General features: G+C 72.4%; 51 protein-coding genes. 23 read left to right on the top strand and 28 right to left on the bottom strand.

From position 1 onward, the window contains the following. The first annotated feature begins 118 nt into the window (after positions 1-118). The 4 genes from ACWGJ5_RS21135 to ACWGJ5_RS21120 all read left to right on the top strand — a co-directional run bounded on the left by ACWGJ5_RS21135 (position 119) and on the right by ACWGJ5_RS21120 (position 3,374). Positions 119-391, top strand: a complete 273-nt coding sequence (locus tag ACWGJ5_RS21135; RefSeq protein WP_453311195.1) for a hypothetical protein — start codon at positions 119-121, stop codon at positions 389-391. A 92-nt stretch (positions 392-483) separates the two neighbouring features. Next, positions 484-957, top strand: a complete 474-nt coding sequence (locus ACWGJ5_RS21130) for an enoyl-CoA hydratase-related protein (protein WP_453311194.1) — start codon at positions 484-486, stop codon at positions 955-957. A 175-nt stretch (positions 958-1,132) separates the two neighbouring features. Then, a complete protein-coding gene (locus tag ACWGJ5_RS21125; protein ID WP_453311193.1) occupies positions 1,133-1,534 on the top strand; it encodes a hypothetical protein in 402 nt (133 codons plus the stop codon). A gap of 460 nt (positions 1,535-1,994) precedes the next feature. Further along, positions 1,995-3,374, top strand: a complete 1,380-nt coding sequence (locus ACWGJ5_RS21120) for an MFS transporter (protein WP_453311192.1) — start codon at positions 1,995-1,997, stop codon at positions 3,372-3,374. Positions 3,375-3,605: 231 nt separating this feature from the next. Here the strand turns inward: ACWGJ5_RS21120 and ACWGJ5_RS21115 are convergent, their stop codons facing one another. The 4 genes from ACWGJ5_RS21115 to lnt form a co-directional block, all read right to left on the bottom strand. Continuing rightward, positions 3,606-5,525 carry a helix-turn-helix domain-containing protein gene (locus ACWGJ5_RS21115; RefSeq protein WP_453311191.1) on the bottom strand — a complete coding sequence of 640 codons (1,920 nt, stop codon included), beginning with the start codon at positions 5,523-5,525 and terminating at the stop codon, positions 3,606-3,608. A gap of 76 nt (positions 5,526-5,601) precedes the next feature. Further along, positions 5,602-6,417, bottom strand: a complete 816-nt coding sequence (locus tag ACWGJ5_RS21110; protein WP_453311190.1) for a 3-hydroxybutyrate dehydrogenase — start codon at positions 6,415-6,417, stop codon at positions 5,602-5,604. A gap of 54 nt (positions 6,418-6,471) precedes the next feature. After that, positions 6,472-6,951 carry an NUDIX hydrolase gene (locus ACWGJ5_RS21105; protein ID WP_453311189.1) on the bottom strand — a complete coding sequence of 160 codons (480 nt, stop codon included), beginning with the start codon at positions 6,949-6,951 and terminating at the stop codon, positions 6,472-6,474. Positions 6,952-7,040: 89 nt separating this feature from the next. Continuing rightward, entirely contained in the window at positions 7,041-8,651 is a 1,611-nt protein-coding gene (gene lnt / locus ACWGJ5_RS21100; protein ID WP_453311188.1) for an apolipoprotein N-acyltransferase, read from the bottom strand. Positions 8,652-9,063: 412 nt separating this feature from the next. Here lnt and ACWGJ5_RS21095 point away from each other — a divergent pair, with 412 nt between their 5' ends. After that, the gene (locus ACWGJ5_RS21095; RefSeq protein ID WP_453311187.1) at positions 9,064-10,044 is read left to right on the top strand and encodes an O-antigen ligase family protein; all 981 of its coding nucleotides are present in this window, start codon (positions 9,064-9,066) and stop codon (positions 10,042-10,044) included. A gap of 38 nt (positions 10,045-10,082) precedes the next feature. Here the strand turns inward: ACWGJ5_RS21095 and ACWGJ5_RS21090 are convergent, their stop codons facing one another. Together ACWGJ5_RS21090 and ACWGJ5_RS21085 are read right to left on the bottom strand one after the other, a co-directional pair. Next, positions 10,083-10,628 (bottom strand): hypothetical protein, encoded by a 546-nt coding sequence (locus ACWGJ5_RS21090; RefSeq protein WP_453311186.1) that lies wholly within the window; start codon positions 10,626-10,628, stop codon positions 10,083-10,085. Positions 10,629-10,734: 106 nt separating this feature from the next. Then, the gene (locus ACWGJ5_RS21085; RefSeq protein ID WP_453311185.1) at positions 10,735-11,520 is read right to left on the bottom strand and encodes a glutamate racemase; all 786 of its coding nucleotides are present in this window, start codon (positions 11,518-11,520) and stop codon (positions 10,735-10,737) included. Between the two features lie 69 nt (positions 11,521-11,589). On the opposite strand from ACWGJ5_RS21085, the gene ACWGJ5_RS21080 reads away from it, so the two are divergent. Then, positions 11,590-12,753, top strand: a complete 1,164-nt coding sequence (locus tag ACWGJ5_RS21080; RefSeq protein ID WP_453311303.1) for a glycosyltransferase — start codon at positions 11,590-11,592, stop codon at positions 12,751-12,753. A 6-nt stretch (positions 12,754-12,759) separates the two neighbouring features. Here ACWGJ5_RS21080 and ACWGJ5_RS21075 read toward each other — a convergent pair whose 3' ends face one another. Further along, on the bottom strand, positions 12,760-14,031 hold the full coding sequence (locus ACWGJ5_RS21075; RefSeq protein WP_453311302.1) for a TerD family protein: 1,272 nt from the start codon (positions 14,029-14,031) through the stop codon (positions 12,760-12,762). Between the two features lie 293 nt (positions 14,032-14,324). On the opposite strand from ACWGJ5_RS21075, the gene ACWGJ5_RS21070 reads away from it, so the two are divergent. The 5 genes from ACWGJ5_RS21070 to ACWGJ5_RS21050 all read left to right on the top strand — a co-directional run bounded on the left by ACWGJ5_RS21070 (position 14,325) and on the right by ACWGJ5_RS21050 (position 19,480). Next, a complete protein-coding gene (locus ACWGJ5_RS21070; protein WP_453311184.1) occupies positions 14,325-14,762 on the top strand; it encodes a DUF6643 family protein in 438 nt (145 codons plus the stop codon). Positions 14,763-14,805: 43 nt separating this feature from the next. Beyond that, complete coding sequence (locus ACWGJ5_RS21065; protein ID WP_453311183.1) at positions 14,806-15,630, top strand: MOSC domain-containing protein; 825 nt, start codon at positions 14,806-14,808, stop codon at positions 15,628-15,630. Between the two features lie 185 nt (positions 15,631-15,815). After that, a complete protein-coding gene (locus ACWGJ5_RS21060; RefSeq protein ID WP_453311182.1) occupies positions 15,816-16,421 on the top strand; it encodes an Rv1733c family protein in 606 nt (201 codons plus the stop codon). Between the two features lie 232 nt (positions 16,422-16,653). Further along, a complete protein-coding gene (locus tag ACWGJ5_RS21055; protein WP_453311181.1) occupies positions 16,654-19,092 on the top strand; it encodes a right-handed parallel beta-helix repeat-containing protein in 2,439 nt (812 codons plus the stop codon). Between the two features lie 46 nt (positions 19,093-19,138). Further along, on the top strand, positions 19,139-19,480 hold the full coding sequence (locus ACWGJ5_RS21050; RefSeq protein WP_453311180.1) for a VOC family protein: 342 nt from the start codon (positions 19,139-19,141) through the stop codon (positions 19,478-19,480). Here ACWGJ5_RS21050 and ACWGJ5_RS21045 read toward each other — a convergent pair. Next, positions 19,477-21,798 (bottom strand): hypothetical protein, encoded by a 2,322-nt coding sequence (locus ACWGJ5_RS21045; protein WP_453311179.1) that lies wholly within the window; start codon positions 21,796-21,798, stop codon positions 19,477-19,479. The two genes, ACWGJ5_RS21050 and ACWGJ5_RS21045, sit on opposite strands and share 4 nt — an antisense overlap. Positions 21,799-22,089: 291 nt before the next feature. On the opposite strand from ACWGJ5_RS21045, the gene ACWGJ5_RS21040 reads away from it, so the two are divergent. Together ACWGJ5_RS21040 and ACWGJ5_RS21035 are read left to right on the top strand one after the other, a co-directional pair. Beyond that, positions 22,090-22,920 carry a DeoR/GlpR family DNA-binding transcription regulator gene (locus ACWGJ5_RS21040; RefSeq protein ID WP_055705365.1) on the top strand — a complete coding sequence of 277 codons (831 nt, stop codon included), beginning with the start codon at positions 22,090-22,092 and terminating at the stop codon, positions 22,918-22,920. 68 nt (positions 22,921-22,988) lie between these two features. Further along, positions 22,989-23,462: an SRPBCC family protein gene (locus ACWGJ5_RS21035; protein WP_453311178.1), complete on the top strand. Its 474-nt coding sequence runs from the start codon at positions 22,989-22,991 to the stop codon at positions 23,460-23,462. On the opposite strand, the gene ACWGJ5_RS21030 is transcribed toward ACWGJ5_RS21035, so the two are convergent. The 8 genes from ACWGJ5_RS21030 to ACWGJ5_RS20995 all read right to left on the bottom strand — a co-directional run bounded on the left by ACWGJ5_RS21030 (position 23,463) and on the right by ACWGJ5_RS20995 (position 30,969). Continuing rightward, positions 23,463-24,254, bottom strand: coding sequence for an enoyl-CoA hydratase/isomerase family protein (locus ACWGJ5_RS21030; RefSeq protein ID WP_453311177.1), 792 nt, complete (start codon positions 24,252-24,254; stop codon positions 23,463-23,465). Further along, positions 24,251-25,516, bottom strand: coding sequence for a cytochrome P450 (locus ACWGJ5_RS21025; protein ID WP_453311176.1), 1,266 nt, complete (start codon positions 25,514-25,516; stop codon positions 24,251-24,253). The genes ACWGJ5_RS21030 and ACWGJ5_RS21025 overlap by 4 nt, the downstream gene beginning before the upstream one ends. Positions 25,517-25,642: 126 nt before the next feature. Continuing rightward, entirely contained in the window at positions 25,643-26,947 is a 1,305-nt protein-coding gene (locus tag ACWGJ5_RS21020; protein ID WP_453311301.1) for a cytochrome P450, read from the bottom strand. A gap of 109 nt (positions 26,948-27,056) precedes the next feature. Then, positions 27,057-27,659, bottom strand: a complete 603-nt coding sequence (locus ACWGJ5_RS21015) for a GTP-binding protein (RefSeq protein ID WP_453311175.1) — start codon at positions 27,657-27,659, stop codon at positions 27,057-27,059. Then, on the bottom strand, positions 27,634-28,008 hold the full coding sequence (locus ACWGJ5_RS21010) for a DUF742 domain-containing protein (protein WP_453311174.1): 375 nt from the start codon (positions 28,006-28,008) through the stop codon (positions 27,634-27,636). The genes ACWGJ5_RS21015 and ACWGJ5_RS21010 overlap by 26 nt, the downstream gene beginning before the upstream one ends. After that, positions 28,005-28,406, bottom strand: a complete 402-nt coding sequence (locus ACWGJ5_RS21005; protein ID WP_453311173.1) for a roadblock/LC7 domain-containing protein — start codon at positions 28,404-28,406, stop codon at positions 28,005-28,007. Before ACWGJ5_RS21005 ends, ACWGJ5_RS21010 begins: the two co-directional genes overlap by 4 nt. Next, positions 28,403-29,611 carry an ATP-binding protein gene (locus tag ACWGJ5_RS21000; protein WP_453311172.1) on the bottom strand — a complete coding sequence of 403 codons (1,209 nt, stop codon included), beginning with the start codon at positions 29,609-29,611 and terminating at the stop codon, positions 28,403-28,405. Before ACWGJ5_RS21000 ends, ACWGJ5_RS21005 begins: the two co-directional genes overlap by 4 nt. 233 nt (positions 29,612-29,844) lie before the next feature. Next, complete coding sequence (locus ACWGJ5_RS20995) at positions 29,845-30,969, bottom strand: PLP-dependent cysteine synthase family protein (RefSeq protein WP_453311171.1); 1,125 nt, start codon at positions 30,967-30,969, stop codon at positions 29,845-29,847. Positions 30,970-31,321: 352 nt separating this feature from the next. Here ACWGJ5_RS20995 and ACWGJ5_RS20990 point away from each other — a divergent pair, with 352 nt between their 5' ends. Next, complete coding sequence (locus ACWGJ5_RS20990; protein ID WP_351617798.1) at positions 31,322-31,645, top strand: hypothetical protein; 324 nt, start codon at positions 31,322-31,324, stop codon at positions 31,643-31,645. A 254-nt stretch (positions 31,646-31,899) separates the two neighbouring features. Then, on the top strand, positions 31,900-32,538 hold the full coding sequence (locus tag ACWGJ5_RS20985) for an ATP-binding protein (RefSeq protein WP_453311170.1): 639 nt from the start codon (positions 31,900-31,902) through the stop codon (positions 32,536-32,538). A gap of 311 nt (positions 32,539-32,849) precedes the next feature. Here ACWGJ5_RS20985 and ACWGJ5_RS20980 read toward each other — a convergent pair whose 3' ends face one another. The 3 genes from ACWGJ5_RS20980 to ACWGJ5_RS20970 are packed head-to-tail and all read right to left on the bottom strand — an operon-like array spanning position 32,850 to position 36,447. Beyond that, positions 32,850-35,411: an ABC transporter permease gene (locus ACWGJ5_RS20980; RefSeq protein WP_453311169.1), complete on the bottom strand. Its 2,562-nt coding sequence runs from the start codon at positions 35,409-35,411 to the stop codon at positions 32,850-32,852. After that, positions 35,408-36,157 carry an ABC transporter ATP-binding protein gene (locus ACWGJ5_RS20975; protein ID WP_453311168.1) on the bottom strand — a complete coding sequence of 250 codons (750 nt, stop codon included), beginning with the start codon at positions 36,155-36,157 and terminating at the stop codon, positions 35,408-35,410. Before ACWGJ5_RS20975 ends, ACWGJ5_RS20980 begins: the two co-directional genes overlap by 4 nt. Further along, complete coding sequence (locus tag ACWGJ5_RS20970; protein WP_453311167.1) at positions 36,154-36,447, bottom strand: SHOCT domain-containing protein; 294 nt, start codon at positions 36,445-36,447, stop codon at positions 36,154-36,156. Before ACWGJ5_RS20970 ends, ACWGJ5_RS20975 begins: the two co-directional genes overlap by 4 nt. A gap of 229 nt (positions 36,448-36,676) precedes the next feature. Here ACWGJ5_RS20970 and ACWGJ5_RS20965 point away from each other — a divergent pair, with 229 nt between their 5' ends. From ACWGJ5_RS20965 to ACWGJ5_RS20955, 3 genes are all read left to right on the top strand, one after another. Further along, on the top strand, positions 36,677-37,252 hold the full coding sequence (locus tag ACWGJ5_RS20965) for a TetR/AcrR family transcriptional regulator (protein WP_453311166.1): 576 nt from the start codon (positions 36,677-36,679) through the stop codon (positions 37,250-37,252). Positions 37,253-37,378: 126 nt separating this feature from the next. Continuing rightward, positions 37,379-37,963, top strand: coding sequence for a DUF4865 family protein (locus tag ACWGJ5_RS20960; RefSeq protein ID WP_453311165.1), 585 nt, complete (start codon positions 37,379-37,381; stop codon positions 37,961-37,963). Beyond that, on the top strand, positions 37,960-38,871 hold the full coding sequence (locus tag ACWGJ5_RS20955) for a phosphotriesterase family protein (protein WP_453311164.1): 912 nt from the start codon (positions 37,960-37,962) through the stop codon (positions 38,869-38,871). The genes ACWGJ5_RS20960 and ACWGJ5_RS20955 overlap by 4 nt, the downstream gene beginning before the upstream one ends. A 90-nt stretch (positions 38,872-38,961) precedes the next feature. On the opposite strand, the gene xdhC is transcribed toward ACWGJ5_RS20955, so the two are convergent. The 5 genes from xdhC to ACWGJ5_RS20930 all read right to left on the bottom strand — a co-directional run bounded on the left by xdhC (position 38,962) and on the right by ACWGJ5_RS20930 (position 46,112). Then, complete coding sequence (xdhC, locus tag ACWGJ5_RS20950) at positions 38,962-39,771, bottom strand: xanthine dehydrogenase accessory protein XdhC (protein WP_453311163.1); 810 nt, start codon at positions 39,769-39,771, stop codon at positions 38,962-38,964. Between the two features lies 1 nt (position 39,772). Continuing rightward, the gene (gene xdhB / locus ACWGJ5_RS20945) at positions 39,773-42,205 is read right to left on the bottom strand and encodes a xanthine dehydrogenase molybdopterin binding subunit (RefSeq protein ID WP_453311162.1); all 2,433 of its coding nucleotides are present in this window, start codon (positions 42,203-42,205) and stop codon (positions 39,773-39,775) included. After that, the gene (locus ACWGJ5_RS20940) at positions 42,202-43,665 is read right to left on the bottom strand and encodes a xanthine dehydrogenase small subunit (protein WP_453311300.1); all 1,464 of its coding nucleotides are present in this window, start codon (positions 43,663-43,665) and stop codon (positions 42,202-42,204) included. The genes xdhB and ACWGJ5_RS20940 overlap by 4 nt, the downstream gene beginning before the upstream one ends. 527 nt (positions 43,666-44,192) lie before the next feature. After that, positions 44,193-45,431 carry an ROK family protein gene (locus tag ACWGJ5_RS20935; protein WP_453311161.1) on the bottom strand — a complete coding sequence of 413 codons (1,239 nt, stop codon included), beginning with the start codon at positions 45,429-45,431 and terminating at the stop codon, positions 44,193-44,195. A gap of 36 nt (positions 45,432-45,467) precedes the next feature. Then, the gene (locus ACWGJ5_RS20930; protein ID WP_453311160.1) at positions 45,468-46,112 is read right to left on the bottom strand and encodes an alpha-ketoglutarate-dependent dioxygenase AlkB family protein; all 645 of its coding nucleotides are present in this window, start codon (positions 46,110-46,112) and stop codon (positions 45,468-45,470) included. Positions 46,113-46,192: 80 nt separating this feature from the next. Here ACWGJ5_RS20930 and ACWGJ5_RS20925 point away from each other — a divergent pair, with 80 nt between their 5' ends. Beyond that, a complete protein-coding gene (locus ACWGJ5_RS20925) occupies positions 46,193-47,326 on the top strand; it encodes a methyltransferase (RefSeq protein WP_453311299.1) in 1,134 nt (377 codons plus the stop codon). Here the strand turns inward: ACWGJ5_RS20925 and ACWGJ5_RS20920 are convergent. After that, the gene (locus tag ACWGJ5_RS20920; RefSeq protein WP_453311159.1) at positions 47,323-48,180 is read right to left on the bottom strand and encodes a class II fructose-bisphosphate aldolase; all 858 of its coding nucleotides are present in this window, start codon (positions 48,178-48,180) and stop codon (positions 47,323-47,325) included. The genes ACWGJ5_RS20925 and ACWGJ5_RS20920 overlap by 4 nt on opposite strands. A gap of 38 nt (positions 48,181-48,218) precedes the next feature. Then, positions 48,219-49,100 (bottom strand): SIS domain-containing protein, encoded by an 882-nt coding sequence (locus ACWGJ5_RS20915; protein ID WP_453311158.1) that lies wholly within the window; start codon positions 49,098-49,100, stop codon positions 48,219-48,221. 125 nt (positions 49,101-49,225) lie between these two features. Between ACWGJ5_RS20915 and ACWGJ5_RS20910 the strand changes: the two genes are divergently transcribed. After that, positions 49,226-50,005, top strand: coding sequence for a DeoR/GlpR family DNA-binding transcription regulator (locus ACWGJ5_RS20910; RefSeq protein WP_453311157.1), 780 nt, complete (start codon positions 49,226-49,228; stop codon positions 50,003-50,005). Between the two features lie 82 nt (positions 50,006-50,087). On the opposite strand, the gene ACWGJ5_RS20905 is transcribed toward ACWGJ5_RS20910, so the two are convergent. Then, the gene (locus ACWGJ5_RS20905; RefSeq protein WP_453311156.1) at positions 50,088-50,483 is read right to left on the bottom strand and encodes a luciferase domain-containing protein; all 396 of its coding nucleotides are present in this window, start codon (positions 50,481-50,483) and stop codon (positions 50,088-50,090) included. A 626-nt stretch (positions 50,484-51,109) separates the two neighbouring features. Here ACWGJ5_RS20905 and ACWGJ5_RS20900 point away from each other — a divergent pair. Then, positions 51,110-52,288 carry an MFS transporter gene (locus tag ACWGJ5_RS20900; protein ID WP_453311155.1) on the top strand — a complete coding sequence of 393 codons (1,179 nt, stop codon included), beginning with the start codon at positions 51,110-51,112 and terminating at the stop codon, positions 52,286-52,288. Between the two features lie 348 nt (positions 52,289-52,636). After that, on the top strand, positions 52,637-53,377 hold the full coding sequence (locus ACWGJ5_RS20895) for a maleylpyruvate isomerase family mycothiol-dependent enzyme (RefSeq protein ID WP_453311154.1): 741 nt from the start codon (positions 52,637-52,639) through the stop codon (positions 53,375-53,377). Positions 53,378-53,383: 6 nt separating this feature from the next. Here the strand turns inward: ACWGJ5_RS20895 and ACWGJ5_RS20890 are convergent, their stop codons facing one another. Beyond that, a complete protein-coding gene (locus ACWGJ5_RS20890) occupies positions 53,384-53,776 on the bottom strand; it encodes a MarR family winged helix-turn-helix transcriptional regulator (RefSeq protein ID WP_453311153.1) in 393 nt (130 codons plus the stop codon). Between the two features lie 86 nt (positions 53,777-53,862). On the opposite strand from ACWGJ5_RS20890, the gene ACWGJ5_RS20885 reads away from it, so the two are divergent. After that, positions 53,863-55,353 (top strand): MFS transporter, encoded by a 1,491-nt coding sequence (locus tag ACWGJ5_RS20885; protein WP_453311152.1) that lies wholly within the window; start codon positions 53,863-53,865, stop codon positions 55,351-55,353. The last annotated feature ends 97 nt before the right edge of the window (positions 55,354-55,450 follow it).

Here is a 55,450-nt window from a genome sequence, read left to right as displayed (position 1 = left end):
ACCGAGCCCGGGCGGCCGTACGCGGACCGCACGGCCATCGTGCCGCTCATGACGACCACCACCACATTGAGCGACGCCGACTTTCAACACCGCGGCCCCCAACCCCGGCCTCGACCACGTGCACACCGCGGGCGTTCGCGGCTACTCCGGCCGGGCCGACACCGGCGCCCTGGAGGAGACCGTGCGAGCCGCCTCCGGGCTGGAACTGGCCGACGTCGAAGGGCTGTTCGCCATGGTCGACGAGCGCGCCCCGGCGCTGACGACCGCCCAGTGGGCCGAGGTCGATCGATCCGCCGCCCCGCACCCCGTTCCCGGCCAGGACACCGCCGAAGCCTGCACCGAGCCGGCCGCCGTCGGCCGAGCCACGGAAGTCACCAACGAAAGCCGATAGGAGAAGCACACTCATGAGCACCGAAGAAGTGCGTCCATCGGGTCGACTCGACCCTGCTGATCACGATCGACCGTCCGCAGGCACGCAACGCGGTGAACGCCGCAGTAGCCGCCGGAGTGTCCGACGCGCTGGACGAACTCGATCGCGACATCGTGCTGCGAGCCGGTGTTCTGACCGGAGCGAACGGCACCTTCAGTACCGGCATGGACCTCAAGGCCACCCTGCAGGGCGAGACGCCGGTGATCCCGGGCCGCGGATTCGGCGGCCTGACCGAGGCCGAACGGACGAAGCCGCTGAGCGCCGCCGAGGAGGGCTACGCCCTCGGCGGCGGATTCGAACTCGCCCTGGCCTGTGCCCTCATCGTCGCCACCGAGGACGCCAAGATCGGCTCACCCGAAGTCAAGCGCGGCCTGATCGCCCGTGGCGGCGGCGTGATCCGGCTGCCCAAAACGCATCCCCCTGCCCGGTGCGCCCCGCCCGCTCGGCTGACACCGCCGTGCAGAACGCGCGTCGGTAACCCGCGTCGCACCCAGCCGCGTACGCATCGGGCTCCCGGCCACCCTTAGGTGACCCAGCAGGCGCTGCCCGTTTCCGGCTGAACCACCCAGTGGTCGCGCAGGAGACCCCCCTGTTGTCGCGTGAGGTGGTTCACGCCGCCGGACCGACCGAGCCTCCGCGATCGTCGGGTCACCGGCAGCGCCGCAGGGCACGCGGCGACCAACCCCTTCGAAAGGACCCATCATGACCACTCACCCCAGCCTCGCCGGCCGCACCGTACTGATGTCCGGCGGCAGTCGCGGTGTCGGCCTGGCCATCGCGCTCCGCGCCGCCCGGGACGGCGCCAACACCACGCTGATCGCCAAGACCGACAAACCCGACCCCCGGCTGCCCGGCACGATCCACACCGCCGCAGCGGAGATCGAGAAGGCGGGCGGCACGGCACTGCCGATTGTCGGCGACATCCGCATCGACGCAACGACCGACAGCAGGTTCACCTCCATGGGCATGACGGCGATCGACCGCTTCCTGCGCCCGATCACCTACCAGGGCTTCCCCGACGCTCTCCTGCCCGAAGCCCTCCAACACGCCAACCCGCACCACATGTGGCGCCTGGTCGACGGGCAACTCGCAGTCGATAGCTGACACCCCCTGCAGGCCCGCGTCGCGCCGCGGAACGAACGAACCTCCACCCGAGGGTGCTCAAGCTGCTCGACGAGACGGCGATGCCGGCCTCCGTACGAAGACCTGTGCCCGCAGAGGCTGAGCGGCGAGGCCGGGCTCGGTCTCTCAGTCCGGTCACCCACCACGCAACGCCCCTGAGCCGATCAACCCCAGATGTCCGAGTTCTACGCAGCGTAGTCAGCACCAAACCAGCACGGGAGTCAGCACCGCACCGTCAAGTCACCCCGAACTACGCGTCCCGGGCGGCACTCGTTTCGACCACCTCCGAGCCCCTGAACCGCCCTTCCGTGAGCCGGCATGGTGCCCACACGCATACCCAACCCCCGAACTATGGTGCCCCACCACATGTGCCCCTGACCTGCATCTTCCTACCGTGTGCCGACACGTACCCGTCCCCACCGCACACGAGGAAGTGGCGCACATGGCATCCGAAGCAGCAACCGCTCCCCCACCCCCCGCCAGCCTCCCCAGAATCGTCGCCGCCAGCCTCATCGGCACCACCATCGAGTGGTACGACTTCTTCCTCTACGGCTCCGCCGCCGCGCTGGTGTTCAACAAGTTGTTCTTCCCGGACTCCGATCCTCTCGTCGGGACGCTGCTGTCCTTCCTGACCTATGCGGTCGGATTCGCGGCCCGCCCGCTGGGGGCGCTCGTGTTCGGGCACTACGGTGACCGGCTGGGGCGGAAGAAACTGCTGGTGCTGAGCCTCGTGATGATGGGCGGGGCGACGTTCGCCATCGGCCTGTTGCCCACGCACGCCACGGTCGGGGCCGCCGCGCCCGTGCTGCTGACCACGCTGCGGCTCGTCCAGGGATTCGCACTCGGCGGTGAGTGGGGCGGTGCCGTCCTGCTGGTGTCGGAGCACGGGGATCCGCGGCGGCGCGGTTTCTGGGCCTCGTGGCCGCAGACCGGCGCGCCGGCCGGGCAGTTGCTCGCCACCGGTGTGCTCTCGCTGCTGACCGCCGTACTCTCCGACCACGCCTTCGGGGCCTGGGGCTGGCGGGTTCCCTTCCTCCTCTCCGGCGTGCTCGTGCTGATCGGGCTGTGGATCCGGCTGTCCGTCGACGAATCGCCCGTGTTCAAGGAGGCGTTGGCGCGGGCCGAGTCCCGGCGCACACAGGAGGCGGAGAAGCTGCCGCTCGTCTCCGTGCTGCGGGACCACTGGCGGGACGTGTTGGTGGCGATGGGCGCCCGGATGGCGGAGAACATCAGCTACTACGTCATCACCGCCTTCATCCTCGTCTACGCCACCACCTCGGCCGGCGTCTCCAAGCAGACCGCGCTCAACGCCGTACTGATCGGCTCCGCCGTGCACTTCGCCGTCATCCCGGCCTGGGGCGCGCTGTCCGACCGGGTCGGGCGGCGTCCCGTGTACCTGCTCGGCGCGGCCGGTGTCGGCCTGTGGATGTTCCCGTTCTTCTCCCTCGTGGACACCGGGCAGTTCGGCTACCTGGTGCTGGCCGTGACCGTCGGGCTCGTGCTGCACGGCGCTATGTACGCGCCCCAGGCCGCCTTCTTCGCCGAGATGTTCGCAACCAGGATGCGGTACTCGGGCGCGTCCATCGGCGCCCAGTTCGCCTCCGTGGCGGCCGGCGCGCCGGCCCCGCTCATCGCCACCGCCCTGCTCGACGACTACGGCAGCTCCACTCCGATCGCCCTGTATGTGATCGCCGCCGCGGTGCTGACCCTGGTCGCCGTGGGCGTGGCCCGGGAGACGCGGCACCGGGATCTCACCCGCATCGAGGCCGAGGGCGGCGCGTCCGCCGCTACCGGCACGGCCGCGGAGGCGAGGACGGTCTGACCGGCACGGCCGCGGAGGCGAGGACGGTCTGACCGGCACGGCCGCGGAGGCGAGGACGGTCTGACCGGCACGGCCGCGGAGGCGCGGGGCGAGGACGTTCCGACCGGCTCGGCCTCGCACCGGCCGGCACGGCTCGCCCGGCCGCCCTCGCGCTCCGGCCCGGCCGGCGCGGCGCCGTCGCGCTCCGTGCACGTCCGATGCCCGGCCCCCGTACGGTGTCCCGTACGGGGGTCAGCGTCTGTCCGGGGCCGCCAACCGGTGCAGCCGCAGCGCCAGTTGGATCTCCAGGGCGCGGGCCGGGGTCTGCCAGTCCTCGCCCAGCAGCCGGCCCACCCGCTCCAGCCGTTGGGCGACGGTGTTCACGTGGACGTGCAGCGCGTCCTTGGTGCGGGCCGGGCTCATCGCGCAGTCGAAGTACGCGTCGAGGGTGCGCAGCAGTTCCGTACCGCGTCGCTCGTCGTAGGACACGACCGGGCCGATGGTGCGGTCGACGAAGCCGGAGATGTCCCGTTCGCCGGCGAGGAGCAGGCCGAGGAAGCCGAAGTCCTCGGCCGCCGCGCCGTCCCCGGCCCGGCCCAGCAGGTGCAGCGCGTCCAGGCAGCGGCGGCCCTCGGCGTAGGCGGTGGCGACCGTATCGGGATGGGTGGCGAGGTCGGTGACGGGGGCGGAGGCGCCGACCGTGACGGGTTGGTGCACGGCCGTGCCCAGCTGGCGGGCGGCACGCCGGGCCAGGTCCGTCGCGGTGTCGCGGGCGGCGAGCGGCAGCAGCAGGACGGTGCCGCCGTCGCGTGCGGCGGCCAGGCCGTGCCGGGTCGCGGCGAGGTGGGAGGCGGCCGACCACAGGCGGCGGCGGGCCGCGGCCTCCTCCTCGGCGTCGGCGGCCGGGCCGTCGAGGCGTGCGGCGAGGACGACATGGGTGGCGTCCAGGTCCGCGTGCAGCCGGGCGGCGCGTTGGCGCAGCAGGCGCGGATCGCGGTCACGCGCGTCCAGCAGGTCGTCCAGCAGCTCGCCCCGCACCCGCTGCTCGGCCTCGGCCGCCGAGCGGCGGGCGAGCAGGAGGAGCGAGGTGACCATCGCGGCGCGCTCCAGGGTGCGCTGGTCGACGGGGTCGAGGCCGGGATGCCCGCGCAGGACCAGCGCGCCGAGGAGTTCGCCGCCCGCGGCGACCGCGGCGATCCAGTCGTTGCCGTGCCGTACGGCGTGCCCCTCGGCGCGGGATGCCTCCAGTGCCTCGGCCGGTGCCGCGTCGGCCTCGCTGAACTCGACGGTGCCGTCGAGGACTTCGGAGACTGCGGCGGCCACGTCGTGCACCCCGCCGCCGCGCAGGACGAGTTCGGCGAGCCGATCATGGACGTCGGAGGCGCGTTCGATGACCGCGCTGCGGTCCCGGATGATCTCGTTGGCGCGCTCCAGGCCGGCCAGGGCGGCGCGGGTCTCGGTGAGCAGATTGGCGGTGTCGATGGCGGCCGCGGCGAGCGCGGCGAAGGAGCCGACCAGGGCGATCTGCTCGCGTTCGAAGACCCGTGCCCTGCGGTCGGCGGCGAAGAGCACTCCGATGACGTGCGGGCCGAGCATGAGGGGGACGCCGAGGATGGCGACCAGGCCCTCGTCGCTCACGCCGGCGTCGATGGTGAGGGTGTGCTGGAAGCGGGCGTCCTTGAAGTAGTCGTCCGTGACGTACGGCCGGGTCGTCTGGGCGACCAGTCCGCCGAGTCCCTCGCCCATGCCGAGGCGCAGCTGCTGGAAGCGGGCGGAGACCGAGCCCTCGGTGACCCGCATGTAGGTGTCGCCGCGCGCCGGGTCGTTCAGCGTGAGGTAGGCGACGTCCGTGCCGAGCAGGGAGCGGGCACGCTGCACGATGGCCTGCAGGACGGCGTCCAGATCGCGCAGACCCGCGAGGTCATGGGCGGTCTCGAACAGCGCGGACAGCTCCGCCTCGCGGCGCCGGCGCCCCTCCAGCTCGGACCGGACCCGCAGGGCGAGCAGCTTGGCCCGCTCCAGCGCGGCGATCCGCTCGGCCGGTCCGCCCTCGGCGCGGGCGAGCAGCACCGGCTGCTCGTAGGTCTCCGCGGAGGCGTCGCGGGCGAGCAGCTCGAGGTAGGCGGCCTCGGTGCCGCCGCTGGATGCCGACTGAACGTGATCGCGAGACATGGTCACAGGATTCCGCATCGCCCTCCCGGCCCGTCAGGCCTGTGGAAAACTCCCGGGTCGGGCACCGCAGGACGCATCAGTGGGCCGTCCACCCGCCGTCGAGGACCAGCGAGGTGCCGGTGACGAAGGACGCCTGCGGGCTGCACAGGTAGGCCACCGCCTCGGCGACCTCCTCCGGTTCTATGAGCCGCTGGACCGCGCTGTCCTTGAGCAGGACCTCGGACAGCACGCGTTCCTCGGGGATGCCGTGCGCCTGTGCCTGGTCGGCGATCTGCTTCTCCACCAGGGGCGTGCGCACATAGGCCGGGTTCACACAGTTCGAGGTCACCCCGTGGGAAGCGCCTTCAAGAGCGGCTGTCTTGGACAGGCCCTCCAGACCATGTTTGGCCGCTACATACGCGGACTTGTAGGCAGAGGCGCGCAGACCATGGACGGAGGACAGATTGACGATCCGGCCCCAGCCTTGCGCGTACATGTGCGGCAGGGCGCCGCGGATGAGGCGGAACGGCGCCTCCAGCATCACCGTCAGCACGGTGTGGAAGACCTCGGGCGGGAACTCCTCGATGGGGCGCACCAGTTGCAGGCCGGCGTTGTTGACCAGCACGTCGGCGCCGGCGGCGGCGCGTTCGGCGGCATCGAGGTCGGTCAGGTCCACGGTGTGCGGTTCGACGGTCCCGGGCAGGTCACCGGCCCGTTCCGCCTGCTGGGCCAGCTCGGCCAGGCCGGGCGCGTCGCGGTCCACGGCCCGCACCCGCGCACCGGCGGCCGCGAGCCGCAGCGCGCAGGCGCGGCCGATGCCGCTTGCGGCACCGGTGACGAGGGCGGTACGGCCGCCGAGGTCGAGGGGGAGCTGCTGGGGGCGAAGGCCGGGTGGGGGGCTGGACGAGGTCATGTGCCGACCCTAGGTGGGCCCCACCCGTCACCACATGTGGTGACCGCCCATACTTCAGCCCACAGTCGTAGGGTCAAACCATGTGGGTGCCTCGGACATGGCCTGCTTGATCCGGAAGCGGCCGAACTCGTGGAGCTCCGGCAGCGCATCCACCGTGAACCAGCCCACTTCCAGGGACTCGTCGTCGTTGACCCGGGCCTCGCCGCCCACGGCGCGGCAGCGGATGGTGATGTCCATGTACTGGCACCGGTCACCGTTGGGGTAGGTGACCGGCTGCAGAGCCTGGACGAGGACGACCCGCTCGGCCACGCAGTGCACCGCCGTCTCCTCGAAGACCTCCCGCACGGCACAGGCCGCGGGCTGCTCGCCGGGCTCCGGGATCCCCCCGATCACCGACCACTTGCGGGTGTCGGCCCGCCGGCCCAGGAGCACTCTGCCCTCGTCGTCGAAGACGATCGCGGTGACCCCGGGAAGCCAGAGCAGTTGCCGGCCGGCGGAGGCCCGGAGGGTGCGGATGAAGTCAGGAGTAGCCATGGGCCCGACCCTAACCGGCCCGGCCCGCACTCTCCTGGCGGTCCAGGGGGCGTACGGCCCGGTTCAGGAGTCGTACGCCGGTCGTACGGTCACGCGCCACCGGCGCGCCGACGGCGCAGCCCGGCCCCGGTCGCCCAGCCGACGCCGCCCGCGGCGACCAGCACCAGAGCGATCTCCGGGAGGATGCCCAGCTGCGTCGCGGGGGTCTTGGACGTGCGCAGCGGCACCTTCTGGACGAGGTAGGCGGGCACGAACATGCCGGTCTTCTGAGTGATCTTCCCGTCCGGCATGATGATCGCGCTGACACCGCTGGTCACCGGCACGGTGACGGTACGGCTGTGCTCGACGGCGCGGATCCGGGACATGGCGAGCTGCTGGTAGGTCATCTCGCTGCGGTCGAAGGTCGCGTTGTTGCTCGGCACGGAGATCATCTCCGCGCCATGGGTCACGGTGTCCCGCACGGCCCAGTCGAAGGCGGCCTCGTAGCAGGTGGCCAGGCCCACCTTGGCGCCGTCGATGTCGAACACGCCCGGGGTGCTGCCGCGGCTGAAGTCCTGCCGGACCATTCCGGTCCAGTTCTTGTTGACCGCGCCGACGAGACCACGCAGCGGGAGGTACTCGCCGAACGGCTGGATCTGCCGCTTGTCGTAGGTCTGCGTCGGTCCCTTGACCGGGTCCCACAGGATCTGCTCGTTGAGCAGTTTGCCGTCCTTCTCGACGACCCCGCCGACCGAGACGGGCACGCCGACGGCCTTGGCGGCGCCCTCGATGACGGCGGCCGCGTCGGGATTGGCGAAGGGGTCGATGTCGGAGGAGTTCTCCGGCCACAGCACGTAGTCGGGCTTCGGGGCCTTGCCCGCCTTGATGTCGGCGGCGAGCCTGAGCGTCTCGCGCACGTGGTAGTCGAGCACCGCCCGCCGCTGGGCGCTGAACTCCAGCCCGGAGCGCGGGACGTTGCCCTGGATGAGCGCGACGGTCCGGGTGCCGTCCTCGGCCTTGTCGCTCACCAGCGGCCGGGCGGCGACCGCGCCCACCACCGGGACGGCCACGCTCAGCAGCGCGGCGGCCGCCGCGCCTCGCCGCACGGCCCGGGTCCGGCGCCGCTCGGCGATCAGCCGGCCGGCCTCGTACATGCCGAATCCGCACAGGACGACCGCGAAGCCGAGCACGGGTGTGCCGCCCACCGCGGCCAGTGGCAGGAAGACCCCGTCCGCCTGTCCGAACGCGATCTTGCCCCAGGGGAAGCCCCGGAAGGGCACGCGCGCGCGTACCGCCTCGCCCGCGATCCAGAGGGCGGCTGCCCACACCGGCCAGGCCGGCAGCCTGGAGACGGCGGCGACACCGACGCCGACCAGGGCGACGAAGACCGCCTCGATGGCGACGAGTGCCAGCCAGGGCCCGGGACCCACCTCCACCCCGGTCCACACCAGCAGCGGCAGCAGGAAGCCGAGCCCGAAGAGGTAGCCGAGGCCCAGGGCCGCCTTCCAGCCACGGCCGCGCAGCAGCCAGCCGAAACCGGCGAAGGCGGGCAGCGCCAGCCACCACAGGGTGCGCGGCGGGAAGCTGACGTAGAGCAGCACTCCGCAGAGCGCGGAGGCGAGGGCCGGGACCAGGCGGAACAGGCGGCCGCGGAACGCGCTGGGCGCGGGGGACGGCTGGAGCTGATCCGGCTGGTCCACGGAAGTTGCGGTGACGGTCACCCGGGTGAGTGTACGGCGGCCACCTGGGCCGCCGACAGCGCGGTTCGAGGGCCGGGACCGGCCCCGCGGAGCGTGCTCGTCGCGGGTCGCCGCCCTCCGCTGCGCGCCGCCGCACCGACCCGCTCCCCACGACGAGCACCCACCCCGACACCGGCCCCCGGCACATGACGTTTCCGCCGCCCCACCACCACTTTCCGCCGCATCTCGTGCCCAATCCGGTCATCAGCCGCTACGGTGAGCCCAGCCTCGGCAGTGCGGCCGGATCCGGCGCCATGCCCGGCCGTGGCCGGATGCAGGGCTTGGGGACCGGGGACAAGGGGCAGCCGTGGGGGCGACGGGGACGACGAGGTCCGCGGCCGGTGTGGATGCGGGCGCGGCGGCCGCCAGACGAAACGTTTCTGACGGCGCGGGCATGATCCTGCTGGGCGCCTGCGCCGGCTGGTCGCTCATCACCGCGGCGGCGCATGACGGACGTCCCGAGGGCGTCCTGCTCGCGGTGCTCGCCGTCGCCGCCGGTCATGCCGTCGGCCGGGTCTCCGGGGCCCTGCTGCCGGTGGCCGCGCCGTGCGCCGGCGCGGCGGCCGGGCTGTCCCTCGCCGCGGCCCTGCCCGCTCTCTCCGCAGGTCCCCGGTACGCCGCTCCGCTCGGCCACGCCGGTGGCACCGCCGCCCTGCTGACACTGGCCACCGGCGCCGCGTGCTGCGCCGCCTGGGCGACGCCCGTACCGGAGCTGAGGCTGGTGCTGCGGCTGCCGGCCGTCGGAATCGTACTGGCCGGGGCGGTGCTGGGGTCGGTGGCCGGGTGTGTGGCGAGTGCGGCCGTACTGCTGTGTTCGCTCGCGGCGGGCTCGGTGTCCCGCCGGGGCGTGTGTCTGCTGGGCCTGGCGGTGGCGGCGGCGCTGGCGGCCGGAACGGCCTGGGCCCTCGCCGCCGACGTGCTGCCGGGCGGTCTCACCCGGGTGCTCGAAGGCCGGCTGGGCGCGCACCGGGTCGCGCTGTGGCAGGACGCCCTGCACGTGGCGGGCCATAACCAGGGGCTCGGCGTCGGCCCGGGGAGGTTCGGCGAGCTGGGCGGCACGGCCGCGCAGACTCTGTCCGCCGACGGCAAGCCGCACTCGGCCCTGCTCCAGTCGGCGGCGGAGCAGGGCGTCGTCGGGGTGCTCCTGTTCGTCGCGGCGTTCTGCTGGGTGCTGCACGCCCTGTGGCGCTCTCCTCGTTCCACGCCGGTCGCGCTGACCACGGGAGCGGCCCTGACGGCGCTGGCCGTGCTCGCAGTGGTGAGCGACGCGCTCAGCTTCACCACCGTGACCGTGGGCGCCGGGCTGCTGGCCGGATGGGCGACGGCACGGCCATGGGCACGCGAGGGAGCGTACGGAGCGGAGCTCCGGCCCTGAGCGGTGTCGCTCCCCCTGCCGCTACGCGGCGCGCGACCTCAGCGGCCCGACCCCGGAGTGATCGTCCGCAGCCGCTCCCTGATGACCCGCACCGCCGACTCGGCGTTGTCCACGGTGATCGTGAAGGTGTGGCCGTCCCACAGGCGCAGCACGACGCCCTCGCCACGGCGTACGACCACGGCCGTGCCCTTCTCGGGGCGCCACCGGTAGCCCCAGCCGCCCCAGTGCCGGGGGGTGACGAGGGCGGTGAACTCGGCGCCTGCCACATGGGAGAGAGGGATGCGCCGGCGCGGCAGCCCCATGTGGCCGCAGCGCACCTCGACGCACTCCTTGTCGAGCCTGAGGTCGACGTGCACGAAGGCGAGCGTGCCGAAGAGGACCAGCAGACCGGCGGCGATGCAGCCCACGACCGACATCGCCAGTGGGGCGACGCCGGAGGTCCATGCCGAGTCCACGGCCAGCTCGATACCGAGCGCCATACACGCCGCGCCGACCAGCGCCAGCAGCCACTGGACCCGGTTCGTGGCGCGCCCGGTCCAGACCTCGGACTGCGGACCGTCATCGGCGTGGCGGGGGTCCCTCATGATTATGAGGTTACTCAGGTTTCGCTGCGCGGGTAGGGCGTGGCAGACGGTGACTGCCCCGGGTGGACCAGCGCGGGTCGGCGCGCGAGCGGCGCCGGCCGGCCGGTCAGCGGACGGGGGTGACCGCCTGCAGGAAACGGCCTTCCTCGTACGACAGCGCCGTGTCGGGCAGCGTGGCGTCGCGACCGCTGAGCAGCACCGTGAGGGTGGTGTCGGCGACGGCGGCCGGGGCCGGCTCCGCACCGATCCGGCGCAGGGCCTGCGCGGCCACCGCGCCGGCGGAGCCGTGCAGTGCGAGCGGCGGACGGCCGGGCCGCTGGACGGCTGCCCGGATGCGCTCGCCGACCAGCTCGTAGTTGGTGCAGCCCAGGACGACGGTGGTCACGTCCTCGGGGGTGCGGGCGGCGGCCGAGGCGATCGCGGCGTCGATCGCGCTTTCGTCCGCGTGGTGGACCGCGTCAGCGAGGCCCGGGCAGGCCACCTCGGTGACGGCCGCACCGGCGGCGAACTGCTCGATCAGGTTGCGCTGATAGGCGCTTCCGGTGGTGGCGGGGGTCGCCCAGATCGCGACATGCCCGCCGCCCGCCGCGGCCGGCTTGATCGCCGGGACGGTACCGATGATCGGCAGATCCGGTTCGAAGCGGGCCCGCAGTACCGGCAGGGAGTGCACGGACGCAGTGTTGCAGGCGACGATCAGGACATCGGGCCCGTGGGCGGCGGCGGCCTCGCACACGGCGAGGGCCCGCTGGGTGATGTCCTGCGGGGTGCGCGGCCCCCAGGGCATCCCGTCCGGGTCCCAGGAGAGCACGAGATCCGCGTCGGGCCGCAGCCGCCGTACCGCGGCGGCGGCGGGGAGGAGGCCGATTCCGGAGTCCATGAGCGCGATCTTCACCCGGCCACGATAGACGATCGGGCCCTGCGGGCCTGTGGGGTGGGGCAGACTTCGGGCGTGAGCGCCCTGATGTGGATCACCGTCGTGTCGCTGGCCGCCTGGTGCCGGCTGCTGCTGTGCCAGGGCTTCTTCTGGCGCACGGACGTCCGGCTGCCGCCGCGCCGGGAACCGGAAGCATGGCCGTCGGTCTGTGTGGTCGTACCGGCCCGGGACGAGGCCGCGGTGCTGCCCGCGAGCCTGCCGTCGCTGCTGGCGCAGGACTATCCGGGTCGGGCCGAGGTCTTCCTGGTGGACGACGGGAGCACCGACGGCACCGGGGAGCTGGCCCGCGAGCTGTCCCGGCGGCAGGGCGGGCTGCCGCTGACCGTGGCCTCGCCGGGTGAACCGCCGGCGGGCTGGACGGGCAAGCTGTGGGCGGTCCGGCACGGCATCGGCCTGGCACGCGCGCGTGATCCCGAGTATCTGCTGCTGACGGACGCGGACATCGCGCACGCGCCGGACAGCCTGCGCACGCTGGTGGCCGCGGCCCGTGCCGGGGGCTTCGACGTCGTGTCGCAGATGGCGCGGCTGCGGGTGGAGAGCGCGTGGGAGCGACTGGTGGTCCCGGCGTTCGTCTACTTCTTCGCGCAGCTGTATCCCTTCCGGTGGATCGGCCGGAAGGGATCGCGTACGGCAGCGGCGGCGGGCGGCTGTGTCCTGCTGCGCGCGGGCATGGCGGAGAAGGCGCGCATCCCGGACGGCATCCGGCAGGCCGTCATCGACGACGTGGCGCTCGCCCGCGCGGTGAAGGACGCCGACGGGCACGTCTGGCTGGGGCTGGCCGACCGGGTGGACAGCGTGCGGCCGTATCCGCGGCTGCACGACCTGTGGCGGATGGTCTCGCGCAGCGCCTACGCCCAGCTGCGGCACAACCCGCTGCTGCTCCTCGGTACGGTCGCCGGGCTGGCGCTGGTGTACCTGGTGCCGCCCGCCGCGGTGGTCGTCGGAGCGGCGGGCGGCTCTGCGGTGACGGCGGTCGTCGGCGCTCTGGCGTGGGCGGTGATGGCGGGGACGTACGTGCCGATGCTGCGCTACTACCGGCAGCCGCTGTGGTTCGCTCCGCTGCTGCCGTTCACCGCGCTGCTGTACCTCCTGATGACGGTCGACTCGGCCGTGCAGCACTACCGGGGGCGCGGCGCCGCCTGGAAGGGCCGCACGTACGCCCGTCCCGATGCCGTGCCCGACGAGGGCTGAGCCCGGTCACTTGCGGCCCGGCGTCCAGTTCATGCCCCATCCGTAGGCGCGGTCTATGGTCCGCTGCGGGCTCACTCCGCGCTCCGGCACCAGATACCGCGCCTCGCGCTGCACCAGGAGGTCGCCGCCGGTGTCGGTGATCAGGGCGAGGGCGCACACCGTGGACGGCACGGTGCACTCGTCGAGGGAGAAGTCGATCGGGGCGCCGTGCTGCGGCTGGAGGGTGACGGTGGCGTGCAGGTCGGCGAAGGAGCTGGCGCCCTCGTAGATGGTGACGAAGACGAGGATGCGCCGGAAGTCCTGCCGGTGATCGAGGTTGATGGTGAGGTTCTCGCCGCTCGCCACGGCACCGGTGCGGTCGTCGCCGTCGAGGTGGATGTACGGCGGCCGGTCGAGCGAACCGAAGGCGTTGCCGAGAGCCTGTACGACGCCTTTGCGGCCGTCGGCGAGTTCGTACAGGGCACACAGGTCGAGGTCCAGCGCCCCTCGCCCGCCTCCCCACCGGCCGCCCCAGCCGGAAAGGTCTTTGTGCATCTGCCAGTTCAGGTTCACCCGCATGGCACCGGAGGTGCCGCCCTGCTTGGCGAGCGAGACGGAGGGCGCCGTCTTGGTCAGGGTGACCTTGGACAGGCGGACCGGCCGGGCTCCCGGAGGGGGCACGGGTGCGGACGGAGTCGTCGGGGGCGGGGCCATCGAGGTGGACGCGGGAGGCGGGGCCGGTGTCGCCCGGCGCTGCGCGGCGGGCGGCGCTGCGTGCTGGGGTTCGTCCACGGTGATACCGAAGTCCGTTGCCAGGCCCTCGAGTCCGCTGCTGTAGCCCTGGCCCACGGCGCGGAACTTCCAGCCGCCCTGGCGGCGGTAGAACTCACCGAGCACGAAGGCCGTCTCCACGGTCGCGCCGGGGCTGTCGAAGCGGGCGACCGCCTGGCCGCTCACGGCGTCGGTCACCTCGATGTAGAGGCCGGGGACCTGTCCGAAGGTCCCGCCGTCGGCGGAGGCGGCGAGGACGATCCGCTCGATCGCGCCCTCCACGCGCGCGAGGTCGACGGACAGACTCTCGGTGACTCCCGCGCCGGATGCCTGCTTGCCCTCGTGGCGCACGGCACCGGAGGGATGGGCGGGCTGGTTGTAGAAGACGAAGTCGTCGTCGGAGCGGACCTTCCCGGTGGCGAGCAGCAACGCGGAGGCGTCCGCGTCGGGCACGCCGGGTCCCGAGCGCCAGCCCAGTTCCACGCGCAGTGCCGTGCTCGGCACCGGCGCGTTCGCCCCTTTCAGCATGGACATGCCCGCCCCCATCCGTGTCGGCTTCCGGACACCCTCGGTCGTCCAGGTCATCGCTACCCGCACAACCTATTCGTCGGTACGGCGAACGCCCACGACCGGCGCAGGAAGATCCCCGGTCAACTGCCGGTAACCCCGCAGGAACTCGCCCTTTACACGATTAAAACGCGGCCCGACGTCCCTTTTTGCCGAATTCGCTCAGATTGGGGATCCCCGGTCACTGCAGGCACGGAAAACAACCCTCTTATCGGTCTCCCCAACGAGCACATCGTGGGCTTAACTTATGTGCCATGACCTCCCCCCGCTCCACTTATGGTGGCGGCTACTACTCCGCCTCCTTCCCGGACACCCCGATCTACGACTCGCTCGTCGCCGAGCGCGGCACCCCGCAGATCGCCCCGATCCGGGTCCCCGCCGCCTACGACACGGGCAGCAACCTGCCCGCCCTGCCGTCGGCCCTGCCCGCCCTCCCAGCGGCACCCTCCCCGCAGGCTCCCGCCTACGGCTACCCGCACATGCCGCAGCCCGCACCCCTGCAGCAGGCGCCCGCCGCGTACATCCCGCAGCAGGCCACCGCCCCGCGGGGTTACCCCGGCCCGCAGGCCCCGCAGCAGCAGCGTCCGATGGGCATGGGCACGGGTTACGAGGCCATGCGCCCCGCCGCTCCGCGGCCCGCCCCGGCTCCCTACCAGGACCCGTACAACAACCAGCAGTACCGCGGCTACTGACCGGCGCCCTGTCACTGTCAGTGCCTCCTGGCACGATGGCGGCATGGGAAACGCCGAACTGCAGTCGATCCACGTCCATCCGGTCAAGGCGTTCCGGGGTCACACAACCCGGGAGGCTGTGGTGGAGCCCTGGGGCCTGGCCGGAGACCGGCGCTGGACGCTGATCGACGACGGGGGAAAGGTCGTCACACAGCGCGAACAGTCGCGCCTCGCGCTGGCCGCCGCCGAGCCTCTGGCCGGCGGCGGCGTTCGCCTCTCCGCGCCCGGCCAGGCACCCTTGACGGTGTCCGTGCCCGAGCCGGCCGGAACCGTGCCGGTGAACGTGTTCGGCACGAAGGTCGAGGCGGTCCCGGCCGACGCTGCCGCGCACGCCTGGTGCAGCACCTATCTGGGAGCGGACGTCCGCCTGGTCCACATGGACGATCCGGCCACCCGCCGCCCCGTCGAACCCGAGTACGCCCTGCCCGGCGAGACGGTGAGCTTCGCCGACGGCTACCCCTTGCTGGTCACCACGACGGCCTCCCTCGACGCCCTGAACTCCATGATCGCCGGGGGCGCGCACGCCGCCGAGGGTCCGCTGCCGATGAACCGCTTCCGGCCGAACGCCGTCATCGCCGGCACCGAGGCCTGGGCCGAGGACCACTGGTCCCGGATCTCCATAGGGGAGGTGGTCTTCCGTATCGCGAAGGCGAGCGGACGCTGCGTCGTGACCACCGTCGACCAGGACACCGCCGTACGCGGCCGGGAGCCCCTGCGCACCCTGGCGCTGCACCGCAAGGTCGGATCGAGGCTGCTCTTCGGCCAGAACCTCGTACCCCTCTCGCGCGGCACGATCAGGGTCGGGGACCCGGTGCGGGTGCTGGGGTAGAGCGCGACTCCGATTCGGTGGCGGGGGAACCCGGGACGGGTCCCGGTCGTTGGGAGGGCATGAGAGATGCGTGAGAAGCCGCGTGCGTGACCGCTCGCGGTGGACGTGATGTCGCTCTCTCTTGCTCCGGGCTGCGGATGCGCTCCTCCGCCGGGGGTTATGACGGAGCGAAAGGGGGTGGGGACGTGCGGGCAATCAGTGGCCTGTGGCGCTGGCGGCACAATCCGCTGCGCCGCGCGACCGACCTGGCCGAGGCATGGGTGGCCCTCGTGGCGCTGGTGCTGATGGCCGTGGCAGCGCCCGTGACCGGCTGTCTGGTCGGCGCCGCCGCCCAGGCCTCGCTGCAGCGCTCCGTGCGCGAACAGCGGCACACGCGCCACCTCGTCACGGCCACGGTGGTGCGTGACCTGGGCGAGACCCCGCTGGAGACCGACCCCGACACCACGGCGGCCCGCGAGTCCCGCAACCGTGTCCTCGCGGACTGGACCGCGCCGGACGGCAGCCTCCGGCACGGCACGGCCCTCGCGCACCTCAAGTCCCCGCACCCGGGCGACCACTTCGGACTCTGGACCGACCCTCACGGCCGAATAGCGACGCGCCCGCTGGACTCCCTCACCGCCACGACACACGCGGTGCTCGCCGGAATCGGCGCGGCGCTGCTGGCCACGGGCCTGGTCGAGAGCGGCAGGCGACTGGCCCTGTGGCACATGCTCCGCGGCCGGTACGCACGCTGGGACCAGGCCTGGGACCGGGCGGGCCCGGACTGGGGCAAGGCGGGCACCGGCTGCTGACGGCCTTCCGGCTCTGGTCAACCCACCGTGCACGCACACGCTACGGTGGACCGGCCGAAGCGCTTTCGGCGACAACCCGCGGGTGAGCGAACCGCAGGGGCACGCGCAGGTTTTCGGGAGCGCGAACGCGCACCAGCCCCAGGGGCTGAGCACGGTCGCGGTCCCGGCGCCGACGGCAGGTCCCCCGAGGGAGCGAGCCATCAGTACGACGAGGTGGGGGCACAGCAACGCCATGACACAGGGCACGGTCCAGGTGACGCACACCGGTACGTCGCGGTGGCGGCGCCGCACAGGCGAGTACGCTTCGCTCGCCGCTGCCCTGGAGGCCGCCGCCGACGGCGACGTCCTCACCATCGCCCCGGGCACCTACCGGGAAAACCTCGTGGTCCAGCGGGCGGTGACGCTCCGTGGCCCCGAGGGCTCCCCCGGTTCGGTGCGGATCGCGCCCGTGGACGGTGTGCCGCTCACCGTGCGCGCCTCGGCCGTGGTGCAGGACCTGCACGTGGAGGGCCAGGACGCGGCGGCGCCCGCACTGCTGGTCGAGGAGGGCACGCCCGAACTGATGGACGTGCGGATCGTGACCCGGTCCGCCGCGGGCATCGAGGTGCGCGGCGGCGCCCGGCCGACCGTGCGCCGGTGCACCGTCGACAACCCGGCCGGCATCGGCGTCGCCGTACTCGACGGCGGCAGCGGGGTGTTCGAGGAGTGCGAGGTCGTCGCCGCCGGGCAGGCGGGCGTGGCCGTCCGTGGCGGTGCGCATCCGCGCCTGGAGCGCTGCCGTGTGCACCACGCGTCGGGCACCGGGGTGACCGTGACGGGCGAGAACTCCGCGCTGGAGGCGGTGGGTTGTGAGATCTACGAGGTGCGCGGCTCCGGTGTGCAGGTCACCCAGCGGGCGTTGGCGCATCTGACCGACTGCGATGTGCACCGCACCACCGCCGACGGCGTCACCCTGGACACGGACGCGGTGCTCACGCTCGCCGACTGCCGCATCCACGACATCCCGGAGAACGCGGTCGACCTGCGCTCCCGTTCGGTGCTCACACTGACCCGCACGACGGTCCGTCAGTTCGGGCGCAACGGCCTGTCGGTGTGGGATCCGGGCACCCGGGTGGACGCCCACCAGTGCGAGATCTTCGACAGCACGGGCGACTATCCGGCGGTGTGGGTCAGCGACGGCGCGACGGCCGTCCTCGACTCCTGCCGGGTGCACGACGTGCCGGACGCCCTGTTCGTGCTGGACCGCGGTTCGCGCGCGGACGTCGTGGACAGCGACCTGTCGCAGGTGCGCAACACGGCGGTGTCGGTGAGCGACGGGGCGACCGCGCAACTCGACGACTGCCGGATCCGGGAGGCGGCGACCGGAGCGTGGTTCCGCGACCACGGCAGCGGCGGCACGCTGAACAACTGCTCCCTGGACGGCACCCAGACCGGCGTCATCGTCACCAAGGGCGCCGACCCGACCATCGAGCGCTGCACGGTCGACTCCCCCGCCGAAGCCGGCTTCTACGTCTCCGCGGGCGGCCGCGGCAGCTTCCTGAACTGCCGGGTCAGCGGCAGCGCCGGATACGGCTTCCATGTGATCGACGGCTGCCGGGCGACGCTGCGCAAGTGCCGCACGGAGCGCTGCGCGCGCGGCGGTTACGAGTTCGCCGACGCCGGACCGGACGCCGCGTCGGGGGCGGGCCCGGTCGTGGAGGACTGCACCAGCGACGAGAGCGGCGGCATGCGGCGGCCCGCGGTCCGCGAGACCGTCGTGCAGACCGTGTCGCACTCCCCCGGGCTGCTCGGCTCGATCCCCGGGCAGCGCAGCACGGAGCAGGAACCCCTGGTCACCGTCGCCGAGCCCGGGAAACCGGTGCGGACGTCGAAGGACGTGCTGGGGGAACTGGACGCGCTGGTGGGCCTGGAGAGCGTCAAGCGCGAGGTGCGGGCGCTGACCGACATGATCGAGGTGGGCCGGCGCCGGCAGCAGGCGGGCCTGAAGGCAGCCTCCGTCAAGCGGCATCTGGTCTTCACCGGCTCGCCCGGCACCGGCAAGACGACGGTCGCCCGGCTCTACGGCGAGATCCTCGCCTCCCTCGGTGTGCTGGAGAAGGGACACCTGGTGGAGGTGTCTCGGGTGGACCTGGTCGGCGAGCACATCGGTTCCACCGCGATCCGCACCCAGGAGGCGTTCGAGAAGGCGCGCGGCGGTGTGCTGTTCATCGACGAGGCGTACGCCCTGTCCCCGGAGGACGCCGGACGTGACTTCGGCAAGGAGGCCATCGACACTCTGGTGAAGCTGATGGAGGACCACCGGGACGCGGTGGTGGTGATCGTCGCCGGCTACACGGCGGAGATGGAGCGCTTCCTCTCCGTCAACCCCGGTGTCGCCTCCCGCTTCTCCCGCACCATCACCTTCGGCGACTACGGCCCCGAGGAACTGCTGCGGATCGTGGAACAGCAGACCGACGAGCACGAGTACCGGCTGGGGCCGGGCGCGTCCGAGGCGCTGCTGAAGTACTTCACGGCCATCCCGAAGGGCCCGGCGTTCGGCAACGGCCGCACCGCCCGGCAGACCTTCGAGGCGATGGTGGAACGGCACGCGAGCCGTGTCGCCCAGTTGGCGGACCCCAGCACGGACGATCTGACCCTGCTGTACGCGGAGGACCTTCCGGAGCTGCCCTGAGCACTCCGGCACCCCGGCCTTTCGCACGAGCTTCCGGAGGACGCGGATGAAGGCGCCGGCGACGCTCGCCCGGCTCTACGTGGACGACCTGGACGGGGCGCTGCCCGCTCTGCGCGAGCTGACCGGCCAGGACGTCCGTACACGCTTCTCGTACGGCGATGTGGAGGTCGCGAGCATCGGCGGCTTTCTGCTGGTCGGGGGCAGTGAGCAGGCCCTCGCCCCGTTCCGGCTGGTGCAGAGCACGGTGCTCGTGGACGGGCTGCACGCGCTCGTGACGGCCCACGGCGGGGAGGTTCTCGACGGGCCGCGGGAGGTGCCCACCGGTCGTAACGCGACGGTGCGGCACCCGGGCGGAGTCGTGCTGGAGTACGTCGAGCACACGGCCTAGCCGGTGTCGGCCCGGTGCTCCGTGGGCTCCGGCCGTGGCCCCGGCAGCTCCGGGCGCAGCCGGCCCAGCAGGCGGGCGCGTTCCCGGGCGAAGACGGGGTCGGCCTGGTAGTCGGAGTGGCCGAGGATGGGCGCCGGGAGGGGATGCGCGGGCGTGCGGCCGTAGGCGAGCGGGTCCCGCAGGGGGCCGTGGTCGACCTCGGGCATGTCGTCGTCGGGGACGCGGACGGGGCCGCCGATGGGGTCGGTGCTGCGGTACAGGTTGCCCCAGCAGGCGACGTCGCGGTGCAGGGCGGCGAGCGCGGGCGGTCCGAAGTGGGCCGGGAACCAGCGGCCGTAGAGGCGTTCCAGCGGGGAGCCGTAGGTGAGCAGCGCGATCCGGCCGCGGACGGACGGGGGCAGCTGCCAGGCGGCGGCCGCGGCCAGGACGCTGCCCTGGGAGTGGCCGGAGAGCACCAGCCGACCGCCGGTGTGCTGCGTCCAGGTGGCCATGCGCCAGGTCAGGTCCGGTACCGCGCGCTCGGCGTAGCACGGCGGTGCGAAGGGGTGCGCGGCGCGCGGCCAGAAGGTGCCGACGTCCCAGAGGATGCCGATCGTGCGCCGCGCCGAGGCGTCCTTGTAGGCGCGCCTGCCCCAGGTCACGAAGAGCACGAAGCCGAGGCCGACCAGCCAGGAGCCCAGTGTCTGGGAGGTCTCGGCGAGGGCCTGTAGGGCGTCGTAGGTGCGGCGGGCGGCTCCGTCGGGGGTCTTACGGGTGGCCAGCGCGCCGGCCAGCGCCACAGCGCCGAGTAGCAGAGTGGTCGCGGTGAGCACGGCGACGACGAGGGGCGCCCGGTCGGTGAGCGTGGCCATGGCGCGGACGTGGGCGATGGCGCGGGTACGGCCCGGGTCCTCGGGTTCGCCGGGATGCTCGTGGCGGATCCGGTCGCGTTCGGCGCGGGCCAGCCGGGCGGTGCCGAGGCCGAGCCGGGCGGCGAGGAGCAGCAGCACCGCGAGGACCGGCGGGATGGTGGACGCCTGCCAGGTCAGCAGGACCGGCGGCCCGGGGAGCGCGGCGTGGGTGCCGTCGAGCCAGTCGGCGACGCGCTGCGCGACCCCGCCGGACATCACGCCGCCCAGCGCGCAGGCGAGCAGCGCGACGGCGGGTCCGCCCAGGCCCCGCATGCCGGCGCGCGGATCGGAGGTGCGACGGTGGAGGCACCCGGCCACGACGGCGAGCGCGACTACCAGCAGCCCCTGGGACAGCATGAGGGCGCCGAAGGCGGGGTCGCCCGGCAGCCGACCGGTGGACCGCCAGCCGGGCCGGGTCCAGCCGGCGTAGACCACGGTGAGCAGCAGCAGGGCGAGCGCGCCGAGCGGCAGGAGGCGTACCAGGTGCCGGTCGAGCTGCTGGTCGAGGCGGTTCTCGCTGCGGCCGCGGCGGCAGACGACGCCCACGGCAGCCGCCGCCCAGGCCAGCAGGGCCGCGGTGAGCAGCCGGCCGAGGATGTCCAGGGCGGCGGGGCCGCCGGGCCGGTGGTCGAAGCGGACCGCGGGGGCCGCGACGGCGGCGGCGACGGTCAGCAGGGCCGCGGCGGTGTGCGCGGCGCGCAGCCGGGCCACGAGACGGCGCCCGTACCAGAAGCCGGGCCTGGTCAGCGCGCTGCCGTCGCTGTCCGGCTCGGGCTCGTGGGCCATGGGCCGATGGGATTCGTACGCGCTCCAGGTCCGGCGGGAGAGGTACCAGAGCAGGGCCGTCAGCGCGGTCGGCACGAGTGCGGCGAGCGCGAGCCGGCGGCCGGGCAGGCTCCACCAGGTGGTGTGCCCGCCGGGGGTCACGGACGCCGGGGGTGCGAGGAAGGCCAGCCAGGAGTGGCGGTGGGCGCAGGACCGGACGCCGGCGCACTGCCAGGCCACCAGGTCCAGGGCCACCTCGCAGGCGGCGGCCACCAGCAGCACGGTCAGGCTGAGGGCGGCAAGCCGTACGAGGAGGCCGTACAGGCGGACCGTGCGGTGCCGGCCGGGCGCGGCGGGGCGCATCCAGTGGGCGAGGTTGACCACCATGAACGGCAGCAGCAACAGCCACAGGGCGCGGCTGCTGTCGCCGGAGGTGAGGTTGCACCAGACGTACGCCTCCTGGACCGGCCGGTCCAGGGGTTCTTTCCCGGCCCCGGCGTCCTCGGCGCGCCGGAAGACGGCGGCCGTGTCGTCGCCGGTGACCCGGACGGTGCGCGGGTCGCCGAGCATCTTCTCGGGAGTGGTGCCGCCCACCCCGTGCACGAGCAGTTCCAGCTCGGCGTCCGGCTGCCGCGCGCCGCGGCGTTCCTGTGCGTGGTCCACCGTTCTCGCACCCCCGTGACGCACAGAAGGACAGTGTCGATGCGGGCTTCAGGATCTCCGGTCCGGGGGTGTCGTACACCTCTCGTCACGGAATCTCCCCGATCCGTGTGGCACCGGCCGGGGCGGGCCTGGCGGATGTGGCATGTGCGCGTCGTGACAGGTGATGGCGCAACCGGTGCCGACCCGTGACAAGATGGGACGCCCGCGCATCTCCGGCCGACCGGAACCTCCTGGTCGGGGCCGGTGCACCGGGCGTGTCGGACGGACTGCGGCGAAAGGACCGGAGCGTACGTGAGTGAGAATCAGAACCTCCTCGCGGAGCAGCGCCGCGCCCTGATCCTGGACGAGGTCCGGCGCCGGGGCGGTGTGCGGGTCAACGAACTGACCCGCAAGCTCGGCGTGTCGGACATGACGGTACGCCGTGACCTGGACGCCCTCGCCCGCCAGGGTGTGCTGGAGAAGGTGCACGGCGGTGCGGTGCCGGTGGTCGAGGCCAGCACGCACGAGCCCGGCTTCGAGGCGAAGTCGGGTCTGGAGCTGACCGCCAAGGAGGACATCGCGCGCGCAGCCGCCAAGCTGGTCACCCCGGGCACGGCGATCGCCCTGTCCGGCGGTACGACGACGTACGCGCTCGCCCAGCAGCTGCTGGAGGTGCCGGACCTGACCGTCGTGACGAACTCGGTGCGGGTCGCGGACGTCTTCCACGCGGCACAGCGCACCTCGGGGCAGCGGCAGGGCGCTGCCACGGTGGTGCTGACCGGCGGCGTGCGCACCCCGTCGGACTCGCTGGTGGGACCGGTGGCCGACCAGGCGATCGCCGCCCTTCACTTCGATCTGCTGTTCCTCGGTGTGCACGGCATATCGGTCGAGGCCGGGCTGTCCACGCCGAACCTCGCCGAGGCGGAGACGAACCGGCGGCTGGTGCACTCCGCGCGCCGGGTCGTGGTGGTCGCCGACCACACCAAGTGGGGCACGGTGGGCCTGAGTTCCTTCGCGGCGCTGGAGCAGGTGGACACGCTGGTGACCGATGCGGGCCTGCCCGCCGAGGCGCGTGCGGAGATCTCCGAGCACCTGCGGGTGGTGGTGGCGGGCGAGCCCGGGGAAGACGACGCAGACATCTGAGGGTCTGTCAGCTATGGTGGCCGCCCGGTCGACCGCTCCGGCGGGAGTGGCACAAGGGGGTTACGTCCATGGCTCGTCGTCTGCGCCCGGTGGACCTCGACTTCGTCGGGGCCGCGCCCGTACGTCTGGTCTTCGCGCGGGAGGTCTCCGCGCCCCCCGAGCAGGTCTTCCGCGCGCTCGCGGAGGACGTGTCCGGCTGGACGCAGTGGTTCTCGGCGGTGACGCTCGCCCGTGCCACCGACGGCGGCGCGGGGCGTGAAATCCGGCTCAGGGGCGGGACGCGGTTCGAGGAGACGGTGCTCGCGGCCAAGGCGCCCGAGGTGTACGCCTACCGCGTCGACGCCACCAACGCGCCAGGCGTCCACGCCCTGGCCGAGGAGTGGCGCCTGGCTCCTCGGGGCACGGGCACCCGGGTGCAGTGGACCTTCGCCGCGGACGGGTCGGCGCCGTTCCGGTTCGCCCTCGGGCTGGCCCGGGTGGGCCTCGGGCGCGCCTTCCGTGACGCGGTCACGTCCCTGGACCGGCGCCTGGCGAGGCGTTGATCAGCCGGTGCCGAGGGCGTGGTGCGACTCGGTGATGACCGCTGCCATCAGTTCCGCGTCCAGTGCGGAGACATCGGCCAGGCGCGAGGCCGCGGAGAGCGAGTTGAGCAGGGTCTTGGTGACGCGCAGCGCGGCCTGGGGGCGGCGGACGATGGGCCGGGCCCAGGCGGCGACGGCCGCGTCCAGTTCGTGAGCGGGGACGACCTTCTGCAGGATGGACAGGGACTGGGCCTCCGCCGCGGTGATGGCGCGGCCGGTGAGGACGATCTCGCGGACGCGGGCGGCGCCGATCTCGTTGATGAGGCGCGGCAGGAGGCCGCCCCACGCGGTGGGCAGCCCGAGCGCGAGTTCGGGCAGCCGGAAGGTCGCGTCCTCGGATCCGACCCGCAGATCGCAGGCGAGCGCCAGGGCGAAGCCCGCCCCGATGGCCTTTCCGTGGACGCGCGCGATGGTGACGGCCGGGTTGGAGGTCAGGGCCTCGCAGACGCGCCGCGCCTTGGCCCCCGACATGCGGATGGCGCTGCCCGTGGGATCGTGGGCGAGGTGCCGGGCGGACTCGCCGCGGTCCCCGCCGAGGCAGAAGTCGTCACCGCTCCCGGTGAGCACCAGCACCCGGACGGCCGGGTCCTGCTGCTGGAGGACCGCCAGGAGGTCGTCCAGCAGGGCGTCGGTGACGGTGTTGCCCTGCTCGGGGGTGTTCAGTTCGACGGTGAGGACGGGACCCTCCCGGTGGGTCCGCAGGGTCGGCCGTACGGCGCCGGCCGGGGGGGTCGTGAGGGGGAGGGCGGTCATGTCGTCACTTTCAGGGAGGTGATGCGCCGGAAGACCATCCGGTTCGCATACGTCGGTCCCGCGGTCGGCCGCAGGGTGGGGAATCGTTCCAGCAGGTGGGTGAGCAGGAGTCGGGCCTCCAGGCGGGCCAGGCCCGAGCCGAGGCAGTAGTGGACGCCGCCGCCGAAGGTGAGGTGGGCGCCCTTGCGGCGGATGTCGAAGAGGTGGGGGTCCGGGTTGCGGCGCGGGTCGTGGTTGGCGGCGCCGTACAGGACGTGGACGGTGGTGTCCTTGGCGATGGGAACACCGGCGAGGACGGTGTCGTCGGCGGCGAAGCGCGAGTTGAGGTGGATCGGGGGGTCGTAGCGCAGCGTCTCCTCGATCGCGTCGTCGACGTGCTCGGGATGCCGGCGCAGCCGGTCGGCCCGGGCCGGGTCCTGGGTCAGGAACCACACGGCGTTGGCCAGAAGTGTCGCGGTGGTCTCCAGGGAGGCGATGGTGATGAACATCGTCAGGTCGTACAGCATCTGATCGGCCGCCGCGCGGTCGTCGGGGTACTGGGCGTCCCAGTAGCGGATCCAGCCGCTGAGGACGTCGTGGCCGGGGTGGGCGCGCCGGTGGGCGACAAGGCCGGTGAAGTAGGCCTGCATCTCCAGGGTGGCCTCGGCCGAGACGGCCAGCTCGCTCTTGGTGGGGATCAGTTCCTGGGCGTGGACCTGCCGGTGGGTGAAGTCCAGGATGTGCGGATAGTGCTCGGCCGGTATGGCGAGCCAGTGGCCGACGGTGTGGATGGGCAGCTGGTCGCCGACCGTGGTGACGAAGTCGGCCTCGCCGTGGGTCCGCAGCTGTAAGGCGAGGCGGTCCAGGAGCTCGGTGACATGGGCGGCGATCCGGGGTCGCACGGCCTCGAGGGTGCCGCGGTCGAAGAGGTTGCCCAGGGCGCGGCGCCGCGCGGTGTGCTCGGGGGGGTTCAGGCGGGACAGCGTCCGTGTCATCTCCCGGGTCGCCGGGTCCTGCCAGCGAGCCATGTCCGGCCGGCGTTGCTGCCAGGCGAAATCCGGCACGAGCCAGTCCCTGCCGCGCAGGATCTGGTCGCAGGCGTCGAATCCGGTCACGAAGTACCCGCCCCAGGGAGCAGGCACCACTTCGCCCAGTGCGCGCAGTCCGTCCCAGACGGGCAAGGGGTTGGCCTGGCCCTCGGCGGAGCGGAGGCGACGAAGGAGGGGGATGACGGCTCGGCGGTCGGTGGGGGTTGTACCGCGTATGACGCCAACGGCGGTCACGCGAAGCTCCTTTGTTGCTGGGCGCTACCGTTACCGCCGGAACCTACCCTTCCCCTCTCCTTCGTCATGCGCCCGACAGTGTTGCTCCCGTCACATGCCGCACATGAGACAACCACATCTCAGGCGTCACACCCGGAAGATGTCCAGGAAGGTGCTCCAGAAGCCCTTCTTCCTGGCCGGCTCCTGGCGGGCGGCGGCGCCCGGTGCCGTCGGAAGCGGCTGCTCCCCTGCGGCGGGGACGGTCCGGCTCTGCAGCGCGGAGGCGATGTGGGTGGCCGGTGCAGGGCTGAAGGCCACGGGCAGCGTGACCAGCGCCCGGTGGAACGGGCCCGGCCGCCATTCCAGGTCCTTCTCGGGGACTGCCAGCATCAGGTCGGGCAGGGCGTTGAGCAGTTTCTCGATCGCGGTGACGGCGATGACCTGTGCCGGGTCCTTGGCCGGGCACGCGTGCGGACCGGCTCCCCAGCCCAGGTGGGCGCCCTTGCTGTGCTTGCGGCGGGCCTCGGTGAGCGCGGGGTCGGTGTTGGCGGCGGCGAAGCTGATGACGACCGGCGTGCCCGCCTCGGCCACCACTCCCCCGAGGTCCACGTCCTGGACCGGATAGTGGGTGGCGTAGTTGGCGATGGGCGTCTGATTCCACAGCACGTGATCGATCGCCTCCTCGATCAGCAGCCCGGAGTCGCGTCCGCTGGTGTCGGGGGACAGCAGCAGGAGCAGGGCGTTGCCGATCAGGTTGCGCTCGGGCTCCACGCCGGCGCCCATCAGCATCACCAGCTGGTCCTTGAGCTCCTCGTCGGTCAGTCCCGCGGGGTGCTGGATCAGCCAGGAGGTGACGTCGTCGCCGGGCTGCCGGCGCTTGAGGGCGATCAGCTGCATGAGGCAGGCGGTGAGCTCCTCGTTGGCGCGCAGGGCGTCCTTGCCGTCGAAGATGGCCGACATGGAGCTGGTGAGGGTGTCACCGATGTCTGCCGGGCAGCCGAACAGCTTGTTGAAGAGCAGCAGCGGCAGCAGTTTGGCGTAGTCGTTGAGGAGGTCGGCGCGGCCGCGCTCGCAGAACTGGTCGATGAGGTAGTCGGCGATGGGCTCGACGTCGCGCCGGATCCGGGTGATGTTGAGCCGGGCCAGGCTGTCCGTGACGGCCTTGCGCAGCCTGAGGTGCACCGCGCCGTCGGTGAACAGGCAGTTGGGCCGGTACGCCATCATGGGCAGGACCGGGTGGTCCAGGGGTATGTGCCCTTGGTTCAGCGCCTTCCAGCGGCGGGAGTCCCGGGCGAAGAGCGTGGTGTTCTGCAGCACGCGCAGGGCCGTCTCGTGGTCGACGACCAGTGTGGCGTCGATGCCGGGGGCGAGTTCGACCGGTCCGGCCGGACCGCGGGCGCGCAACCGGTCGTAGACCTGGTGGGGGTCGGCGGCGAACGCGGCGTCGTGCATGGGGCATCTGGCGCCGGCGGGGGCGGGGACTGACTGGCGGTCCATGGGGTTCCTTCTGCTGGCTCCGGGCCGGTGGTCCGGGGGGAGACGGCCCGGGCGGATGGGCGGGTCAGGCGGCTCGGGTGAGCAGGTGACGGACGAGCGCGATCAGCGCGTGGGCGGAGGACTGCCGGTCGCGGGCGTCGCAGTAGATCACGGGGGTGTCCGGGAGCAGGTCGAGGGCCTCGCGCACCTCCGCCTCCTCGTAGACCGTGCCCGGGTCGAAGCCGTTGACCGCGATGGCGTACTCGAGGCCGTACCGCTCGACGAGGTCGATGACGGGGAAGGTCTCCTCCAGCCGGCCCGGGTCGACCAGGAGCAACGCCCCCAGCGCGCCGCGGGCCATGTCCTCCCACAGCTGCATGAAACGCTGCTGTCCCGGGGTGCCGAACAGGTACAGCACGAGGTCGTCGCTGAGCGTGAGGCGGCCGAAGTCCAGGGCCACGGTGGTGGTGGTCTTGTCCGTCACGCCCCTGAGGTCGTCCACGTGGAGGGACGCCTGCGTCATCTTCTCCTCGGTGCGCAGCGGGGTGATCTCCGACAGCGAGCCGATGAAGGTCGTCTTGCCCACGGCGAAATGCCCGACGACAAGGATCTTGGCAGCGTTGGTCACCGCGCTGGAGACGTAGATGGATCCAGGGGCCGTCTCAGCCGATGAGGGATTGGAGTCCATGCAGAACCTTCTCGAGGGTCGCTCTGTCAACGTTCTGAGCCCGGGGCGGCTCGGCGCGGCGCAGGAGGTGGCCCTGCTCGAATAAATCGGTCAGCAGCAGCCGGGCCACTCCCACCGGCAGGCCCACGTGGCCCGCGACCTCGGCTACCGACAGGTAGCCGCCCGCGCACAGCTGCCAGATCGCCATCACCTCGGGGCCGGCCCCCAGCGGAGAGGTCCGCTCGGGAGCCAGCGTGACGAGGGTGTGCAGCGCCAGGTCGTCCGCGGCCGGCAGGCTCCGGCCGCCGGTGATGACGTAGGAGCGGACGAACTCGCTGGTGACGGAGGCCTCCTCGCCGGGCCTGGTCATACCGCGGCACCGTTCTCCGAGCGCGGCCCCACACTCATCGCCTTGCTCAGGGCGACCACCGTCTTCTGCATGCGGAAGGACACGGCCTCCATGTCGACGTCCAGCGCGGCCGACACGGCCAGGTACGAGCCCTGGCCGGCGGCGATCAGGAAGATCCAGCCGCCGTCGTACTCCAGCAGCGTCTGCTTCCAGATTCCGTGTCCCGCTCCCACGAACCCCGCGACGGCACGGCTCAGCGACTGCATCGAGCTCATCGCGGCGGCGTTCGTCTCGGCATCGTCGCGCCCGATGTCGTCCGAGCGCTGCAACAGCAGCCCGTCTCCCGAGACGAGGATCGCGTGCCGGGCTCCGCGTACTTCGAGCACGTCGTTCAGCACCCAGGACAGGTCGATCTTCACTGGTTGTCAGGTCCTTCCGTGGTCTGCGTGGTCCGCCCGAGGTGAGTTCCGCGCGCGAACGCCCCGATCCGCGACGCCGTCACCTCGCTGGCCGGCTCGGCAGCCCCCTCCTGGCCGGTGTCGGGGGCCGGGACCACGGTGACGGAGCCGCTGCGCCGCCGGCGTTTGGGCAGACCTCCCGTGGTCGTTCCCACCACGTGCGAGGGGCCCACGACGGGGACCGGCGCCAGTCGCTGGGGCGCGGCCTCCGGGGCCGCGGCGTCCTGGTCGTTCTGGGCGCCGGCCGCCGGGGCAGGAGTGTCGGCCGAGAGGAGACTTTCGGGCACACGAATCACTGCACGCACTCCGCCGTAGGGGGAAACGGAACCGACGGAGACGGCGAAGCCGTAGCGGGCGGCGAGCATGCCGCACACGGCGAAGCCGAACCGCGGCGGATCGCCGAGACCGGTGATGTCGACGGGGCCGTCCACGGACAGCAGGGCCGCCGCCCGGTCCTTGGTCTCCTGGTCCATGCCCAGTCCGGCGTCGTCGACGATGTAGCAGACCCCGGTGGGCACGGTCTGGATGTTGACCTCGACCGGCGTTCCGGGCGCGCTGTAGGTCGTCGCGTTGTCCAGCAGTTCGGCCAGTACGACGGCGACGGGCTCGACCGCCTTGCCGACGAGGGAGACGTTGACCTGCGAGTGGACGCTGACCCGGTCGAAGTCCTTGATCCTGCCCTGGGCGCTGCGGGCGACGTCGTAGACCGTGGCGGCGCCCTCGCGCCGGCCCAGCCATCCGCCGCACAGCACGGAGATGCCCTTGGCGCGGCGGCCGAACTGGCTGCCGGTGTGGTCGACCGTCATCAGGTCGGCCAGGACGTCCGTGGTGTCGCCGTACTTCCTCAGCAGGCTGTCCAGGAGGACCTGCTGTTCCTCGGCGAGCGACTGGAGCGTGCCCATCGCGGACTTCAGCACCGCCTTGGTCGAAGCCTCCGCGTCGGCCCGTACGTCGGCCAGGTCACGCTGATGCTGTGCGGTCAGCGCGGCGACGTGCGTGTGGAGCTGCCCGACGTCGCCGCGGGCCTGTCCCAGTCCTGCCTCGAGATCCTTTCTCGTTCTTCGGAGCGCCATGTTGGTTCTCCGGGCTCGCATCACTGCGACGACCGCAGCGACGAGCACCACCAGCAAGATCCACAGCAGTGGATCCGTGGTCAATGACGTCATGAGACTCTCTTCAAGTCGCATCGCGCCCGGGATCGTGCGAGCGCGATGGTGCCTTTGAGACTGTCCCCCCGTACGCGTTCATGACACGCCGTCAGCCCACCGAAAAGTGGGATGATCTTATCAGTCACACAGGCGCAACCGCCTTGCCCAGAACCCCATTTGAGACGTCACCAAACCCTCACAACCCCGTCACCCGCCCGTTGGGCACCGGCCGCCGGAGGGACGGGACCGGCTCAGTCCGGCCACACCCCCGTGGCCAGCAGGGTCTCGATCGCCACCGTGTACGGCGTGATGTCCAGGCCCTGCTCGGCGAGCCAGGCGTCGGAGTAGTACTTGTCGAGGTAGCGGTCGCCCGGGTCGCACAGCAGGGTGACGACGCTGCCCCGGCGGCCCTCGGCCACCATCTCGGAGACGATCTTCAGCGCGCTCCACAGCCCGGTGCCCGTGGAGCCGCCCGCCTTGCGGCCGATGGCCCGCTCCAGGGCCCGTACGGCGGCGACGCTCGCCGCGTCCGGGACCTTCATCATCCGGTCGATCGCCCCGGGCACGAAACTCGGCTCCATGCGCGGCCGTCCGATGCCCTCGATCCGCGAGCCGCAGTCGCAGGTGACGTCCGGATCGCCGGTGGTCCAGCCCTCGAAGAAGCAGGAGTTGTCCGGATCGGCGACGCAGATACGGGTGTCGTACTGCATGTAGTGGACATAGCGCGCGAGGGTCGCGGACGTGCCGCCGGTGCCGGCGGTGGCGACGATCCAGGCCGGCTCCGGGAACCGCTCCAACTCCAGCTGGCGGAAGATCGATTCGGCGATGTTGTTGTTGCCGCGCCAGTCGGTGGCCCGCTCGGCGTAGGTGAACTGGTCCATGTAGTGGCCGCCGGTGTCCACCGCGAGGCGGGCGGACTCCTCGTACATCTTCCGCGAGTCGTCCACGAAGTGGCACTGGCCGCCGTGGAACTCGATGAGGCGGCACTTCTCGGCGCTCGTCGTGCGGGGCATGACCGCGATGAAGGGCACGCCGATCAGCTTGGCGAAGTAGGCCTCGGAGACGGCGGTGGAGCCGCTGGAGGCCTCGATGACCGGGCGGCCGGGGCGGATCCAGCCATTGCAGAGGCCGTACAGGAACAGGGAGCGGGCGAGGCGGTGCTTGAGGCTTCCGGTGGGGTGCGTCGACTCGTCCTTGAGGTAGAGGTCGATGCCCCAGTGCTCGGGGAGGGGGAAGCGCAGCAGGTGCGTGTCCGCCGATCGGTTGGCGTCGGCCTGGACCTTGCGGACGGCCTCTTTCAGCCAGTCGCGGTAGGCGGCGTCGCTGCGGTCGACGTCGAGGGTGGCGCCGGTCCGGGTCTGGTCGGTGGTGCTCACGGCGGTGCTCCTTACGCTGGGCGCCGACGACGCCTGACGCGGCCGGCATCTCGAGCATAGGCATCTTTCACACCGCTTCCCACCTGCATAAACGCATCTTTGAGCCACCCAAAGCGGCCCTGGGGCCCACGGCGTGGGGGTCATGCGGGGGCGCATTGGCGGGAGTGCTCCGGGCGGCTTGGGCGGGCGTCTCGCGCGTACTGGTGCTCCCGGCCGCATCGGGGCAGACTGCACGCGACGGGACGATCGTCCCGAACGCAGGCGCACGCCGTCACCGGACGCGGGCGCACACCGGATCGGACGCGAGCGCACACCGGATCGCGGAAGCACACGGGCAAGGGGGCGGCGAAGGATGGCGGAGCCGGAGTTCACAGCCACGGGCGTGCGGATCGGCAAGCGGCTGCGCTCGCTCACCCGGGCCGGTCAGGTCAGGATCAACGACGGCAGGCTGGAGTTGCTCACCAGCTACGGCAGCGAGATCGACAGTGCCCCGGTGCAGGCGGTGCGCGCGTCCAGGCCGTGGTTCCGGCCGGACGACAAGGCGTTGGCCGATCTCAACGGCAAGCGGTACCTGCTGACGCTGGGCGAGCACGATCCCGCTCCGGGCGAGCCGGGTCCGCCCGCGGCACGGCGGTTCATCGAGGCGGTGCGCCGGGCCGCCGGACGCGGCCACTGAAGGCCGTACGGCCGCCGGCCGGGGAACGGGCCGGTCGTGTTACTCCGAGCAGCGGTCCGTCGCGGCGAGTTGCGGGACCGCATCCGCTGCGTCACGCTGGTCTCACGTCACTCTGGGTTTACCGGCGATAACGCTGCGAACCAGCCCGCCGGCCACGACAGCAGGCGGACGTTTGGACGCAAACACCCTGCTGGATCCGTTGTTCTCCGTGTTCTTCCGGTCCTCTCGGACCTCTACACCGGGGAGTCGCAGCCGTGATCAGTCACCCAAGCAGGCACTGCACGGTGGAGCTCCAAGCCCTGCCGTCGCGGATCGGCCAGGTCCGCAGAATCGTATCTGCGCAGTTGCGCTACTGGCACATGGACGCGTTGATAGACCGGGCCGCGCTCGGTGTGACGGAGCTGCTCAGCAACGTCCACCGGCATGCCAGGCCCGACAAGTCGTGCACGGTCGAGCTGGAGCTGGCGCCGGACCGGCTCACGGTCTCGGTGCGCGACAACGACCCACGGCTTCCGGTGCCGGCCGACGTCGCGGACCTGCCGGACGGTGGTCCGCTGGCCACCTGCGGGCGGGGGCTGGCGATGGTGGCGGCGGTCAGCGAGAGCTGGGGCGCGCGGCCGGACGGCGAGAACGGCAAGGTCGTCTGGTTCACGCTGCCCGCCCCGGCGGTGGTACGACCGCAACCGGCCCACGCCCCGCGCCGCGCCGCCGAGGTACGGCCGGCGCCCGAGCCCGTCCGCGTCGGCGTGGCGGCCAAGGCACCGACGGGGACGCCTGTCGGCGCCGGGGTCGCACTCGGTGCCGAAGCCCCCCTCGCGGCGGCTCCGGCGGCGAGCGCGGCTCGCACTCCCGCTGGAGCGCAGACTCCCGCCCGGTCGGCCCTTGCGGGCTGACCGGGCGGTGACCTGCCCGCGCCGAGGGCCGACCAGGGGCTCGCTTGCCGGCACTGTCCGGGTGCCTCCCCCACTCTCGGCTTCGCCCGAGCGGGGGGACCCCCGCCCCCCACCCGCGCCGCCTGGGGTCCCCCCAGGCCCTCAGGGCACTGGGGGAGGCACGACCGCCCACAGCTACGGCGCGAATGCGGGTGCGCCGGCTGCAACTCCCCAGGGGCGCGGGGAACTGCGCGACCAGCCCACCACACACCCGCATGCGTGCCGGGCCTGACACAGCACGGTGGACAGGTGCCCCGGCCCGAGCGACGCGGTCACTCCGTCGCGACGGCCCGCGGGACGTCCAGCCGGGCCGCCCGCCGCGCCGGGCGCAGGCCCGCCAGCGCGCCGGCGGTGAGGCCGACGAGGGCGACCACCGCGAGCCGCGCGGGCGGGAGCGCGAAGGCGAACGCGGTGTCGCTCGCACCGTCGGAGGCCTTCACCAGCACCCAGCCCAGGAAGGCACCGAGCCCGAGACCGCCGGCCGTGCCGAACGCGGCGACCAGGACCGACTCCCAGCGGACCATGGCCCGCAACTGGGCCCGGGTCTGGCCGACGGCCCGCAGCAGGCCGAGTTCCCGGGTGCGTTCGTGCAGCGCGAGGGTCAGCGTGTTGGCGATGCCGAGCAGGGCGATGACCACCGCGAGGGCGAGCAGCGCGTAGACGAGGGTCAGCATCATGTCGATGCCGCCCGCCGACGACTGCGCGTACTCGTCCCGGGTCTGCACGGACGGGTTGCCGTACTGCGCGGCGACCTTCCGTACGGCCGCCTTGCCCGCGTCGGTGCCCACCCCGTGCCTGAAGGTCACGGCGATCACGGTGTCCGCGTCCTGGGTGCGGTGCGCAGCCCAGGCGGCACGGGTGATGACGTAGTCGCCGGCGAGTTCCGACTGGCCGTACACGGCACGGACGGTGAAACCTTCCGTCCTGCCGTCGGTGAAGGTCAGCCTGGCCGTGTCACCGGTGTGCAGGTGCTGCCGGTCTGCCTCCTTCCGGGTGATGGCGATGCCGTCGGTGCCGAGGTCGCGCAGGGATCCGGTGACCGCGCCGAGGTCGAAGGTGCGGGCGAGCGCGTCCGGGTCGGTGACGGTCAGCGCCCTTCCCCTGCCGTCCACTTGGGCGACGCCGCGCCCGAGCCCCACGGCCGTGTCCACCTGGGGCAGCCGCTGGAGCGCGGGGGCGAGCCGGGGGCTGAGGCCGCTGCCGCCCGCGCCGAAGGACGGGCTGCTGACGGCGACGTCGCCGGCGAAGGACCGGGACACCGTCTGGTCCATCGTGGCCTTCAGCGAGGCGCCGAAGACGGTGAACAGCGACACAACGGCCACGCCGATCATCAGCGCGCTCGCGGTGGCCGCCGTCCGCTTCGGGCTGCGCAGGGCGTTGCGCCGGGCCAGGGAGCCGGTGACCCCGCGCAGCCGGTCCAGGGGGCCGCCGAGCAGTCGTACGGCCGTGGTGGCGGCGACCGGGCCGAGGACCACGAAGGCCGCCAGGGCGAGCAGCGCGCCGAGTCCCGCCAGCCACACGGACGGGGAGACGAGGACGCCGGTCAGCGTCGTGGCGAGCGCCAGCGCGCCGAGGACACTCCCGGCGAACGCGCGGACGCGGGAGCCACCGGAGGTGTCGACGGCCGTCTCGCGCAGGGCGGCGAGCGGCGCCGTCCGTCCGGCGCGCCGGGCCGGCAGGAGTGCGGAGCCCAGGCAGACCACGATCCCCACCGCGAGCGGCAGCGCCATCGACAGGGTCTTGATCACCAGGTCGCCGTCGGGGAACGGGAACCCGATCGCCGGGAACAGCGCCTGGAGGCCCGCGGCGACACCGATGCCGCCCGCGAGTCCGGTGAGGGACGCGGTGAGCGCGACGAGGCAGGCCTCGGCGAGGGCGGCGGCGGTCACCTGGCGGCGGGCCGCGCCGAGGGCGCGCAACAGGGCGTTCTCGCGGGTGCGTTGGGCGACCACGATGGCGAACGTGTTGTGGATGGAGAAGCTGGCGACGAGCAGGGCGACGCCGGAGAAGACCAGCAGAAAGGTGGTGAAGACGGTCAGGAACTGGCTGGAGATCATGTCGGTGTTCTCCTGCGCGGACTGCTGACCGGTGATGGCTTCGACCCCCTTGGGCAGCACCGGAGTCAGCCGATGGACCAGTTCCTGCCGGCTGACTCCGGGTTCGGCCCGCACCGCGATGGACGCCGCCTGACCGGGCCGCGCGGTGAGGTACTTCTCGGCGTCGGCCCGGGTCATGCCGGTGAACGTCACCTGGGCCATGCCGTCCTGGCCGCCGAAGGTGGCGAGCCCGACGATGGTGACCCTCACCGGATCCGGGGTGCGCAGGGTCGTGGTGGCACCGATCTTCAGACCGCCCTTCTTCGCGGCACCCCGGTTCACCACGACCTCGCCCGACTTGGCGGGAGCCCGGCCTTCGGCGAGCCGGTACGGGTTGAGGCGGGTGTCCGTGATCCAGTTCCCGGCGAGCGTGGGCGGTCCCTGCCCGCCGACCGGTTTGCCGTCGGAGCCGACGAGCTGGCCGGCGCCCTGGATGTTCGGGACCGCGGCGGCCACGCCGGGCACCTGCTCGACGGTCTTCACCAGCGAGGTGTCCACCGGTCGCCGTACGCCCTGGGCCTCGCCCGGTGTGGTGATGGCGTCGGCGCCGCGTACGACGGCGTCCGTGCCGCTGGTGGCCTCGCCGAACATGCTGTCGAAGCTGGCGCGCAGCGTGTCGCCCATGACGAGGGTGCCGGTCAGGAACGCGACGCCGAGGAACACGGCGAGGAAGGTGCCGGCGAACCGGCGCCGGTGTGTGCGCAGGGAGGTGAGGCCGAGCCGGATCGAGGCGTTCACGACCGCACCTCGAAGGCCTTCATACGGTCCAGCACCTTGTCGGGCGTGGGCGACTCCATGCGGTCGACCAGTCGGCCGTCGGCGAGGAAGAGCACCTCGTCGGCGTGCGCGGCGGCCACCGGGTCGTGGGTGACCATGACGACCGTACGGTCCATCTCCCGCACGGCGGAGCCGAGGAGGCCGAGCACCCCGGCCCCGGAGCGGGAGTCGAGGTTTCCGGTCGGCTCGTCGGCGAACACGACATCGGGCTTCCCGGCGAACGCCCGTGCCACGGCGACACGTTGCTGCTGGCCGCCGGAGAGTTCCGAGGGACGGTGGTGCAGCCGGTCCCGCAGGCCGACGACGTCGACGAGCGCGTCGATCCACTCCCGGTCGCCGCGCCGGCCCGCCAGGTCCAGGGGCAGGGTGATGTTCTCCGCGACGGTCAGCGTCGGCACCAGGTTGAACGCCTGGAAGACGAAGCCGACCCGGTCCCGGCGCAGCAGGGTCAGGCGCCGGTCGTCCAGCGCGCCGAGTTCGGTGTCCCCGATGTAGGCGGCGCCGGAGGTGAGCGTGTCGAGGCCGGCGGCGCAGTGCATGAGGGTGGACTTGCCGGAGCCCGAGGGACCCATGATCGCCGTGAAGCGTCCGGCGGGAAAGGAGACGTCGACGCCGTCCAGGGCGCGTACGGCGGTGTCGCCACCGCCGTACACCTTCACCGCGTCCACCACGCGGGCCGCGGCCCCCAGTGCGGTCGTCGCTGTCATGCCGCGCCTCCCTTGCCCGTACGGCCGAACTGCTCCTCCAGGACGGACAGGCGGCGCCAGTACTCGTCCTCGTCGATCTCGCCGGAAGCGAAGCGGCGGCCGAGGACCGCGAGCGGCGAGTCACCGGCGGGGCGTCCGCCGTCCATGGGCCGCCAGGGGCCGCCGCGTCCGCGCATGCCGGTGCGGCGCAGGAAGGTGACGGCGCCGATCACGACGGCCGCCCAGATCAGCGGGAAGAACAGGATCCAGGGGCCGGGTCCGCCGCCGCCCCAGTCGGCCAGGGTCTGCATCTCGGGTCATCTCCTCGTCGGTGTCGTCGTCCCCGGTCTTCGGGGATGCCACGAGACTCCCGCCGGCAGGGGGTCCGGGTCGTCGTGCGGCCGGCGGCAGTGCGGGTACCTCCGGGGGAGTACGGCGGGGGCGGCGGACTGCTCCATAGAGACTCCCGGGCAGGTCCTGGGGAGGCCCGGAGAGCCCTGGGGGCTGGCGACTGTAACTACTAGTATGTACAGTGATCGCATGAGCACCTCGGAACGACTGATCGAGTCCACCCGTGAGCTGCTGTGGGAGCGCGGGTACGTGGGCACGAGCCCGAAGGCGATCCTGGAGCGCGCGGGCGCCGGCCAGGGCAGCATGTACCACCACTTCAAGGGCAAGCCGGATCTCGCCCTGGCGGCGATCCGGCGGACCGCACAGGAGTTGCGCGCCACCGCCGAGCGGGTCCTGGACGGGCCGGGCACACCGTACGAGCGCATCGAGGCGTACCTGCTGCGCGAGCGTGACGTGCTGCGCGGCTGCCCGGTCGGCCGGCTGACCATGGACCCCGACGTGATCGCGAGCGAGGAACTGCGCGCGCCGGTCGACGAGACGATCGCCGCCATCCGCGAGCGGATCGCCGGGCTCGTCGAAGAGGGCAAGCGGCAGGGGCAGTTCGCGCCGGAGCTGGACGGCGAGGAGATCGGCGCGGCCGTCCTCGCCACCGTGCAGGGCGGCTATGTCCTCGCCCGCGCCTCCGGCTCCCCCGCCGCCTTCGACGCCGGGGTGCGGGGTCTGCTCTCCCTGCTCGCACCCCGAACTCCCGGACGCGAGAACTGAGTTCACGTGCTCATCACCGGACTGCGTCCCGCAACCCGGCAGGGTCCGGCGGAGAACCGGGACCGACGAGGCCTGGACCCTGAGACCTGAGACCTGAGACCTGAGACCCGCGAAAGGATCCGGGACATGCACGCCATGCAGTACGAGTTCACCCTGCCCACGGACTACGACATGGGCGTCATCCGCTCCCGCGTCGCCCGCGTCGGGCATCTGCTGGACGACTGGGACGGCCTCGGCATCAAGACGTACGTGCTGCGCGAGCGCGGGGTGCACGGCTCGCCGGTGAACCAGTACGGGCCGTTCTACCTCTGGAACACCGTGGAGGGCATGAACAGCTTCCTGTGGGGAGGAGCCTTCCAGGGACCGGTCGACGACTTCGGGCGGCCGGCGATCCGGCAGTGGACGGGCCTGGCGTTCGAGGAGGGCACCGCGACCGGGGCCGCGCCCGCCTTCGCCGTGCGGCGGCGTCAACCGGTCCCGGAGGGCGTGGAGTTGGCGGCGTTCATGGCTGATGCGGCGGCCGAGACCGAGCGGCTCGCCGCGGAGGACGGTGCGGTTCTCGCTGCGGCGGCCGTGGACACGCGCGCGTGGGAGCTGGTCCACTTCTCGCTCTGGGAGCACGACACGCCCAAGGCCGACGGGGACCTCTACCAGGTCCTGCACCTGTCCGCGCCCGGCCGGGACCGGCTCCCGCGCGGACGGCAGTGGTGAGCCACGTCCGTACGGTCCTCGGCGACATCCGGCCCGAGGAGTTGGGCGTGTGCGACGCGCACGATCATCTCTTCCTGCGCAGCCCGCAGTTGCCGGGCCAGGAGCTTGACGATCTGGCGGCGGCGCGGGCCGAGCTGGCCGCGTTCCGGGCGGCGGGCGGAGCGGCCGTCGTGCAGTGGACGCCGTACGGCATGGGGCGGCGGGCGGCGGACCTGCCGCAGCTGTCCCGGGCCACCGGTGTGCGGCTGGTCTGCGCCACCGGACTGCACCAGGCCGCGCACTACGACTCCGAGTTGCTCGACAGGCTGCGTGGCGACGGCCTGACCGGGCTGTTCGTGTCCGAGCTGACCGACGGCATCGGCACGACCGGGGTGCGTGCCGGTCTGATCAAGGTGGCGGGCGGCTTCCACGCGCTTGACGCGCACGCACACTGGACCATGCGGGCGGCGGCCGAGGCGCACCACGCCACCGGTGCGCCCATCGCCGTCCACCTGGAGCTGGGCACCGCCGCGCTGGACGTACTCGACCTGCTGTGCGGCGAGTTGGGCGTGCCCGGCGAGCGGGTGATCCTGGGCCATCCGAACCGCTTCCCCGACCCGGTGGTGCAGCGTCAGGCCGCCGGGGCGGGCTGCTGGCTGGCCTTCGACGGGCCCTCCCGCGCCCATCACGCCACCGACTGGCGGATGCCGGAGGCGGTACGGGCCCTGGCGGAGGCCGGCTTCGGTGACCGGCTGCTGCTCGGCGGCGACACGGTGGTCGCCGGGGCCCGCTCGGTCGACGGCGGGCCCGGGATGCCGTATCTGCTGCGCAGGGTGCGGGCACGGTTGGTGGCCGAGTTGGGCGCGGAGCCGGTGGACCGGATCCTCAACGAACATCCGGGGCGGGCGTTCGCGGCCGACTGGAAGTGAGCCCCGTTCTGCGCACAGTCGTGCCAAAAGGGTGCCCCGCATGTGTGCGTTCGCACGCGCGGGGCACCCCCTTTCGGTCCGGTTAGAGCGTCAGTTCGCCTCGGTTTCGAAGGTGCGCAGCAGATCGGCCGCGACGCTCACGGCAATGGTCGCGGGTTCCTTGCCGGTGATGTCGGCCAGCCCGATCGGGGTCTTGATCCGATCGATGGTGGCCTCGTCGTGGCCGCCCTCGGTGGTGAGGCGTTTGCGGAACCGTGCCCACTTGGCCGCCGACCCGATGAGCCCGATGGAGCCGAGATGGCTTGTGCGCAAGGCTGCGTCGCACAGCGCGGCGTCCTCGGCGTGATCGTGGGTCATGATCAGGATGTGGGTGCCGCGCGGCAACTCCTCCAGCACCTCCTCGGGCAGGAGCGGCGTGTGATGCACATGCACCTGCGCCACCGCGTCTGCCAGCACGTCGAGCCGCTCCTCGGTGAGGACGTCGGAGCGGGTGTCGATCAGATGGAGGTCGAGGTCCTGACGTGCCAGGATGCGCGCCAGTTCCAGCCCGACGTGCCCGACGCCGAAGATCGCCACGGCCCGTACCACCGGCAGCGGTTCGAGCAGCACCGAGACCGTGCCACCGCAGCACTGCACGCCATGCTGGTTGGTGACCTTGTCGTTCAGGGCGAAATCGATCAGCTCCGGCTCCGGTTTGGACACGGCGATCATCTCCCGGGCACGGTCGATCGCGACGGCCTCGACATTGCCGCCACCGATCGAGCCCCACGTCTGCGTCTGCCCCACAACGAGTTTCGCACCGGCGTCGCGCGGCGCGTGACCGCGCACGGTCGCGACGGTCACCAGCACGCCGGCCTCCCGGCGTGCTCGCAACCGCGCGACCGCGGCGACCCACGTCATGTCAGGCACCGCTCAACGCTTTTGCGTCGGTTCGGACCCTGCCGTTGGCGGCGTGCCCGTTGGCGGCAGACCCGTTGCGGACGTGACCATTGCGGCAGGCCTCGCCCTGGCGAGCCGACTGGATCGCCCAGTACACCGCCTCCGGCGTCGCGGGCGAGGCCAGGTCGACGCTGACATCGCTCGGCCCGAACGCGGCGACCGCCTGCCGCAGCGCCTCTCGTACCGAGAACGCCAGCATCAGCGGAGGCTCACCCACCGCCTTGGACCCGTAGACCGCGCCCTCCTCGGTGGCGTTCTCCAGAAGCGTGACGTTGAACTCCTCTGGCATCTCCGAGAAGCTCGGCAGCTTGTAGGTGCTCGCGGCCTGGGTCTGCAGCCGGCCGCGGTTGGGCCCGTCGCTGGTGTCCCAACGCAGGTCCTCGAGCGTCAGCCAGCCCGCGCCCTGCACGAAACCGCCCTCGACCTGACCGATGTCGATCATCGGGGACAGGCTGTCGCCGACATCGTGGACGATGTCGACCCGCCGGATGCGGTACGCGCCGGTGAAGCCGTCGACCTCCACCTCGGTCGCCGCGGCGCCGTGGGCGAAGTACTTGAACGGTGAACCCCGGAACGTCTTCGCGTCCCAGTGCAGCCCCTCGGTCCGGTAGAAGCCGGACGCCGACAACTGGACTCGCTGGAAGTACGCGGTGTGCACCAGATCGTCCCAGGCCAGCTCCTTGTCGCTCCCCAGGGCCCGCGCGACGCCATCGACGATGCGCACATCCGCGGCGTTCGCGCCCAGCTGGGAGGCGGCCACCTGCAGCAGCCGCCCGCGCAGCTGCTCGCAGGCGTTCTTCACCGCCCCGCCATTGAGATCCGCCCCGGAACTGGCGGCGGTGGCGGAGGTGTTGGGCACCTTGTCGGTGCGCGTCGGGGCCAGCCGGACCTTGTGCAGCGGGATGCCCAGCGTGGTCGCGGCCACCTGGAGCATCTTGGTGTGCAGGCCCTGGCCCATCTCTGTGCCGCCGTGGTTGATCAGGACCGAGCCGTCCTTGTAGATCAGCACCAGCGCGCCGCCCTGGTTGAAGGCGGTGAGATTGAACGAGATGCCGAACTTGATGCCGGTGATCGCAAGGGCCCGCTTGGTGTTCGGGTGCGCGGCGTTGAATGCCGCGATCTCGCGCCTGCGATCGGCGATGCCGGCGTCGTCCTGCACCTGCCGCCAGACGGTGGAGATCCGTTCGGGCTGTGTGACCGGCTGTCCGTACGGTGTCGTCTGCCCCTGGCCCGGCTGGTAGAAGTTGCGCTCCCGCAGCTCCATGGGATCCAGGCCGAGCTGCGGCGCGCAGCGGCCCAGGATGTCCTCGATCACCAGCATGCCCTGCGGTCCGCCGAAGCCGCGGAAGGCGGTGTTGGAGACCGTGTTGGTCTTGGCGATACGACCGGCGACGCGCGCGTTGGGAATCCAGTAGGTGTTGTCGATGTGGCACAGCGCTCGGGCCAGCACCGGCTCGGAGAGGTCCAGGCTCCAACCGCCGTCCGCGACCAAGGTGGCGTCCAGGGCCTGGATGCGGCCGTCCGCGTCGAAGCCGATCTTCCACGTGGCGTGGAACCCGTGCCGCTTGCCGGACATGGTCAGGTCCTGGGTCCGGTTGAGCCGGAACCGGACCGGCCGGCCCGTCAGCTTGGCGCCGAGCGCGGCGACGGCCGCGAACCCGTGCGGCTGCATCTCCTTGCCGCCGAAACCGCCCCCCATCCGCAGGCACTGCACGGTCACCTCGTGGGCGGGCACGCCGAGCACGTGGGAGACGATCTCCTGGGTCTCCGACGGGTGCTGGGTGCTGCTCTGGATGAACACCTGCCCGTTCTCGTCGACCTGGGCCAGCGCCGCGTGCGTCTCGAGGTAGAAGTGCTCCTGACCGGAGAACTGGAACTCGCCGGTGAACACGTGCGCGGAGTCGGCGAAGCCGGCGTCGATGTCACCGGCCAGCATCAGGGGCTGGGCGCCGTGATAGCTGCCCGCCGCGATCGCGTCCCGCAGCGTGATCAGGGAGGGCAGTTCCTCGAGTTCCACCTCGACGGCCGCGGCACCGAGCCGGGCCGCCTCCAGGGTCTCGCCGAGCACCCAGGCGACCGCGTGGCCGTGGAACATGACCTCGTCGGGGAACAGCGGTTCGTCATGCTTCATGCCGGCGTCGTTGACGCCGGGCACGTCGGCACCGGTCAGCACACGGACCACACCGGGCACGGAGAGCGCGGGCCCGGTGCGCAGCGCGGTGATCCTGCCGCGGGCCTTCATGACCTGGACCGGGTAGGCGTGCAACACGTCCTTGGTGCGATGAATCAGGTCGTCGGTGTAGAGCGCGGTGCCGGTGACGTGCAGGCTGGCGCTCTCGTGCGGCATCGAAACGCCGACGACGGGCTTTTCGGGACGCTCGGACAGATGGCTCATGACGACACCGCCTCGGTGGTTTGCGCGTACAGCTTCAGCAGGCTCTGGCCGAGCATCGCGGAGCGGTATTCGGCGCTGGCACGGTGATCGTTCATCGGCGTGCCCTGCGCCTGCAGCGCCTGAGCCGCGCCCTGGACGGTCTCCTCCGACCACGGCTCGCCCTCCAGGGCCGCCTCGGTGGCCAGGGCGCGGATCGGGGTGGCGGCCACGCCGCCCAGGCCGATGCGCGCCTTGCGGACGATCCCGCCCTCGATGTCGAGCGCGAAGGCGACCGCCACGCTGGAGATGTCGTCGAAGCGCCGCTTGGCGATCTTGTGGAAGGCCACGACCGGCGACAGCGGCAGCGGGATGCGCACCGAGCGGATCAGTTCGCCGGGACGGCGCACGCTCTGCCGGTAGCCGGTGAAGTAGTCCGCCAGCGGGACCTCGCGCTCACCGTCGGCGTCGGCGAGCACCACCGACGCCTCCAGCGCGAGCAGCACCGGCGGGCTGTCACCGATGGGGGAGCCGGTACCCAGGTTGCCGCCGAGGGTGGCGCCGTTGCGGATGAGCCGGGATGCGAACTGCGGGAACAGCTCTGCCAGCAGCGGGACGTCGCCGTCGAGGCGCCGTTCGATCTCGGTGAGCGTCAGCGCCGCCCCGATCCCGATGCAGTCGGATTCGACGCGCAGCTCCCGCAGTTCGGGCAGCCGGTCGATGGCGATCACACAATCCGCCCGGCGGGAGCGGATGTTCACCTCCACGCCCCAGTCGGTGGAGCCGGCGACCACCACCGCGTCGGGCCGCTGGCGCAGCAACCGCAGCGTTTCGGCCAGGGTGCTCTTGCGCAGGAAGGCGCTGTCGTCCTGGGCGTACTCGGTGGCAACCGGTGCGGGCGGGGACTGCTCGCGACGCCGCGCCAGCGGGTCCTCGTCGGTGGGCGTAGCGACGGCGAACGCGGCATCGCGAATCGGGCGGTAGCCGGTGCAGCGGCAGAGGTTTCCGCTCAGCGCGTGCAGATCGAAACCGTTCGGACCGTGCTCGGCGTCGGTACTGTCGGCCGAGTCCGCGTGCGCGCAGCGGTCGGGTCGGTAGTACTCGGCCGCCATGCTGCAGACGAATCCCGGCGTGCAGTAACCGCATTGGGAGCCGCCGCGGACCGCCATCTCTTCCTGCACGGGGTGCAGGGTGGGCGGCATGCCGGGTTCGCCGGCGGTGGCGAGACCTTCGGAGGTGACGATCTCCTGACCGTCCAGCGCCGCGACCGGGACCAGGCAGGCGTTGACCGCCACCCAGTCGGTGGGCTTGTTCACCCCCGGACGGGCCACCAGCACCGAACAGGCGCCGCATTCACCCTCGGCGCAACCCTCCTTGGTGCCGGTGAGGCCACGCTCGCGCAGAAAGTCCAATACCGTGGTGTGGGGCGCAGCCGGTGAAATCGGTGTTTCTTTCCCGTTGACCGTGATCCGCGCCGCTACCATGACAGGCCTTCGTTTCCGTGCGCGATCGATCGATTCATCATGTTCGCCAATTTCAGGCAGCTTTCTGTGTTCAGACGCGCCACGTGAGATGAGCGGGCGCAAAACGGCACGCGACAGCGAGGTGCCGAGAGATGGTGACGGGGAATCAGGAATGTGCCGCGGGGGAGCACATCAGAACGGCGTGCTCAGCAGCCGTGCGCGATCCGACCCGGAATCCAGACAGTGCTGTGGGCGAGGCGACCGAGATCAGAGCTGGTGTACATCCGCTGGTCGCCTCCTTCCGGTAATTACGGGTCTACTCCCACCGTAAAATAGTGACTGCGGCCACAGTGGTCAAGAGGTTGACCTCGGTGTCTCGAGAACCGAGCACCTCATCGCGGTCACCGAGTCGTCCCCGGCCGGCCGTACAGGCTCTCTCCACGTATTCCAACGCCGGGGGAGGCAGGGATCGTTCCCGTTTCCGATGTTGTTGAGAACAGAGACGTCGAATCGCCGCCGCCGGCCGGCGGGGGCCGCCGGGAGCGCCGTCAGCGCAGCGCTCCCAGCGGGTCGTCGAGGACCGGCTGCCAGGCCAGCTCGGCCGCCCCGACCAGACTGTTGTGATCCAGCGTGCAGGGCAGAATCGGTACGCCACCGCTCTGACCCCACAGGCTGCGGTCCGCGACGACCGCGCGGAGCCGGCCGGGGTCGGCGTCCAGGAGGGTGCGGTGCAGGCCGCCGAGGATGATGCGGTCGGGGTTGAGGATGTTGACCAGTCCCGCCAGGCCCAGGCCCAGGCGGTCGATCAGCGCCTCGGCGGCCGTACGGACGGCCGGGTCGTCGTACTGGGTGCGCAGCAGGTCGTTGGCCTGCTGGAGCAACGACACCTCGGGGCCGGGCTCGCGGCCTGCCTCGACGAGCAGCGCCAGCGGGTCGGCCTCGACGTCCAGGCAGCCGCGGCCGCCGCAGTGGCAGGGCCGGCCCTCCGGGTTGACGGTGAGGTGGCCGACCTCCAGGGCGAGCCCCGAACTGCCGGTGTGCAGACGGCCGTCCAGGACCAGGGCGCCGCCGACACCGCGGTGCCCGGTGGCCACGCACAGCAGGTCCCGGGCGCCCCGGCCGGCGCCGTGCCGGTGTTCGGCGAGCGCGGCGAGGTTGACGTCGTTGCCGGCGAAGGCCGGCCCTGTGATGCCCGCCGCGCGCACGCACTCCGCGAAGATCTGCCGGACCGGGGCGCCCACGGGCCAGGCCAGGTGCAGCGGGTTGAGGGCGAGACCGTCGGGTTCGGCCACGGCGGACGGTACGGCGAGTCCGGCGCCGACGCAGCGCCGGCCGGTCGTGCGCAGCAGTTCCGCGCCCGTCTCGACGACCGAGCCGAGCACCTTCGCCGGGTCCGCGTCGACGGTCTCGCAGCCGGGCGCGGTCGCCACGATCCGCCCGCCGAGGCCCACCAGAGCGGCCCGGAAGCCGTCGGCGTGGACCTGCGCGGCGAGCGCCACCGGGCCGTCCCCGGCGACCTCCAGCCGGTGCGAGGGGCGGCCCTGCGAACCGGCCGCGGCGCCCGGCCGGGCATCCACGCGAATCAGTCCGAGCGCCTCCAGCTCGGCGGCCACCGCACCGGCGGTCGCCCGGGTCACCCCGAGTTCCGCGGTGAGTACGGCCCGGGTCGGCGCCCGGCCGGTGTGCACCAGCTCCAGCGCGGGACCGAGCGCTCCGCGCCCTCGGTCCAGCCGCGCCCTCGAGGTGGTCCTCTCCCCCGCCGTCCGGGGATCCGCCTTGCCGCTCATGAGGGCGAGTCTCCCATGATCCGCAGGTGCGGCGGCCTACAGGCCGCTGACCCGAAGCGTGATGTTCAGACGTCCGGACAGCCCCAACTCGTCCGGCGCGGTGCCGCCGTACACCCGCGGAACCCCGTGATGGGCGAGCCGGGCGGGCCCGCCGAAGACGAACAGGTCACCGCTGCGCAGTGCCACGTCGGTGTACGGCTTGGCGCGCGTCTCGGTGTTGCCGAAGCGGAACACGCAGGTGTCGCCGAGGCTGAGGGAGACCACCGGCGCGTCCGCCTTCTCGTCGCTGTCGCGGTGCATGCCCATGCGGGCGTCGCCGTCGTAGAAGTTGATCAGTGCGATGTCGTAGGTGTACGGCTCCTGCGGGCCCAGCGCGGCGACGGCGGCGCGGCGCGCCAGCTCGCCGAGCCAGGCCGGGAACGGCTTCACGGGGGCGCCGTCGCCGTCGACGGCCGTGCGGGCGTAGGCGTACGGGTACCAGTGCCGGCCGAGACAGACCTGCCGGGCGGTCATCGTGCCGCCGCCCGGGGTGCGTACGGTGCGCAGTCCGGCCGGCGGACGCGCCCACTGCCGGCAGGCGGCGAGCAGCTCGCGCTGCCGGCCGGCGTCCAGCCAGTCCGGGACGTGCACGGCGCCCGGTGCGACCTGAGCGCGCCCCCTGGGAAACAGCTCCGCGTCCACACGCTCCATCTTGCCGCAGGCCCGCCCCACCCGCCCTGAGCTGCGGCTCCGCTAGCCTGGGAGGCACGATGAGCGACCGTATGACGACACCGTGGGGCGAGGTCGAGCTGTCCCGCTTCCCCGAGGATCCCCGCGACCGGCTGCGTGCCTGGGACGCCGCCGACGCGTACCTGCTGCGCCACCTGGCCGAGGAGGGGGTGCCGCTCACGGGCTCGGTCGTGGTGGTCGGGGACCGCTGGGGGGCGCTGGCCGCGGCGCTCGCGGAGCACCGGCCGACGCAGATCACCGACTCCTTCCTGAGCCAGGAGGCGACCCGGGCGAATCTGGCGCGGGCCGGTGTCGAGCCCGGCGCCGTCCAGTTGCTGACCACCCAGGATCCCCCGCCGCAGCGGGTGGACGTGCTGCTGGTGCGGGTGCCGAAGAGCCTGGCGCTGCTGGAGGACCAGCTGCTGCGGCTGGCTCCCGCCGTGCACGCCGGCACTGTTGTCGTCGGCACGGGGATGGTGAAGGAGATCCACACCTCCACGCTGCAGCTGTTCGAGCGGATCCTGGGCCCGACCCGGACCTCGCTGGCGCGCCAGAAGGCCCGGCTGATCTTCTGTACCCCGGACCCGGCGCTGGAGCGGCCGGCGAACCCGTGGCCGTACGGCTACGACCTCCCGGACGGCGTCGGCGCGGTCTCCGGGCGCCCGGTCGTCAACCACGCCGGTGTCTTCTGTGCCGAGCGCCTGGACATCGGCACCCGCTTCTTCCTCCAGCACCTGCCCGGACCGGGCGCCGGCCGCGTGGTCGACCTCGGGTGCGGCAACGGCGTCGTCGGTACGGCGGTGGCCCTCGCCGATCCGTCGGCCGAGGTGCTGTTCGTGGACGAGTCCTTCCAGGCGGTGGCCTCGGCGGAGGCGACGTACAAGGCCAACGGGGTGCCCGGACACGCGGAGTTCCGGGTCGGCGACGGGCTGGCCGGGGTGGCGCCGGGCAGTGTGGACCTGGTCCTGAACAACCCGCCGTTCCACTCCCACCAGGCCACGACCGACGCGACGTCGTGGCGGATGTTCACGGGGGCGCTGCGCTCGCTCCGTCCGGGGGGTGAGCTGTGGGTGATCGGCAATCGGCACCTGGGGTACCACGTGAAGCTGAGGCGGTTGTTCGGCAACTGTGAACTGGTGGCCTCCGACCCGAAGTTCGTGGTGCTGAGGGCCGTCAAGAGGGGCTAGGCCGTCCGGGAGAGGACCCCGATGATCCGCCGCACCTCCCCGGCCATCGCGTCCCGCCCCACGCTGAGGTACTTGCGCGAGTCGACGGCCTCCGGGTGGGCGGCGAGGAAGTCCCGGATCGCTCCGGTCATGGCCACATTGAGCGCAGTGCCGACGTTGACCTTGGCGATGCCGCCGGCGACCGCCGCGACCAGGCCGTCGTCCGGGACTCCTGAGGAGCCGTGCAGGACGAGCGGGACGGACAGCGCGGCGGACAGCCGTTTCAGCAGGCCGTGGTCGAGGGCGGCGGTGCGGGTGGTCATCGCGTGCACGCTGCCGACGGCGACGGCTAGCGCGTCGACACCGGTGCCCGCCACGAAGTCGCGGGCCTGGTCCGGGTCGGTGCGGGCGCCGGGCGCGTGGGCGTCCAGCGGGAGCCTGCCGTCCTTGCCGCCGATCTGGCCCAACTCGGCCTCGATCCAGAGACCTTGGGTGTGCGCCCAGTCGGCGGCTGACCGGGTGGCGAAGAGGTTGTCGGCGTACGGCAGCCGGGCCGCGTCGTACATCACCGAGCTGAACCCGGCGTCGGGCGCCTGGCGCAGCAGGTGGTCGCTCTGCACGTGGTCCAGGTGCAACGCGACGGGGACGGTGGCGCGTTCGGCCGCGGCCACGGCCGCCCGGGCCAGCGGCAGCAGCCGCCCGTAGCGGAACTTGACGGCGTTCTCGCTGACCTGGAGCACGACGGGCGCGCCTGCCGACTCGGCGCCGGCGATGACGGCCTCGACGTGCTCCAGGGTGATGACGTTGAACGCGGCGACGGCGGATCTGGTTGCGGCGGCTGCGGTGACCAGCTCGCCGGTGGACGCGAGGGGCACTGAGGTGTCCTTCCGGGGCGCGGGCGGCGGGTCGGGCTTCAGGGGGCGAGGATCACCGAGCGGGTGAGATGACGCGGCTGGTCGGGGTCGAGGCCGCGGGCGGCGGCGACGGCGACCGCGAGCCGCTGCACGCGGACGAGTTCGGCGAGCGGATCGAGCCCGCCGCCGACCCACGACCCACCGGTGGCACGGACCTGTTCGGCGAGCCCTTCGGGTGCCTCGCCGAACATCCAGGTGGCGGTGCCCTCGGTGGTGATGCTGATCGGGCCGTGCCGGTACTCCATCGCCGGATAGGCCTCGGTCCAGGACAGCGAGGCCTCGCGCATCTTCAGCCCGGCCTCGCTCGCGAGCCCGACGGTCCAGCCGCGCCCGAGGAAGGTGAACTGGGTGCAGGCGACCAGCCCTTCGGGAAGAGGAGTGGAGAGGGCCGTGCGCGCGTCGGCGACGACGGAGTCGGCGTGCAGGCCGAGGTGGGCGCGCAGGAGGGTGAGGGCGGTGGTGGCGAACCGGGTCTGGACGACGGAGCGTTCGTCGGCGAAGTCCAGCACCACGAGGTCGTCGGCGGCCGACATCACCGGGGTGTCCGGATCCCCCGTGACGGCCGTGGTCCGGGTCCTGCCGCTCAACTCGCCGAGCAGTTCCAGCACTTCGGTGGTGGTGCCGGAGCGGGTGAGGGCCACCACCCGGTCGTACGACCGGCCGTACGGGAACTCGGAGGCCGCGAACGCGTCGGTCTCGCCCTGGCCCGCGCCCTCCCGCAGGCCGGCCACCGCCTGCGCCATGAAGTACGAGGTCCCGCACCCCACGATCGCGACCCGCTCCCCCGGCCCCGGGAGGGCGTCCCGGTACCGCCCCGCCTCCTCGGCCGCCCGTATCCAGCACTCCGGCTGGCTGTTCAGCTCGCTCTCGACATGGCTCATGGCCATACCCTCCCCTTGCTGATTGTTCCTGCAAGATATAGCGAGTTTTCGAGCAGTATCAAGCATTCGCGCGCAGAGAGGGGTGCGCTAGGGTCACCGGGAACACTTGGGAACGGAGGCCGCGGATGTCCCGGGACGCCCGCTGGAAGGCGCTGCTGGAACTGCTCGTCGAGCGCGGGCGGCTGGAGGTCGAGGAGGCGGCGGCCGAGCTGGAGGTGTCGGCGGCGACGATCCGCCGGGACTTCGACCAGCTCGCCGAGCAGCAGATGCTGGTGCGCACCCGGGGCGGGGCCGTGGTGCACGGGGTGTCGTACGAACTCCCCCTGCGCTACAAGACGGCCCGCCGCGCCTCGGAGAAGCAGCGCATCGCCAAGGCCGTGGCCGAACTCGTAGCGCCCGGCGAGGCAGTGGGGCTGACCGGCGGCACGACCACCACGGAGGTGGCCCGCGCCCTGGCCGTACGCGGCGATCTGTCCGCCGGATCGCCCGCGTTGACCATCGTGACGAACGCGCTCAACATCGCCAACGAGCTCGCCGTACGGCCCCAGTTCAAGATCGTGGTGACGGGCGGGGTGGCGCGCCCGCAGTCCTACGAGCTCATCGGCCCGCTCGCGGACGGGGTGCTCGGGCAGATCACGCTGGACGTGGCGGTGCTCGGGGTCGTCGCCTTTGACGTCACGCACGGTGCGGCGGCCCATGACGAGGCGGAAGCCGCGATCAACCGGCTGCTGTGCGAGCGCGCCGAGCGGGTGGTGGTCGCCGCGGACTCCAGCAAGCTGGGCCAGCGGGCGTTCGCCCGGATCTGCGGCGCGGAGCTGGTGGACACGCTCGTGACGGACACGGCGGTGGCCCAGGAGACGGTACGCCGCTTCGAGGAGGCGGGCGTCCGGGTCGTCACGGTGTGACGCCGGACGCGACCCGGACGCGGTCGGCCTTCACCGCCACCGTCGGCTTTCACGGCCACCGCACCGCGCCACACCGCCCGGCTCAGATACCGCTGTGGTCAGCCTTCACGAAGCCCGCGCCGCGCTGGTCGTTGCAGCCCGCCGGTGGGCGGTCGAGCGGGTCGGGCCAGGCCTGCTGGGCCTGGAGCGCCACGCTCACCAGGGTCAGCAACAGGTCGACGTCGCTCGCCGCGTCGAGGCGCAGGGTCACCCACTGCGAACCGGGCACGATCCTGATCGCGCCCGAGCCCCTGAGATCCTTGGCGAACCGCCGGATCGCCCGGTCGGTCAGCCGCAGGTCCACATCGCGCTCCGAGTGGAAGTGGGCGATCTCGCCCTGGGCCGAACTCACCGCCTGTCCAAGGCCGCAGCTCGGGACCGCCTGGCTCAGGTCGGGCCAGGTCGCCAGTTGCGCGAGCGCGCGCGAGGCCAACGTCATGGGCCCATCATGGCCCGCTCACCCCTCGGCAACCAGATCGTGAGCAAGCATTAACCGACCTGTATCCGACCGCGGAGTGCCCGTCGACGCCCTCGGAGCACGCTGAAAGAGGCATGCATCCCGCAGCGTTGACGCCCCCGCCGGTCCGAGCGAGCACAAGTCGGTGCAGGTCAAGGCCACATCGGTCGATTTCCGGCCACTCGGGCTCTGGTCACGCAAATGCCCGGGGCGGCTCGAAGCGGGGCAGAAGGCGTTGTCGCCGAAGCGGGTGGTGGCGGAGACCGGGTCGTCTCGCAGTGTGAGAACGGCAAACCCGTGGGCGTGTGCGGCGAGGCTGCCGGGCTCGCGCGGACAGCTGCCGAACCGAGCGGCTCGGGCGGCATGGTCGGCACGGCACACGAAAGCGGGCTGGGCAGGGGAACCGCTCACCGGGGACTGCTCACCGCGGCCTGCTCATCATGCAGGGCACCGGCACGAACGCGCCCGGTATACGCCCCCCTCACACCCCCTCGCCTCCACCACGCCGCCCAGCTGCCGCACCCTCCCCAATATCCCTTGCCCCGCCCCGCCGACCCACCTAGCCTGACTTTGTGCCGCTAATAAACAAACCCCGAACGCACAGCGTCGTGCCGGGTGCCCGCCGCGATCTTTCCCGGCTCCGCATCGCGCTCACCGCCTTCTTCGCCCTCGACGGCTTCGTCTTCGCGGGCTGGGTGGTCCGCATCCCCGCCATCAAGCAGCAGACCGACTCCTCCGCCGGCGCCCTCGGCCTGGCCCTCCTGGGCGTCTCCGCGGGCGCCGTCATCACCATGACGCTGACCGGTCGGCTGTGCCGCCGTTACGGCAGCCACCCGGTCACCGTGGTCTGCGCCGTCCTGCTCTCCCTCAGCGTCAGCCTGCCCCCGCTGACCCACTCCGCGCCCGCGCTCGGCGCCGTACTCCTCGTCTTCGGCGCCGCCTACGGTGGTATCAACGTCGCCTTCAACAGCGCTGCCGTCGATCTGGTGGCCGCATTGCGGCGACCGATCATGCCGTCGTTCCATGCGGCGTTCAGCCTCGGCGGCATGATCGGCGCCGGTCTCGGCGGACTGGTCGCCGGTGCGCTCTCCCCCACGCGGCATCTGCTCGGCCTGACCCTGATCGGACTGCTCGTCACGGCCGTCGCCGGGCGCACCCTGCTGCGGCAGGAGCCGCCCGCGCCGGTGGACCGCGCGCCCTCCTCGCCCCCGGAGACGCGCCGTGCCGCGGCGCGGCGGACCGGCGGCCGCGGGCTGGTCGTCGTCTTCGGGCTGATCGCGCTGTGCACGGCCTACGGCGAAGGCGCCATGGCCGACTGGGGCGCGCTCCACCTCCAGCAGGACCTCGCGGCGTCGTCCGGCGTGGCGGCGGCCGGGTACTCGTGTTTCGCGCTGGCCATGACCGTGGGCAGGGCGACCGGCACGAGCCTCCTGGAGCGCCTCGGCCGTGCCCGCACGGTGATCGGCGGGGGCACCGTCGCGGCGGTGGGGATGCTGCTCGGCTCACTCGCGCCGTCCGTGTGGGCCGCGCTGATCGGCTTCGCCGTCACCGGGCTCGGGCTCGCCAACCTCTTCCCGGTCGCCGTGGAGCGGGCCGGTGCGCTGACCGGCCCGTCCGGCGTGGCCGTCGCCTCGACGTTCGGCTACGGCGGCATGCTGCTCGGGCCGCCCGCGATCGGGTTCATGGCCGACTGGTTCTCCCTGTCGGCCGCGCTCACCAGCGTCGCGGCACTGGCCGCCGTCGCCGCGGCCATCGGGGTGTCCACGCGGCGGACGATGGGCGCGTGAGCCGGCAGCCGACGGAACCCGCCCCCGGGCGGGCCGGCTGCGTCAGGGTGTTGTCGCCGGCATTCCCGGCGTGTGGGACCACCCGGGGCATTCCAGGCCCGCGGGGTTGCCGAGGGGTCTTTCCAGCGTGCCGGTCCGGGCAGTTGTCCGGCGGGAAGGTGACCGTGCGCGTGTCCAGCCCCGCTCACAAGCCCGGTCACATCCGTCCGGCCCCGATCGGCCCCGCACCGAGCACACCCGGTCGGCCACCCCAGGGAGGTCCCAGCCGGCCCCACCGAAAACCACCGACCCGGCAAGCACCCCGTAAATCACCGACCCGGCAAGCACCCATCCGGCAAACTCACGCCCATGGACACTGCCGACTTCCTTCAGACACTGGACCGGGAGGGCCGGTCGATCGCGGCGGCCGCCGCCGCGGCGGGGACCGATGCCAAGGTGCCGACCTGCCCGGAATGGCAGGTGCGCGACCTGCTGCGGCACACCGGGATGGTGCACCGCTGGGCCGCCGCCTTCGTCGCCGAGGGGCACACCTCCTACCACCCCGACGGCGGACTGCCCGACCTGGACGGCGCCGAACTGCTCGCCTGGTTCCGGGAAGGGCACCGGTATCTCGTCGACACCCTCGCCTCCGCCGCGCCCGACGTGGAGTGCTGGCACTTCCTGCCGGCGCCGTCGCCGCTCGCGTTCTGGGCCCGGCGGCAGGCGCACGAGACGACCGTGCACCGGGTCGACGCCGAGTCCGCGAGGGGCGGTACTCCCGGCGAGATCGCCCCCGGCTTCGCCGCGGACGGCGTCGACGAGCTGCTGTGCGGGTTCCACGCGCGCGCCAAGAGCAGGGTGCGGAGCGAAGAGCCGCGGGTGCTCAGGATGCGGGCGACGGACGTGGACGGCGCGGTGTGGACCGTACGCCTGTCGCCGGAGCCGCCCGTGACCGTGCGGGAGGCGACCGGGGACGCCGACTGCGAAGTGGCCGGGCCGGCCGCGCAGTTGTACCTGTCGTTGTGGAACCGGCTGCCGTTCCCCAGCGTGACCGGGGATGCGTCGGTCGCCGCACTGTGGCGCGAGAAGTCCGCCGTCACCTGGAGCTGACAGCGCTCAGTCCGTCAGCATCCGGTTCAGTACCGCGCGCTGCACCGGCCGTACCTCGCCGTGCAGCGCGCGCCCCTTCGCCGTGAGCGCCACGCGCACCCCGCGCCGGTCCTCGGCACACATGGCGCGCTCGACCAGGCCGTCCTTCTCCAGGCGCCCGATCAGCCGGGACAGTGCGCTCTGGCTGAGGTGGACGCGGTCGGAGATCTCCTGGACGCGGTAGGCGCAGCCACCGTCCGCCGCCGCGCCCTCGGCCAGCAGGTCGAGGACCTCGAAGTCGCTGGCGCACAGGCCGTGTCCGTGCAGCGCCCGATCCAGCTCGCACTGGGTGCGGGCATGCAGCGCGAGGATGTCCCGCCACTGCTCCACGAGCGCCTGCTCGGCCCTGTTCGACGCCATGGGCCGCACCGTAGCAGAGAAACAAGATTATTGCATCGGAATTAAATGCGTTTGCATTCGATGCATGCGCATGTAGTGTCTTCGCCATGACCTCTCCGCTCACCCCCTCCGCGGCCCCGTCCCCGGCGGTTCGCTGGACCCCCCGGCTGTGGGGCACCCTGCTGGTGCTCTGCGCGGCGATGTTCCTGGACGCGCTGGACGTGTCGATGGTCGGCGTCGCGCTGCCGTCCATCGGCTCCGACCTCCACCTGTCCACATCGACGCTGCAATGGATCGTCAGCGGCTACATCCTGGGCTACGGCGGCCTGCTCCTCCTCGGCGGCCGCACCGCCGACCTGCTCGGCCGGCGTCAGGTGTTCCTCGTCGCCCTCGGTGTCTTCGCGCTCGCCTCGCTGCTCGGCGGGCTCGTGGACTCGGGTCCGCTGCTGATCGCCAGCCGTTTCGTCAAGGGCCTGAGCGCGGCCTTCACGGCCCCGGCCGGCCTGTCGATCATCACCACGACGTTCCCGGAGGGCCCGCTGCGCAACCGCGCCCTCTCCATCTACACCACCTGCGCCGCCACCGGCTTCTCCATGGGCCTGGTGCTCTCGGGCCTGCTCACCGAGGCCAGCTGGCGCTTCACCATGCTGCTGCCCGCGCCGATCGCCCTCCTCGCGCTGCTCGCCGGCCTGCGGCTGCTGCCGCGCAGCGCCCGCGAGGACAACCACGACGGCTACGACATCCCGGGCGCCGTCCTCGGTACCGCGGCGATGCTGCTGCTGGTCTTCACCGTCGTCCAGGCGCCCGAGGCAGGCTGGGCCTCGGCCCGCACGCTGTTGTCCTTCCTCGCCGTCGCAGTCCTGCTGACCGCCTTCGTCCTGGTCGAACGGCGCTCGCCGAGCCCGCTGATCCGGCTGGGTGTGCTGCGCTCGGGCAGCCAGGTGCGCGCCCAGCTCGGCGCGATCGCCTTCTTCGGCAGTTACGTGGGCTTCCAGTTCCTGACCACGCTGTACATGCAGTCCCTGCTCGGCTGGTCCGCGCTGCACACGGCACTGGCGTTCCTGCCGGCGGGAGCGCTGGTGGCGGTGTCCTCGACGAAGGTCGGCGGAGTCGTCGACCGGTTCGGCACCCCGCGGCTGATCGCCACCGGCTTCGCCTTCATGGTCCTCGGCTACGCCCTGTTCCTGCGGGTCGACCTCGACCCGGTGTACGCGGCCGTGATCCTGCCGTCCATGCTGCTGATCGGCGCGGCCTGCGCGCTGGTCTTCCCGTCGCTCAACATCCAGGCCACCAACGGGGTCGAGGACCACGAGCAGGGCATGGTCTCCGGTCTGCTCAACACCTCGGTGCAGGTGGGCGGCGCGATCTTCCTGGCCGTGGTCACCGCCGTGGTGACTGCGAAGACCCCTGCGCACGCCACCCCGCAGGCCGTCCTGGACAGCTACCGGCCGGGCTTCATGGTCGTCACGGGCATCGCGGCGGCCGGTCTGCTGATCACCCTCACCGGTCTGCGCGGCCGGCGTACACAGCGGTCCCTCGTGGTCGCCAGGTCCACCGTGGAGGAGGCAGAAGCGGAGCGCGTGGCGGTCCGTGACTAGGGGGAAGCCTCCAACCGGGCGTGCCGCGGGGGCGGTTTCCCCCCCGGGCGCCCCCCTGTTTTAGTGGGGGGAATTTAGCACACCGGGGGCCCCGCCA

It is taken from the genome of Streptomyces sp. NPDC054783 (assembly GCF_053611725.1).
The sequence above is the reverse complement of the archived record's forward strand: the minus strand, read 5'-3'. Positions and strand labels throughout refer to the sequence as shown.

What these genes read in the sequence shown, in the direction of transcription:
- ACWGJ5_RS21125 (WP_453311193.1), top strand. Translation starts at nt 1,133, where the DNA reads ATGACCACTCACCCCAGCCTCGCCGGCCGCACCGTACTGATGTCCGGC.
- ACWGJ5_RS21120 (WP_453311192.1), top strand. Translation starts at nt 1,995, where the DNA reads ATGGCATCCGAAGCAGCAACCGCTCCCCCACCCCCCGCCAGCCTCCCC.
- ACWGJ5_RS21115 (WP_453311191.1), bottom strand. Translation starts at nt 5,525, where the DNA reads ATGTCTCGCGATCACGTTCAGTCGGCATCCAGCGGCGGCACCGAGGCC.
- ACWGJ5_RS21110 (WP_453311190.1), bottom strand. Translation starts at nt 6,417, where the DNA reads ATGACCTCGTCCAGCCCCCCACCCGGCCTTCGCCCCCAGCAGCTCCCC.
- ACWGJ5_RS21105 (WP_453311189.1), bottom strand. Translation starts at nt 6,951, where the DNA reads ATGGCTACTCCTGACTTCATCCGCACCCTCCGGGCCTCCGCCGGCCGG.
- ACWGJ5_RS21095 (WP_453311187.1), top strand. Translation starts at nt 9,064, where the DNA reads ATGATCCTGCTGGGCGCCTGCGCCGGCTGGTCGCTCATCACCGCGGCG.
- ACWGJ5_RS21090 (WP_453311186.1), bottom strand. Translation starts at nt 10,628, where the DNA reads ATGAGGGACCCCCGCCACGCCGATGACGGTCCGCAGTCCGAGGTCTGG.
- ACWGJ5_RS21080 (WP_453311303.1), top strand. Translation starts at nt 11,590, where the DNA reads ATGTGGATCACCGTCGTGTCGCTGGCCGCCTGGTGCCGGCTGCTGCTG.
- ACWGJ5_RS21075 (WP_453311302.1), bottom strand. Translation starts at nt 14,031, where the DNA reads ATGCTGAAAGGGGCGAACGCGCCGGTGCCGAGCACGGCACTGCGCGTG.
- ACWGJ5_RS21070 (WP_453311184.1), top strand. Translation starts at nt 14,325, where the DNA reads ATGACCTCCCCCCGCTCCACTTATGGTGGCGGCTACTACTCCGCCTCC.
- ACWGJ5_RS21065 (WP_453311183.1), top strand. Translation starts at nt 14,806, where the DNA reads ATGGGAAACGCCGAACTGCAGTCGATCCACGTCCATCCGGTCAAGGCG.
- ACWGJ5_RS21055 (WP_453311181.1), top strand. Translation starts at nt 16,654, where the DNA reads ATGACACAGGGCACGGTCCAGGTGACGCACACCGGTACGTCGCGGTGG.
- ACWGJ5_RS21050 (WP_453311180.1), top strand. Translation starts at nt 19,139, where the DNA reads ATGAAGGCGCCGGCGACGCTCGCCCGGCTCTACGTGGACGACCTGGAC.
- ACWGJ5_RS21035 (WP_453311178.1), top strand. Translation starts at nt 22,989, where the DNA reads ATGGCTCGTCGTCTGCGCCCGGTGGACCTCGACTTCGTCGGGGCCGCG.
- ACWGJ5_RS21030 (WP_453311177.1), bottom strand. Translation starts at nt 24,254, where the DNA reads ATGACCGCCCTCCCCCTCACGACCCCCCCGGCCGGCGCCGTACGGCCG.
- ACWGJ5_RS21020 (WP_453311301.1), bottom strand. Translation starts at nt 26,947, where the DNA reads ATGCACGACGCCGCGTTCGCCGCCGACCCCCACCAGGTCTACGACCGG.
- ACWGJ5_RS21015 (WP_453311175.1), bottom strand. Translation starts at nt 27,659, where the DNA reads ATGGACTCCAATCCCTCATCGGCTGAGACGGCCCCTGGATCCATCTAC.
- ACWGJ5_RS21010 (WP_453311174.1), bottom strand. Translation starts at nt 28,008, where the DNA reads ATGACCAGGCCCGGCGAGGAGGCCTCCGTCACCAGCGAGTTCGTCCGC.
- ACWGJ5_RS21000 (WP_453311172.1), bottom strand. Translation starts at nt 29,611, where the DNA reads ATGACGTCATTGACCACGGATCCACTGCTGTGGATCTTGCTGGTGGTG.
- ACWGJ5_RS20990 (WP_351617798.1), top strand. Translation starts at nt 31,322, where the DNA reads ATGGCGGAGCCGGAGTTCACAGCCACGGGCGTGCGGATCGGCAAGCGG.
- ACWGJ5_RS20975 (WP_453311168.1), bottom strand. Translation starts at nt 36,157, where the DNA reads ATGACAGCGACGACCGCACTGGGGGCCGCGGCCCGCGTGGTGGACGCG.
- ACWGJ5_RS20970 (WP_453311167.1), bottom strand. Translation starts at nt 36,447, where the DNA reads ATGCAGACCCTGGCCGACTGGGGCGGCGGCGGACCCGGCCCCTGGATC.
- ACWGJ5_RS20965 (WP_453311166.1), top strand. Translation starts at nt 36,677, where the DNA reads ATGAGCACCTCGGAACGACTGATCGAGTCCACCCGTGAGCTGCTGTGG.
- ACWGJ5_RS20960 (WP_453311165.1), top strand. Translation starts at nt 37,379, where the DNA reads ATGCACGCCATGCAGTACGAGTTCACCCTGCCCACGGACTACGACATG.
- xdhC (WP_453311163.1), bottom strand. Translation starts at nt 39,771, where the DNA reads ATGACGTGGGTCGCCGCGGTCGCGCGGTTGCGAGCACGCCGGGAGGCC.
- xdhB (WP_453311162.1), bottom strand. Translation starts at nt 42,205, where the DNA reads ATGAGCCATCTGTCCGAGCGTCCCGAAAAGCCCGTCGTCGGCGTTTCG.
- ACWGJ5_RS20940 (WP_453311300.1), bottom strand. Translation starts at nt 43,665, where the DNA reads ATGGTAGCGGCGCGGATCACGGTCAACGGGAAAGAAACACCGATTTCA.
- ACWGJ5_RS20935 (WP_453311161.1), bottom strand. Translation starts at nt 45,431, where the DNA reads ATGAGCGGCAAGGCGGATCCCCGGACGGCGGGGGAGAGGACCACCTCG.
- ACWGJ5_RS20925 (WP_453311299.1), top strand. Translation starts at nt 46,193, where the DNA reads ATGACGACACCGTGGGGCGAGGTCGAGCTGTCCCGCTTCCCCGAGGAT.
- ACWGJ5_RS20915 (WP_453311158.1), bottom strand. Translation starts at nt 49,100, where the DNA reads ATGAGCCATGTCGAGAGCGAGCTGAACAGCCAGCCGGAGTGCTGGATA.
- ACWGJ5_RS20910 (WP_453311157.1), top strand. Translation starts at nt 49,226, where the DNA reads ATGTCCCGGGACGCCCGCTGGAAGGCGCTGCTGGAACTGCTCGTCGAG.
- ACWGJ5_RS20905 (WP_453311156.1), bottom strand. Translation starts at nt 50,483, where the DNA reads ATGACGTTGGCCTCGCGCGCGCTCGCGCAACTGGCGACCTGGCCCGAC.
- ACWGJ5_RS20895 (WP_453311154.1), top strand. Translation starts at nt 52,637, where the DNA reads ATGGACACTGCCGACTTCCTTCAGACACTGGACCGGGAGGGCCGGTCG.
- ACWGJ5_RS20890 (WP_453311153.1), bottom strand. Translation starts at nt 53,776, where the DNA reads ATGGCGTCGAACAGGGCCGAGCAGGCGCTCGTGGAGCAGTGGCGGGAC.
- ACWGJ5_RS20885 (WP_453311152.1), top strand. Translation starts at nt 53,863, where the DNA reads ATGACCTCTCCGCTCACCCCCTCCGCGGCCCCGTCCCCGGCGGTTCGC.